Annotated in this window: 51 protein-coding genes; 20 read left to right on the forward strand and 31 right to left on the reverse strand. The window is 60.9% G+C overall.

What is annotated here, in order from left to right:
* Positions 1-86: 86 nt before the first annotated feature.
* The 4 genes from NUV89_RS05890 to NUV89_RS05905 all read right to left on the reverse strand — a co-directional run bounded on the left by NUV89_RS05890 (position 87) and on the right by NUV89_RS05905 (position 3,371).
* Entirely contained in the window at positions 87-278 is a 192-nt protein-coding gene (locus NUV89_RS05890) for a PLDc N-terminal domain-containing protein (protein WP_003172956.1), read from the reverse strand.
* 67 nt (positions 279-345) lie between these two features.
* Entirely contained in the window at positions 346-876 is a 531-nt protein-coding gene (locus NUV89_RS05895; protein ID WP_257780595.1) for a hypothetical protein, read from the reverse strand.
* Positions 877-917: 41 nt separating this feature from the next.
* Complete coding sequence (locus NUV89_RS05900) at positions 918-1,433, reverse strand: ankyrin repeat domain-containing protein (RefSeq protein ID WP_257780596.1); 516 nt, start codon at positions 1,431-1,433, stop codon at positions 918-920.
* 111 nt (positions 1,434-1,544) lie between these two features.
* Complete coding sequence (locus tag NUV89_RS05905; RefSeq protein ID WP_257780597.1) at positions 1,545-3,371, reverse strand: long-chain-acyl-CoA synthetase; 1,827 nt, start codon at positions 3,369-3,371, stop codon at positions 1,545-1,547.
* A gap of 354 nt (positions 3,372-3,725) precedes the next feature.
* Here NUV89_RS05905 and NUV89_RS05910 point away from each other — a divergent pair, with 354 nt between their 5' ends.
* Entirely contained in the window at positions 3,726-4,004 is a 279-nt protein-coding gene (locus NUV89_RS05910) for a DUF3509 domain-containing protein (RefSeq protein WP_122486779.1), read from the forward strand.
* Positions 4,005-4,066: 62 nt separating this feature from the next.
* On the opposite strand, the gene NUV89_RS05915 is transcribed toward NUV89_RS05910, so the two are convergent.
* The 4 genes from NUV89_RS05915 to aroC all read right to left on the reverse strand — a co-directional run bounded on the left by NUV89_RS05915 (position 4,067) and on the right by aroC (position 7,393).
* Complete coding sequence (locus NUV89_RS05915) at positions 4,067-4,336, reverse strand: response regulator transcription factor (RefSeq protein ID WP_257780598.1); 270 nt, start codon at positions 4,334-4,336, stop codon at positions 4,067-4,069.
* A gap of 207 nt (positions 4,337-4,543) precedes the next feature.
* Positions 4,544-5,074 (reverse strand): acireductone dioxygenase, encoded by a 531-nt coding sequence (locus NUV89_RS05920; RefSeq protein WP_257780599.1) that lies wholly within the window; start codon positions 5,072-5,074, stop codon positions 4,544-4,546.
* Complete coding sequence (locus tag NUV89_RS05925; protein ID WP_257780600.1) at positions 5,071-6,234, reverse strand: MFS transporter; 1,164 nt, start codon at positions 6,232-6,234, stop codon at positions 5,071-5,073. Before NUV89_RS05925 ends, NUV89_RS05920 begins: the two co-directional genes overlap by 4 nt.
* Positions 6,235-6,301: 67 nt before the next feature.
* The gene (gene aroC / locus NUV89_RS05930; protein WP_017735877.1) at positions 6,302-7,393 is read right to left on the reverse strand and encodes a chorismate synthase; all 1,092 of its coding nucleotides are present in this window, start codon (positions 7,391-7,393) and stop codon (positions 6,302-6,304) included.
* A 142-nt stretch (positions 7,394-7,535) separates the two neighbouring features.
* Between aroC and NUV89_RS05935 the strand changes: the two genes are divergently transcribed.
* Together NUV89_RS05935 and NUV89_RS05940 are read left to right on the forward strand one after the other, a co-directional pair.
* A complete protein-coding gene (locus NUV89_RS05935) occupies positions 7,536-8,498 on the forward strand; it encodes an alpha/beta hydrolase (protein ID WP_257780601.1) in 963 nt (320 codons plus the stop codon).
* A 98-nt stretch (positions 8,499-8,596) separates the two neighbouring features.
* The gene (locus tag NUV89_RS05940) at positions 8,597-9,403 is read left to right on the forward strand and encodes a hypothetical protein (protein WP_124529518.1); all 807 of its coding nucleotides are present in this window, start codon (positions 8,597-8,599) and stop codon (positions 9,401-9,403) included.
* A 139-nt stretch (positions 9,404-9,542) separates the two neighbouring features.
* Here NUV89_RS05940 and prmB read toward each other — a convergent pair whose 3' ends face one another.
* Positions 9,543-10,451 carry a 50S ribosomal protein L3 N(5)-glutamine methyltransferase gene (prmB, locus tag NUV89_RS05945; protein WP_257780602.1) on the reverse strand — a complete coding sequence of 303 codons (909 nt, stop codon included), beginning with the start codon at positions 10,449-10,451 and terminating at the stop codon, positions 9,543-9,545.
* A gap of 237 nt (positions 10,452-10,688) precedes the next feature.
* Here prmB and NUV89_RS05950 point away from each other — a divergent pair, with 237 nt between their 5' ends.
* The 3 genes from NUV89_RS05950 (at position 10,689) to NUV89_RS05960 (ending at position 12,369) form a co-directional block, all read left to right on the forward strand.
* Positions 10,689-11,279: a cysteine hydrolase family protein gene (locus NUV89_RS05950; RefSeq protein ID WP_026136688.1), complete on the forward strand. Its 591-nt coding sequence runs from the start codon at positions 10,689-10,691 to the stop codon at positions 11,277-11,279.
* A gap of 136 nt (positions 11,280-11,415) precedes the next feature.
* On the forward strand, positions 11,416-11,736 hold the full coding sequence (locus NUV89_RS05955; protein ID WP_207044969.1) for a hypothetical protein: 321 nt from the start codon (positions 11,416-11,418) through the stop codon (positions 11,734-11,736).
* A gap of 75 nt (positions 11,737-11,811) precedes the next feature.
* Positions 11,812-12,369: a Smr/MutS family protein gene (locus NUV89_RS05960; protein WP_032888029.1), complete on the forward strand. Its 558-nt coding sequence runs from the start codon at positions 11,812-11,814 to the stop codon at positions 12,367-12,369.
* A gap of 54 nt (positions 12,370-12,423) precedes the next feature.
* On the opposite strand, the gene NUV89_RS05965 is transcribed toward NUV89_RS05960, so the two are convergent.
* Positions 12,424-12,612, reverse strand: a complete 189-nt coding sequence (locus NUV89_RS05965) for a hypothetical protein (RefSeq protein WP_257780603.1) — start codon at positions 12,610-12,612, stop codon at positions 12,424-12,426.
* A complete protein-coding gene (locus tag NUV89_RS05970) occupies positions 12,609-13,340 on the reverse strand; it encodes a zeta toxin family protein (protein WP_257780604.1) in 732 nt (243 codons plus the stop codon). Before NUV89_RS05970 ends, NUV89_RS05965 begins: the two co-directional genes overlap by 4 nt.
* A gap of 183 nt (positions 13,341-13,523) precedes the next feature.
* On the opposite strand from NUV89_RS05970, the gene folE reads away from it, so the two are divergent.
* A complete protein-coding gene (gene folE / locus NUV89_RS05975; RefSeq protein ID WP_019826593.1) occupies positions 13,524-14,069 on the forward strand; it encodes a GTP cyclohydrolase I FolE in 546 nt (181 codons plus the stop codon).
* 100 nt (positions 14,070-14,169) lie between these two features.
* Positions 14,170-14,541, forward strand: a complete 372-nt coding sequence (locus NUV89_RS05980; RefSeq protein WP_257780605.1) for a glutathione S-transferase N-terminal domain-containing protein — start codon at positions 14,170-14,172, stop codon at positions 14,539-14,541.
* 53 nt (positions 14,542-14,594) lie between these two features.
* Here NUV89_RS05980 and NUV89_RS05985 read toward each other — a convergent pair whose 3' ends face one another.
* Genes NUV89_RS05985 through NUV89_RS05995 form a run of 3 tightly spaced genes read right to left on the reverse strand, consistent with a single transcriptional unit; the run spans position 14,595 to position 17,528 of the window.
* Complete coding sequence (locus NUV89_RS05985) at positions 14,595-14,915, reverse strand: hypothetical protein (protein WP_257780606.1); 321 nt, start codon at positions 14,913-14,915, stop codon at positions 14,595-14,597.
* Complete coding sequence (locus tag NUV89_RS05990; protein WP_257780607.1) at positions 14,912-16,234, reverse strand: acyclic terpene utilization AtuA family protein; 1,323 nt, start codon at positions 16,232-16,234, stop codon at positions 14,912-14,914. Before NUV89_RS05990 ends, NUV89_RS05985 begins: the two co-directional genes overlap by 4 nt.
* A 1-nt stretch (position 16,235) precedes the next feature.
* Positions 16,236-17,528, reverse strand: a complete 1,293-nt coding sequence (locus tag NUV89_RS05995) for a CitMHS family transporter (RefSeq protein ID WP_257780608.1) — start codon at positions 17,526-17,528, stop codon at positions 16,236-16,238.
* 125 nt (positions 17,529-17,653) lie between these two features.
* Between NUV89_RS05995 and NUV89_RS06000 the strand changes: the two genes are divergently transcribed.
* A complete protein-coding gene (locus NUV89_RS06000) occupies positions 17,654-18,550 on the forward strand; it encodes a LysR family transcriptional regulator (RefSeq protein WP_257780609.1) in 897 nt (298 codons plus the stop codon).
* 40 nt (positions 18,551-18,590) lie between these two features.
* Here NUV89_RS06000 and NUV89_RS06005 read toward each other — a convergent pair whose 3' ends face one another.
* Positions 18,591-19,193 (reverse strand): glutathione S-transferase family protein, encoded by a 603-nt coding sequence (locus NUV89_RS06005; protein ID WP_257780610.1) that lies wholly within the window; start codon positions 19,191-19,193, stop codon positions 18,591-18,593.
* A gap of 10 nt (positions 19,194-19,203) precedes the next feature.
* Positions 19,204-20,370, reverse strand: coding sequence for a PLP-dependent aminotransferase family protein (locus tag NUV89_RS06010; protein WP_257780611.1), 1,167 nt, complete (start codon positions 20,368-20,370; stop codon positions 19,204-19,206).
* A gap of 81 nt (positions 20,371-20,451) precedes the next feature.
* On the opposite strand from NUV89_RS06010, the gene NUV89_RS06015 reads away from it, so the two are divergent.
* The 3 genes from NUV89_RS06015 (at position 20,452) to NUV89_RS06025 (ending at position 23,061) form a co-directional block, all read left to right on the forward strand.
* Positions 20,452-20,886 (forward strand): MarR family winged helix-turn-helix transcriptional regulator, encoded by a 435-nt coding sequence (locus NUV89_RS06015; RefSeq protein ID WP_257780612.1) that lies wholly within the window; start codon positions 20,452-20,454, stop codon positions 20,884-20,886.
* A gap of 187 nt (positions 20,887-21,073) precedes the next feature.
* The gene (locus NUV89_RS06020; RefSeq protein WP_257780613.1) at positions 21,074-22,420 is read left to right on the forward strand and encodes an NCS2 family permease; all 1,347 of its coding nucleotides are present in this window, start codon (positions 21,074-21,076) and stop codon (positions 22,418-22,420) included.
* A 14-nt stretch (positions 22,421-22,434) separates the two neighbouring features.
* Entirely contained in the window at positions 22,435-23,061 is a 627-nt protein-coding gene (locus NUV89_RS06025; RefSeq protein WP_257780614.1) for a LysE family translocator, read from the forward strand.
* Here NUV89_RS06025 and NUV89_RS06030 read toward each other — a convergent pair.
* Together NUV89_RS06030 and uraH are read right to left on the reverse strand one after the other, a co-directional pair.
* The gene (locus tag NUV89_RS06030; protein WP_257780615.1) at positions 23,000-28,228 is read right to left on the reverse strand and encodes a dermonecrotic toxin domain-containing protein; all 5,229 of its coding nucleotides are present in this window, start codon (positions 28,226-28,228) and stop codon (positions 23,000-23,002) included. The two genes, NUV89_RS06025 and NUV89_RS06030, sit on opposite strands and share 62 nt — an antisense overlap.
* 144 nt (positions 28,229-28,372) lie before the next feature.
* Positions 28,373-28,726 (reverse strand): hydroxyisourate hydrolase, encoded by a 354-nt coding sequence (gene uraH / locus NUV89_RS06035; RefSeq protein ID WP_038847464.1) that lies wholly within the window; start codon positions 28,724-28,726, stop codon positions 28,373-28,375.
* A gap of 386 nt (positions 28,727-29,112) precedes the next feature.
* Here uraH and puuE point away from each other — a divergent pair, with 386 nt between their 5' ends.
* The 6 genes from puuE to NUV89_RS06065 are packed head-to-tail and all read left to right on the forward strand — an operon-like array spanning position 29,113 to position 33,503.
* Entirely contained in the window at positions 29,113-30,039 is a 927-nt protein-coding gene (gene puuE / locus NUV89_RS06040; RefSeq protein WP_257780616.1) for an allantoinase PuuE, read from the forward strand.
* Positions 30,036-30,551, forward strand: coding sequence for a 2-oxo-4-hydroxy-4-carboxy-5-ureidoimidazoline decarboxylase (gene uraD, locus NUV89_RS06045; protein ID WP_257780617.1), 516 nt, complete (start codon positions 30,036-30,038; stop codon positions 30,549-30,551). The genes puuE and uraD overlap by 4 nt, the downstream gene beginning before the upstream one ends.
* Positions 30,552-30,592: 41 nt before the next feature.
* Positions 30,593-31,588: an allantoicase gene (alc, locus tag NUV89_RS06050; RefSeq protein WP_257780618.1), complete on the forward strand. Its 996-nt coding sequence runs from the start codon at positions 30,593-30,595 to the stop codon at positions 31,586-31,588.
* Between the two features lie 59 nt (positions 31,589-31,647).
* Entirely contained in the window at positions 31,648-32,019 is a 372-nt protein-coding gene (locus NUV89_RS06055; protein ID WP_257780619.1) for a septal ring lytic transglycosylase RlpA family protein, read from the forward strand.
* Positions 32,020-32,076: 57 nt separating this feature from the next.
* Complete coding sequence (locus NUV89_RS06060; RefSeq protein WP_257780627.1) at positions 32,077-33,123, forward strand: calcium/sodium antiporter; 1,047 nt, start codon at positions 32,077-32,079, stop codon at positions 33,121-33,123.
* Positions 33,120-33,503, forward strand: coding sequence for a carboxymuconolactone decarboxylase family protein (locus NUV89_RS06065; protein WP_257780620.1), 384 nt, complete (start codon positions 33,120-33,122; stop codon positions 33,501-33,503). Before NUV89_RS06060 ends, NUV89_RS06065 begins: the two co-directional genes overlap by 4 nt.
* A 119-nt stretch (positions 33,504-33,622) precedes the next feature.
* Here the strand turns inward: NUV89_RS06065 and NUV89_RS06070 are convergent, their stop codons facing one another.
* The 5 genes from NUV89_RS06070 to kdgD all read right to left on the reverse strand — a co-directional run bounded on the left by NUV89_RS06070 (position 33,623) and on the right by kdgD (position 40,280).
* Positions 33,623-34,564 (reverse strand): AEC family transporter, encoded by a 942-nt coding sequence (locus tag NUV89_RS06070; protein ID WP_257780621.1) that lies wholly within the window; start codon positions 34,562-34,564, stop codon positions 33,623-33,625.
* A 174-nt stretch (positions 34,565-34,738) separates the two neighbouring features.
* The gene (gene garD / locus NUV89_RS06075; RefSeq protein WP_257780622.1) at positions 34,739-36,292 is read right to left on the reverse strand and encodes a galactarate dehydratase; all 1,554 of its coding nucleotides are present in this window, start codon (positions 36,290-36,292) and stop codon (positions 34,739-34,741) included.
* Positions 36,293-36,303: 11 nt separating this feature from the next.
* A complete protein-coding gene (locus NUV89_RS06080; protein ID WP_257780623.1) occupies positions 36,304-37,668 on the reverse strand; it encodes an MFS transporter in 1,365 nt (454 codons plus the stop codon).
* A gap of 200 nt (positions 37,669-37,868) precedes the next feature.
* Positions 37,869-39,314, reverse strand: coding sequence for an aldehyde dehydrogenase family protein (locus NUV89_RS06085; RefSeq protein ID WP_257780624.1), 1,446 nt, complete (start codon positions 39,312-39,314; stop codon positions 37,869-37,871).
* Between the two features lie 54 nt (positions 39,315-39,368).
* On the reverse strand, positions 39,369-40,280 hold the full coding sequence (gene kdgD, locus NUV89_RS06090) for a 5-dehydro-4-deoxyglucarate dehydratase (protein ID WP_124527484.1): 912 nt from the start codon (positions 40,278-40,280) through the stop codon (positions 39,369-39,371).
* Positions 40,281-40,515: 235 nt separating this feature from the next.
* Here kdgD and NUV89_RS06095 point away from each other — a divergent pair, with 235 nt between their 5' ends.
* Complete coding sequence (locus NUV89_RS06095) at positions 40,516-41,673, forward strand: phospholipase (protein WP_257780625.1); 1,158 nt, start codon at positions 40,516-40,518, stop codon at positions 41,671-41,673.
* A 156-nt stretch (positions 41,674-41,829) separates the two neighbouring features.
* Here the strand turns inward: NUV89_RS06095 and NUV89_RS06100 are convergent, their stop codons facing one another.
* From NUV89_RS06100 to rplM, 8 genes are all read right to left on the reverse strand, one after another.
* Positions 41,830-42,579, reverse strand: coding sequence for a FadR/GntR family transcriptional regulator (locus NUV89_RS06100; protein WP_017734515.1), 750 nt, complete (start codon positions 42,577-42,579; stop codon positions 41,830-41,832).
* A 159-nt stretch (positions 42,580-42,738) separates the two neighbouring features.
* The gene (locus NUV89_RS06105; protein ID WP_124527486.1) at positions 42,739-43,155 is read right to left on the reverse strand and encodes a ClpXP protease specificity-enhancing factor; all 417 of its coding nucleotides are present in this window, start codon (positions 43,153-43,155) and stop codon (positions 42,739-42,741) included.
* 17 nt (positions 43,156-43,172) lie between these two features.
* Complete coding sequence (locus NUV89_RS06110) at positions 43,173-43,790, reverse strand: glutathione S-transferase N-terminal domain-containing protein (RefSeq protein ID WP_017734513.1); 618 nt, start codon at positions 43,788-43,790, stop codon at positions 43,173-43,175.
* Between the two features lie 149 nt (positions 43,791-43,939).
* Complete coding sequence (locus tag NUV89_RS06115; RefSeq protein WP_017734512.1) at positions 43,940-44,722, reverse strand: cytochrome c1; 783 nt, start codon at positions 44,720-44,722, stop codon at positions 43,940-43,942.
* A complete protein-coding gene (locus NUV89_RS06120) occupies positions 44,722-45,933 on the reverse strand; it encodes a cytochrome bc complex cytochrome b subunit (RefSeq protein WP_017734511.1) in 1,212 nt (403 codons plus the stop codon). The genes NUV89_RS06115 and NUV89_RS06120 overlap by 1 nt, the downstream gene beginning before the upstream one ends.
* A complete protein-coding gene (petA, locus tag NUV89_RS06125) occupies positions 45,933-46,526 on the reverse strand; it encodes a ubiquinol-cytochrome c reductase iron-sulfur subunit (protein ID WP_026136492.1) in 594 nt (197 codons plus the stop codon). Before petA ends, NUV89_RS06120 begins: the two co-directional genes overlap by 1 nt.
* Positions 46,527-46,792: 266 nt before the next feature.
* A complete protein-coding gene (gene rpsI, locus NUV89_RS06130; RefSeq protein ID WP_003216038.1) occupies positions 46,793-47,185 on the reverse strand; it encodes a 30S ribosomal protein S9 in 393 nt (130 codons plus the stop codon).
* A 14-nt stretch (positions 47,186-47,199) separates the two neighbouring features.
* Positions 47,200-47,628, reverse strand: a complete 429-nt coding sequence (gene rplM / locus NUV89_RS06135; protein WP_003171742.1) for a 50S ribosomal protein L13 — start codon at positions 47,626-47,628, stop codon at positions 47,200-47,202.
* A 248-nt stretch (positions 47,629-47,876) separates the two neighbouring features.
* On the opposite strand from rplM, the gene NUV89_RS06140 reads away from it, so the two are divergent.
* On the forward strand, positions 47,877-48,917 hold the full coding sequence (locus NUV89_RS06140; RefSeq protein ID WP_257780626.1) for an NADP(H)-dependent aldo-keto reductase: 1,041 nt from the start codon (positions 47,877-47,879) through the stop codon (positions 48,915-48,917).
* The last annotated feature ends 69 nt before the right edge of the window (positions 48,918-48,986 follow it).

The raw sequence follows: 48,986 nt of genomic DNA on the forward strand, positions 1-48,986 counted from the left end.
AGTCACAAGTACTTCAACTGATTCACCGCTTTCGCGAGCAAGCCCGCTCCCACATTAACTGTGTCAAATCAGATTGCGCGAAAGGCTCAGATCCGCACGTTACCCCTCGGCCCGGCGATTGCCCAGATAATCAGGCCCAACACCGGCAACAACAGGATCAACAGAATCCACAGCACCTTGGCGCCCGTACTCGCGCCGCTTTTGAACACGTTGATGATCGCCCAGATATCCAACGCCAGGATGATAAGCCCGATCAAGCCATTAAAAGTGGAACCCATGGTGTCGCTCCTAAGTGAGGGCATGCACTTGTAGGATAGTCAGCCCTGACTGGGGTTCCGTTTTATTTCACACGTGTAGGGCGATTCGCAGCGCTTCCAGCGAAGGCTCGGCGTTGATGCCCACTTCGGCGCACAACTCCAGTACCCGTGGCAGGTCTTTGCCGTACACCAGCACCACCTGAATCTCGTCATCCAGCAACTGGCTGAAGTTGAGCAATGTGTAGCCGCCGTCTTCAGGGCTGAGGGCGCTCATCTGGATCTGGATGCGGTTCAACGCCGTGAGATCTTCGGTCTTGGCCAGTTGCTTGGGCTTGAGGTTGAACGCCACGCCGGGGCCGAACGAGGCGACGATCTGCGCAAACAGGTCGCCGTAGGTGTCAGCCTGGAACAGTGCAGTGTCCGGCAGGCTACCCACGACGATCCATTCACCCAGCGGGATCGGGAAACTGTCGTCGTAGTTGATATCCGGGTTGGCCGCCAGAAACGCCGCCGGGTCTGCGTAGGCCTGGACCGCTTCGTCGGCGATGCGAGCCACCTCGTCCTCGCCCATGACGCCGGCGCTGATTTTGCTGATGAGTTCGACGAGGGCAGTTTTCATGGGGCGATCCTGTGGTGGGCTGGATTTTGAGGGCGCAAAGCCTACACCAGTTTCTGCAACTTCGCCGCCGTATCCACTGCGCCCATGGTCTGTGCCGCTGCCAGTGCAGTTGCACCCTGGGCATCGGTGGCCTTGGGGTTGGCGCCCTGGCCGAGCAGGTAGTCAAGCATCTCCACGCGGTTGAACATCGCCGCCATCATCAATGCGGTGCGACCATCGGAAGAGGCTGCATCCACCGGCGCGCCGCCTTCGATCAGGGCCTTGACCACGTCCAGGTTGCCTTTGAACGCAGCGCCGGCAATCGGCAACTGGTTTTTGTCGTTGGCGATCTGTGGGTCAGCCTTGAACTCCAGCAGCACTTTTACCGCCTCGGCATGGCCGTGGTAGGCCGAGAGCATCAGCAGGGTGTCGCCGTTATGGTTGCGAAAGTTCGCAGGCAAGCCTTTGGCCAGCAGTGCGGCGAGCATAGCGGCGTCGCCCCGGCGCGCAACGTCAAAGACCTGCTCGGCAAATTCGGTGGCTTCGTCTTCGGTCATTTGTTTGGGTTGGTCTGACATGTGGGGGCTCCCTGGCGATGGCTATATAGGCGCCTAGTGTCGCGACGGAGTTCCCCACTGTCATGGCTTTTTTAACAAAAGCAGCCATAGGCAGAATCAATAACGCTACGTTCAATAACGGAACTGGCCGCCCTGGATCTGCGCCAATAACTGCCCCGTTACCGGCACGTAGCAGTCCGAGCCCGGCAACCAGGCATAAACCGGATCGTTACCGGCTTTGACCGGGTCGAACGCCTCTTCCTTGAGCTTGACCTTCTGGTACTTGAAGGTGCCCGTGGTCTCCATCTTCACCTTGATCCGCAAGAACAGCGGCACCGCGTAGTGCGGCAACTGGCCGTGGGCGAATTGCAGCAGTTCGCGCATGTCCAGCGAGGCCAGGGACTCACTCGGGGTAATCGCGACCATGCCCGCACGGCCGTTGGTGTTTTCGATTTCCACCCCGTAGGCCACCACCTCGGCGATCTGCGGGTGTTGCAGCAGGATGTTCTCGACCTCGGTGGTAGAGACGTTTTCACCCTTCCAGCGATAGGTGTCCCCCAGGCGGTCGACGAATTGCGCATGGCCAAAGCCGATACTGCGCAACAAATCGCCAGTGTTGAAGTAACGGTCACCCTTTTCGAACACGTCGGTGAGGATCACCTTGCGGTTCTTTTCCGGGTCGGTGTAGCCGTCAAACGGTGACTTCTCGTCGATTCGCGCCAACAGCAGGCCCTGCCCGCCCGTCTGCACCTTGCGCATGAAGCCATCACTGCCACGGATCGGCTCGCCGTTGTCATGGGCGTAGTCCACCAGCGCCCAGTGTTGCAGGCAAAAGCCGATGGTGTTGTCGAAATTCAGCACGTTGGTGAAGCCGATATTGCCGTCGCTGGCGGCATACAACTCGCAGATATGGTCAACGCCATAGCGCTGCTTGAACTGCGCCCAGACTCCGGGGCGCAGGCCATTGCCGACCATCTTGGTCACGCGGTTGTCACGGTCGCTGGCGCTGGGCGGCTGGTCGAGCAGGTAGCGGCACAACTCGCCGACATAGCCCAGGGTGGTCGCGTTGAACTTGCGCGCATCGTCCCAGAACTGGCTGGCGCTGAACTTGCGCCGGATGGCAAACCCCGACGCGCCGACAATCGCCGAGCCCCAGCACACACACAGGCCAGTGGCGTGATACAGCGGCAAGGTGCAATAGAGGACGTCGTCCGGTCCCATGTCGAGGGCGATGCTGCCGAAGCTGACGGCAGTCTTGGTCCAGCGCCCGTGTTTCATGATGCCGGCCTTGGGCAGGCCCGTGGTGCCGGAGGTGTAGATATAGAAGCACGGGTCATTGAAGAAGATCTGTGCGGTGCTGGCCGGGTTGTCCACCGGGCACTCGGCGCTGGCAGCCATCAGGTCGATGTAGCCTGCGGGCACCTCGCGGGCCTGTTGATCGGCGACGAACCATGTGCGTTCGGCCGGGATCGCCACTTGATCGCGCACCGCTTCAAAGGACGCCACCAATTCCGCGCCCACCACGATCGCCACCGGGTTCACCAGGTTCAGGCTGTGCACCAGGGTGCCCTGGGTCTGCGACGTGTTGACCATGGCGCAGATGCCACCCAGCTTGGCCACGGCCAACACATTCAGCAGCAACTCAGGGCGGTTTTCGATAAACATCGCCACCACGTCACCCTTGCGCACGCCCTGGGCCTGCAGGTAGTGGGCGATACGGTTCGCGCTGGCGTTGGCTTCGCGGTAGCTGAGCACGCGGTCAGCGTATAAAAGCGCGGTGCCATCAGGGTTGCGCAGGGTGGCCTGCTCGAAGTGCCAGCCCAGCCCGCAAGGCTGGGCCGGGTCGGTGACGTTGGCGGCACGCATGCCGCGCACCACCCGTGGCAGGGCGCGAACAATGGCCGGCACCTTACGCAGCAGCATGCTCCAGGTAATCATGTCGTTTTGCGGATGGCTCATGGAGGAACGTCCTTTTTCTTATTCTTCGGTATGCCTTGTCGGAAACTACGTCAGCCCTTGTTCACCTGTACACGCGGGATTTGAAAAGTTTTGTATCCCGATGAGCAGCCGCAGAAAAAGGGAATTTCGCCGTCCAGGGGTAGTCTGCATGTGTATCGGCGCGCCAAACCACCCGGTTGAATAGCGCAAAATGCAGGATGCATGATGGCCATTCATGCAATTTGCACGAAAACGAAAATTCTCTTATTTTGTAACGCACTGATTTATAAGGATTTTTATTAAACAGGCTAGATGGCACAATCACTGCACCTATCACTCCATGCTTGCCAACTTGAGCCAACGGAGCTGATAGACATGAGCCTGATCCAAGATAAATTCGCTTCAGTATTCTCCCACTACGATGTCACCACCCAGCCTCGCCCGGACGGCGGCATCCTGTTGACCTTGCGCAACAGCGAAGGCAAACAGGTCAAGCGCTCGATCTCTTACCAACAGCTGCATACCGCCGACCAACTGACGTGGGTAATCAGCGCCATTCGCCGTGACCTGGCCGAACAAGCCAGCGACCTGCCGCAGATTTCGATGCTGCAAAGCCAGAACCGCTTTGCCTTGCCGACCTACCATTCGGCTTAAACACCCGGCACAAAAAAGGGCCGCAACGCCATTGAGCGTTGCGGCCCTTTTTCATGCGCCTGTCACCAGAGCCCCTGGCGCGCCGCCTCATTCATCGCCTGCACACGGTTGGTCACTTCCAACTTGCCGTAGATGTTGCGCAGATGGAACTTCACCGCCGCTTCGGACGTTGCGCGAATCTGGCTGATCTCCCAGACCGTCTTGCCATTCGACGCCCAACGCAGGATCTCCAGCTCTGTCGGCGTCAGGGACTTGCCCGCCAAGCTCAGGCGTTTCCTGATAGCGTTGGGCAGGGTATACAGCGGCGAGTACAACTCCTCTGCACCTCTCATTACGTCTCTCCTTCATCGGCTGATGCCCTATCACTATTCGGATTTCTCCGATTGACAGGCGATATAAACATTGGTGCCGGAAAGAGTTGCATAACGAACGGTATTAAGGGGTAAGGCCGGCAATAAACAGCTGAGCCCTACAATTGAATAAGTTTTTTCCCACAACAACTTCCAACTCGCTGGGGTTGAGCATTCAAGAAGTTGTGCTTAGTCATCCAAGCCTGGAAAGCAACGGGCAATCTCACCGTCGGTGGATGAGGCCTCGCAACCTTCAGCCGTATTAAACAGGTGCAGCGTCACGAAGTGCGGGTTCTCACCGATATCGATCCAGTGGGGCATGCCTGCCGGGATCACCAGCAAGTCATTTTTCTCACAGCGAACGGCGTACACATAGCCCCCGACGTGCAAGGCAATCAACCCCTGCCCGGCGATGAAGAAACGCGCATGGTCCTCGCTGTAGCGGCGCTCGTTGAGGAACTGCGCACGTACGGGGTCGTTTTGTGGCTGAGCGCTCGTGACGCTGGACACCTCCACCTTGGCGTAAGCCAGTCTATCGATCTGCGCCTGGTACGCGGCGATCATCTGCGCGTCGCTGGCGCCCTTCTCGATCGGACTCGGCTGCCAGCGCGCGAAGCGCACGCCGTGCTCAGCCAGGGTCGCGACGATGTCGTCGAGATGGGTCAGGACCTTGTTCGGGGTGTCCGGTGTGGCGACGTGGTAGACAGCGACATAACTCATTGCTCGGTTCCTCTGTTGGGCTCTTGCAATCGAAGGCCAATGATAATGGCGGCGGCCAGCGCCGCGATGCTGGCGATACTGAAGGTCAGGGTCGGCCCCAACAGGTTCCAACTGTAGCCGGCATACAACGCGCCCAACGCCCCGCCGGTGCCAGCCAGGGCGGCATACAAGGCCTGGCCCTGGCCTTGCTGTTTATCGCCGAAACTGCGCTGCACAAAGGCAATCGCCGCCGCATGAAAACTGCCAAAGGTGGCGGCGTGCATCACCTGCGCCAACAGCAGCACCCCGAAAAATTCGGCAAACGAACCCAGCAACAACCAACGCACGGCCGCCAGCAGGAAGCTGGCCAGCAGCACCCGGCGTATCGAAAAGCGCGTGAGGATGCGGCTCATGCCCAGGAACATCAGCACCTCCGCCACCACCCCAAGCGCCCACAACAGGCCGATCAGGCCACGGCTGTAGCCCAGGTGTTCAAGGTGCAGGGTGAGAAAGGTGTAATACGGGCCATGGCTCATCTGCATCAGCGCCACGCAGGCATAAAACGCCAGCACGCCGGGGCTGCGCAATTGCTTGAGAAAGCCGTCACCCGCCAGGCGGTTGCCGTGGCTAGCCGGCTGCGCATTCGGCACCCACAGGCTGGCGCCGATGATGCCGGCCATGATAACCACAACCACCACCGGGTAGATATCCAGGCTCAGCCAGTCGAACAGGCGGCCCATAATCACCACGGTGAGGATAAAACCGATGGAACCCCACAGGCGGATCTGGCTGTAGCGCGAGGTCTGTTTTTGCAGGTGCGCCAGGGTGATAACTTCAAACTGTGGCAGCACCGCATGCCAGAAAAACGCGTGCAAGGCCATCACCAGGGCCAGCCAGGCGTAGGTCTGGCTGACGAAGATCAGCGAGAAGCTTGCCAGGGTACACACCGCTCCAAAACGCACGATGGCCAGGCGCCGCCCGGTGTAGTCCCCGAGCCAGCCCCACAGGTTGGGCGCCACGCAGCGCATCAGCATGGGGATGGCCACCAGTTCGCCAATGCGCGCACTGGAGAACCCCAGGTGGTCGAAGTACAGGGCCAGGAACGGCGCCGTCGCCCCGAGCAGGGCGAAGTAGAAGAGGTAGAAGCTGGAGAGGCGCCAGTAGGGGAGATTGGGGGTCATTTTGTGGGGGGCTGCTGCACAGCCCAGCGGGACGGTGCGACGATTCGACAAGCTCCCTCGCCACAGGTCACAGCTGGCCCAGCACCGGGGTGGTTACACGAACGTCGGCGTTTTGCCCACGGTTGCGCAGCAGGTGGTCCATCAGCACGATGGCCATCATCGCCTCGGCAATCGGCGTGGCACGGATGCCGACGCACGGGTCATGGCGGCCTTTGGTGATCACGTCCACCGGGTTGCCATGCACATCGATCGAGCGGCCCGGCGTGGTGATGCTCGACGTGGCCTTGAGCGCCAGGTGCGCCACGATCGGCTGGCCGGAGGAAATGCCGCCAAGGATGCCGCCCGCATTGTTGCTGAGGAAACCTTCTGGCGTCAGTTCATCGCGATGCTCGGTGCCGCGCTGGGATACGCACGCAAAACCGGCGCCGATTTCCACGCCCTTCACTGCGTTGATGCTCATCAGCGCATGGGCCAGCTCGGCGTCCAGGCGGTCGAAGATCGGCTCGCCCAGGCCCGGCTTCACGCCTTCGGCGACCACGGTGATCTTGGCGCCGACGGAATCCTGGTCGCGACGCAACTGGTCCATATAGGCTTCCAGTTCCGGCACCTTGTCCGGGTCGGGGCTGAAGAAGGCGTTGTCTTCCACGCTGTCCCAGGTCTTGAACGGGATCTCGATCGGCCCCAGCTGGCTCATATAGCCACGGATCACTATGCCCTGGGTGGCCAGGTATTTCTTCGCGATGGCACCCGCAGCCACGCGCATCGCGGTTTCGCGGGCCGAGCTGCGGCCACCGCCGCGGTAGTCGCGTTCGCCGTATTTGTGGTGGTAGGTGTAGTCGGCGTGGGCCGGGCGGAACAGGTCCTTGATCGCCGAGTAGTCCTTGGACTTCTGGTCGGTGTTGCGGATCAACAGGCCAATGGCACACCCGGTGGTGCGGCCTTCGAACACGCCGGAGAGGATCTCGACTTCGTCGGGCTCCTGGCGCTGGGTGGTGTGGCGGCTGGTGCCGGGCTTGCGGCGGTCGAGGTCACGCTGCAGGTCTTCCAGGGACAGCTCAAGGCCGGGCGGGCAGCCGTCGACAATGGCGACCAACGCCGGGCCATGGCTTTCGCCCGCGGTGGTAACAGTGAACAGCTTGCCGAAGGTATTGCCGGACATGCAGGGCGCTCCGTGAAATCAGTTGTAATCACTCAGGGGTGATAACCAAGCGCGCCAGTATACGCGGGCCAACCGACTAGTTCATCCTCGAAACCTTCCGGGTAGACATTGGTCGAACCGGCACCTCCCTGATGATGGCGCGATGATGCTTCGAGTTTTCCTGCTGGCCCTCACCCTGTTTACCGCCGTGGTCCACGCCGCCTCCCCCGTGGTGCTGCAACGGCCCATCAGCCTGGACACCGGCAGCGGCAAGCTGTTTGGCTCGCTGCTGCTGCCCCAATCCGACAAACCGGTGCCGGTGGTGCTGATTATCCCCGGTTCCGGGCCCACCGACCGCAACGGCAACAGTGCCGACGGCGCCCGCAACGACAGCCTCAAGCGCCTGGCCTGGGTGCTGGCCCGGCACAACATCGCCAGCGTGCGCTACGACAAGCGTGGCGTAGCCGCCAGCCTGGCGGCCACCCCGGACGAGCGCAACCTGACACTCGACGCCTACGTGTCCGACGCCGTGGCCTGGGGCAAACGGCTCAAGGCCGACAAGCGCATGGGCCCGCTGGTGGTGCTCGGACACAGTGAAGGCGCGCTGGTGGCGGCCCTCGCCGCGCCGCAACTGGAGCCGGCGGGAGTGATTTCCCTGTCCGGCAGCGCGCGGCCGGTGGATCAAGTGATCCGCCAGCAACTGGCGGATCACCTGCCCCCTGCCCTGTTGTTGCGCAGTAATCAGATCCTGGACAGCTTGAAGGCCGGCCAAGTGGATGCGGACGTGCCTGGCCCGCTGCTGGGTATTTTCCGACCGAGCGTGCAGCCGTATCTTATCAGCCTGTTCCGTGCCGACCCCTCGTCGGCCTTTGCCAAACTGGATATGCCGGCGTTGATTATCCAGGGCACCCACGATATCCAAGTAGGCGTAGGGGATGCGCAGCGATTGAAGCAGGCCAAACCCGATGCACAGTTAGCGCTGATCGAAGGCATGAACCACGTGATGCGCATCGTGCCCAAGGATGTGCAGCAGCAATTGGCCTCCTACAACGACCCGCAATTGCCCCTTGCTGCCGAGTTAGGTAGCCGCGTGGTGCGCTTTATCGACGGACTTCAACCCCGTTAAGCGACAATTTGCCTCTAGTCCTGCGCAAAGCGGCCGATAAGCCCAGTGTCGCAGCAAAAAAGCTGTCGGCTAGCTGGGCTTGGACAGGATCGCGCCGCATGACAACCACAGAAGCAACACCGGAACCCACCGCCGACACCCCGGCTGAAAAAACCGAGGCCGTCGACGCGGCGCCCCTGCCGTGGGCGGAGGTCCAGCCCGAGCATTTCAAGATGCTGCGCCTGGCGCCCCTGGCCACCGACCGCGCCACCGGTGTGCGACCGCTGCGGTTCGTGCAATTCGGCTATGCCGAGCGCAATGACAGCCACCACAGCCTGCTGCGCATGGTCATCCAGTTGCCAGGGCAACGGGTGCGGCGCGAACAGAACCACCTGGACGTGTGGGTCGACCACGATAAACACCGCGTGCATTTCGGCCCGGGCAACAGCCTGGAAATCGAACCGGCCAACCGCGGCATCGGGCGCTTCCTCGTGGCCCAAGGGGCGGCGTGGGCGAAGAAAAAGTGGTCCAGCTACCGCATCGACGGTGTGGACCTGTCCAACAAGGACGCACTGAACGAAGCCACGCGCCTGCGCCGCGATCACTTCTTGCGGGTCCACGGCTTTGATGTGGCCTACGCCGACGTGCAGCACCTCAAGGGTAACGTGCAGCCGGGCAAGGTCGGGGATGTGCTGGAAAACTGGAACACCGAGAAGGTGCAGTTTGTCGAGATCCTGGAAGCGGCGCAGATGCTGCAACAGGCCGAGCAGAACCTGGCGGAACAGGAAGTGAAGCTGCGCAAGGAAGAGGAAAAGGTCACCAAGTTCAAGCGTGAGGACAGTGGGCTGCGCTTTACCATTACCTGCCTGGTGGCGTTTACCGTGTTCCAGGCGGGGTTGTTGATCTGGATTGCCACGCACCGCTAAAACCGGTCTCTGCTATGGAATGAGATCCAAATGTGGGAGCGGGCTTGCTCGCGAATGCGGCCTTTCATTCAACTAATCTGGTGACTGATCCACCGCTTTCGCGAGCAAGCCCGCTCCCACACTGCCCCAGTTCCTACAATTACACCTTCGCCGCAAACGCCGCCTGATGCTGGCGGCACTGCTCCGCCGTCAACATGAACACCCCATGCCCGCCACGCTGGAAGTCCAGCCAGGCAAAGTCCACCTCTGGGTACAACGCCTCGACGTGCACCTGGCTGTTGCCCACTTCCACAATCAGCAAGCCCTTCTCGGTCAGATGGTCTGCCGCCTCGGCCAGCATGCGCCGCACCAGGTTCAAGCCATCATCGCCGCAGGCCAGGCCCAGCTCGGGTTCGTGCTGGTATTCGTCCGGCATGTCGGCAAAATCTTCGGCATCCACATACGGCGGATTGGACACGATCAAGTCAAAGCGCTGGCCCGGCAGGCCGTCGAAGCCATCGCCCTGCACGGTGTAGACGCGCTCATCGACACCATGCCGCTCGATGTTCTGGTTGGCCACTTCCAACGCTTCAAAGGACAAGTCGCCCAGCACCACTTCGGCGTCCTGGAACTCGTAAGCGCAGGCAATACCGATGCAACCCGAGCCGGTGCACAGGTCGAGAATGCGCGCCGGCGGTTGGGCCAGCCAGGGTTCGAAGCGGTTTTCGATCAATTCGCCAATCGGTGAACGCGGGATGAGCACGCGCTCATCCACGATAAACGACATGCCGCAGAACCACGCTTCATTCAACAAGTAGGCGGTCGGCACACGCTCGTGGATACGCCGGTGCAGCAAGCGCTGCACGTGGGAGATTTCTTCTTCTTCCAGGTTGCAGTCCAGGTAACTATCAGCAATTTCCCACGGCAGGTGCAAGGCACCGAGCACCAATTGGCGGGCTTCATCCCAGGCATTGTCGGTGCCATGGCCAAAAAACAGGTCTTCCCCATGGAAACGGCTGACAGCCCAACGGATATGGTCGCGCAAGGTGCGCAGGCGGGAAGTGATCACGGGGCAGACTCCTGAAAAAACGACCGGCGATTCTAACAGCCTTCGCCTGTACCGACGATGTACGAAACATCGCCGCCATCCGTCGGAATTCATCCAAATTGCCAGCATTCGGTTAAACGCAGCGCCCACTTGACAAGGCTGCACGCCAACAACGGCGTACCTTACGATAGTAGCGATTCACAGAACCGCTCAGCCAGTGGACAATGTCGCAAAAGCCCCCCTCACAGGAGCCCCAGAATGTCCGTTCCAAAGACGATGTTTCAACTCAGCGGTCGCGGTTACGCAGCAGCCAACCTCAGCCATGCGACCCTCGTGATCATCGACGCCCAGAAGGAATACCTCAGCGGTCCACTCGCCCTCTCGGGCATGGACGCAGCGGTAGACAACATCAAGCAGTTGGTTGCAGCGGCCCGCAACGCCGGGCGCCCGATCGTCCACGTGCGCCACCTGGGCACCGTCGGCGGCCTGTTCGACCCGCAAGGCGAGCGCGGTGAGTTCATTTCCGGCCTTGAGCCAAGCGGTGACGAAACCATCATCGGCAAGCTGCTGCCCAGCGCCTTCCACGGCACCGGCCTGGAAAAACACCTGCAAGACCTTGGCTCCCTGGACCTGATCGTGGCCGGCTTCATGAGCCACTCCAGCGTCAGCACCACGGTGCGTGCCGCCAAGAACCTGGGCTTTCGCTGCACCCTGGTAGAAGACGCCTGCGCCACCCGCGACCTGCCTTACAAAGGCGGCATCCTGAGTGCCGAGCACGTGCAGCAGACCGAAATGGCCATCATGGCCGACAACTTCGCCACCCTCGCCTTGACCAAAGATCTGATCTGATCGTACCGCGGATGGGCGGCGTGTTGACGGCCCCGCTCATCCCCAATGCCGTCTCATTTGGCGCATTTACCCCTCCCCCCGGAACAACCCGTGTATCTTCCGGTCGAAGGGCCGATACCCTGGAGGAAAGGTCGGGATGAAGATATCCGATGGTTTTGATGCTCGTCGCTTGCGCCCCAAGGGCCCGAGCAATTGGCGTCTGCGCCTGGTAGCCGGCTTTGCCGCGTTGCTGGCGATAATAGGTCTGCTGCTGGCGGGTGCCGGTGGCGCTGGTTTGTCTGGTCATTCACCGGCCCTTGGCGAGCTGAATGCCAGCCCTGGCGGTTCGGCTATCCTGCTGGTAAGCGGGTTGCTGGTGCTGTGGCTGGGCGTGTGGTTATGGCGTCGCAGCCGTAGGAAAATGCGCCAGCCGTTGTCACTCAACATCGCCTCGCACCTGATGAAAAAACACGACTGATGGCGCTTGAATAGCGTTTCCTGCGCCCCGGCCGCCGCGATTTAGGTAAACTGCCCGCCCTTCGCGGAGGCTGATATGCAAGACGACGATTTTTCCCTGTTCAAAAACGAGCTGCGCGGCGTCAAGCCGATCAAGCACGACCGCGCCGACACCGGCAAACCCAAGGCCGACCGCGCGCAGATCGCCAAGCTGCGCCAGGCCGCGACCGTGCGCACCGACGCCACCACCGTGGATGGCCTGTCGGACCAGTTCGTCATCGACGTCGGCCCCGAAGACGAGTTGATGTGGGCCCGCGATGGCGTGCAGGAAAGCCAGATGCGCAAGCTCAAGGTCGGCCAGATCCCCTTCGAAGGCAGCCTCGACCTGCACGGCATGACCGTGGAAAAAGCCCGCGAAACCCTGTGGGCCTTCCTCGCCGAAGCGACCAAATTCGAAATCCGCTGCGTGCGCGTCACCCACGGCAAGGCCGTGCGGCTGGACGGCAAGCGCCCGATGATCAAAAGCCACGTCAACACCTGGCTGCGCCAGCATGCACAAGTGCTCGGCTTTACCTCCTGCCAGGCCCGCCACGGCGGCGCGGGAGCGGTGTATGTGATGCTCAAGCGCACCATGATGGAGGGGCGTGACGAGTAACCATGAAAAAGCCCAGCACTTGGGCTGGGCTTTTTCGTTTAATGCGCTGACTGTTTAGTTGCCATTAAACGCTTGGGACTGCTTTTCTTTGGCTAAGGAAATCACGGCTTTTTGCATCGTGATTGCGGTATTGGCTGCACTGCGATACACCGCCCGCTTCTCTTCTACCGAGCAATGCCGGAAAAAATCCGACATTGTCGTTGATGGATATTTTTCTTCCGATTCCGTGATGTCGCCTTTCATAAGGCTGCTCCGGTCAAAATGTGCTCAAGTTGGTCTGGATGGTAGGGCTGCCTGACCAGATCGTCAATTTCATCGGCTGAAAGGTCGATGCCAACGTCTGCATCACCACCGTCCGTGTCTTTGATAAGCACATCGACGTGAAGGCGATCCTGAAACTCACGCTTTAGCTGACAAACCGTTGCCTTGGCTGAATAGAACTGACGAGTGAACTCCTTGCACGGAATATTCCGACCTTCGACTGCTTCACGAGCCAACACAAACTCCCATGCCAGCTCCGGCCGCTGATACACATAGATGATTTGCACCGAGCGGTTTTTCTTGTCGAGCGCACGTTGAATATTCTTTCGCGCCACATCAAGGTTCGCAAGCGTCCCGTCCAGCAGAAACGACTGGCGTTGCTGATAAACGAGGTCAATGGTCCGCTCAACGAAAACGGTTACACCTCGTTGAAAAAGACTCGAGTTTCCACCTGAATACTCAGGAAAATACTCCCTGAAATCGTCAGGATCGATCCGCAGAGCCGTTGACCCATTGGTTTCCATCAGACGAATAAAAGACTTCGAAACCTCTGTCTTTCCCGCCCCAGGGGAGCCGGCCATAAACACCGACACAGGATACTGGTCAGCCGGATAGCGATTCAGGCAGGCCAATTCCCGGGCGACTCGGGTCCGATTGGCCTTGGCAAAGATCAACGCGCGCTCAGAAATGCCCCGCTCGAGTGGTGTCATCAAGTCCTCCTCAATGAAGGCCGACTCCAACATCGGCATCGCCCAGGAATACAACTGTCCGCGTACGTACGCTACTATATGCGCCAATCATCAGCGCCCGATGCGTTATCCGCGCTGAAACACCGCTTCACATTGGTACAGGCATACACCGTACCGTTCTGAAACCCATACGGAAACAGCCCTGTGACATTGGAACAGAATTACACCGCGATCCTCGGCCAACTCGGCGAGGACGTTTCCCGCGAGGGTCTGCTGGACACGCCAAAGCGTGCCGCCAAGGCGATGCAGTACCTCTGCCGCGGTTATGAGCAGACCCTGGAAGAAGTCACCAACGGTGCCTTGTTCAGCTCCGACAACAGCGAAATGGTGCTGGTCAAGGACATCGAGTTGTACTCGTTGTGCGAACACCACCTGCTGCCGTTTATCGGCAAGGCCCACGTCGCGTATATCCCAAGCGGCAAAGTGCTGGGCCTGTCTAAGGTCGCGCGGATTGTCGATATGTACGCGCGCCGCCTGCAGATCCAGGAAAACCTCAGCCGCCAGATCGCCGACGCCGTGATGCAGGTGACCGGCGCCCTCGGCGTGGCCGTGGTGATCGAGGCCAAGCACATGTGCATGATGATGCGCGGTGTGGAGAAACAGAATTCGTCGATGATTACCTCGGTGATGCTGGGTGAGTTCCGCGAAAACGCGGCAACCCGCAGCGAATTCCTCAGCCTCATCAAGTAATAGGCTGCGTAAGAAAAACCGGCGTTCATCGCCGGTTTTTTTTCGCCTGCAGAAATCAGGTAAGCTGCGGCCCCTTCTTCATGGGCAAGAGGTTTCAGCCATGTTTGTCAAAGCACTTCGAGTGGGCCTCGGCCACGTCATCATCGCGGGCGACTTCCTGACCCGCCCACGCAAAAAGCAGCGTTCGGCCGAGCAGCAGGCTCAGGTCAACGCCGCGGCCAAGGCGCTGACGCTGTATCAGTTCCACGCCTGCCCGTTCTGCGTGAAGACCCGTCGCACCCTGCACCGCCTGAATGTGCCGGTGGCGTTGAAGGACGCGAAGAACAACGAGCAGGATCGCCAGACCCTGCTGGAGCAAGGCGGCAAGATCAAGGTGCCGTGCCTGCGCATTGAAGAAAATGGCCAGGTCACCTGGATGTATGACTCCAAGGTGATTATTGATTACCTGGACAAGCGGTTTGCTGCGATCTGACAGGCACGGACCTCCCCTGTGGGAGCCAGCTCCCACATTTGCCTGCAGTGTTGTTAAGGATGGATTGCCAAATCAAGATCGAGTAGTGCCGAACCCAGGCACTTGCCGTGCGCATCCAGCGCCAGCGAACGCGTGACACCACCACGCAAGATCCCCGGCAGCACAAAGTTCAGCGCCTGCACATTGGGCAACGCGTAGCGCCGCACCGGCGCCGCCCCCGGCTGCAGCAACCCAGCAAAGAATTCGGCCACGCGTTCGGCCGTCAGTTGCTCACACAGCAACGGGTAATCCTCCGCACGATAGGCAATGATCGAAATGTTCGACGTATCGCCCTTATCCCCGGTGCGGGAATGGGCCAGCGTGTGCAACTTCATGCTTCGATCCTCGGGTTGACCGCACTTCGCGGCAGCAGCAACGACGCCACCGCCACCACCTGCCGCACACTCTTGCTAGCCCCGCCGCCGCCGGACGGGCCGTTGGTGTAGAGGGTTTCCACTTCATTGCCGACCCGCACCGCCTCAAGGCGATCCTCACAGCGAGCCGCCACACGCAGGCGCACTTCCCAGGGCTCGACGCTGCTGCGCGGGCCATGGAGCGCGTCCATGCCGATCAGTTCGGCGCGCACGTCCTGCATCTTCACGCCCATCAACTCCAGGCGCTTGAGGACGACAGCCCGCGCCAGCTCTGCCCGTGCGACAGCCCCCGGCCCGCCGTAGGACATTTGCCCTTCGCCAATCCAACCGTCCAGATAGCCGACACTCACTTTCAACCGCTCGGGCCGGGCGCGACCGCCCGCGCCTTGGGCGCGCACGCGATCAACCGACTCTTCCACAAACCCCACCTGGGAAAAGTCCGCCGTGACATCCGGCGTGAGGTACGCCGCCGGGTCATGCACTTCGTAGATCAATTGCTCAGTGCAGGTAGCGCGGCTGACCCGCCCGCCCGAACCGGCGACCTTAGAGATCAAGGCTTCACCGTCGGCATCGATTTCGGCCAAGGGGAAGCCCAGGCGTGCCAGATCTTCCACGTCCTTGAAGCCGGGATCTGCGAAATAACCGCCACTGACTTGCCCGGCACATTCCAGCAAATGCCCGACCAACGTGCCGCGCCCCAGGCGCTGCCAGTCGTCCGCCGCCCAGCCGAACTCAAACATCTGCGGCGCGAGGAACAACGAAGGGTCGGCCACCCGCCCGGTGATGACCACATCGGCGTCGGCGCGAAGTGCCTCCAGGATGCCCTCGACCCCCAGGTAGGCGTTCGCCGAGATCAGCCGTTCACCCAGGGAGCCGACGGTCTGGCCGTTATCCAGCAGAAAATCAGCGTGCAATACGTCCAGCACATCATCGCCAACAACGGCGACCACCTTGAGATCCAGGCCCAGTTCGCCGGCAATACGCCGCACTTCAACCGCCGCCGACACGGGGTTGGCCGCGCCCATATTGGTAATCACCCGCAGACGACGCCCAGTCGCTGCGCCCACAAATGGCAGCACGCGGCGCATGCGCTCACTCAACAGCGGGTCGTAACCGCCCGCGGGATCAGTGATCCGCGCCTGTTGCGCGAGCGCGATGGTGCGTTCAGCCAGGCATTCGAACACCAGGTAATCCAGCTCGCCATGCTCGGCCAATTCGACGGCAGGTTCGATACGGTCGCCGGAATAACCGGCGCCAGATCCGATGCGCAAGGTTTTCATCTCAAATCACTCCCAGGAGCAACGCGGTCAGGGTCATCAACACCGACGCGGCAAACAGAAAAGGGATGGTGAAGCGCTGGTGATCGGCCAATTCGATCTTGCACAGGCCCACCAACAGGAAGGTCGCGGGGGTCAGCGGGCTGACCGGGAAACCGGTGGTGTGCACGCCGAGCAGCGAGGCCTGGGCCACTTGCAGCGGGTCCACGCCCAGGGCCTTGCCGACTTCGGCGATCACCGGCATCACGCCGAAATAGTAGGAGTCGGGATCAAACAGCATGCTCAGCGGCATGGAAATAAAGCCCACCACCGCCGGGATCAGCTTGCCGTGGCCGGCCGGGATCTGCGCCACCGCCACTTCGGCAATCGCCTTGAGCATGCCGGTGCCTTGCATGATGCCGGTGAACACGCCGGCGGCGAGCAGGATGCTGGCCATGGTCAGGGCGGTCTTGGCATGTGCATCGATACGGGCGCGCTGGGCGTCGACGTTGGGGTAGTTGATGCACAGCGCCACCACGGTGCCGAGCATGAACATCACCACCGGATCGACCCAGCCGGCAATCATCACCACCATTACCAGCACCGTCAGCAGCAGGTTGATCCAGAACAGCCGTGGGCGACGCAGCTTGATGTCATCGTCGCTGAGCACCCGTTGCGGCATGGCATCCACCGTGGAACCGGCGCCCAGGCCCAGGCGTTTTTCTTCGCGGCGGCCGAGCCACCAGGCACAGGCGAACACAAAGATCAGGCCGACGATCTGCACCGGGATCAGCGGCTGGAACAGGTCCGCCACCGGCACATGCAGGGCAGCGGACGAACGCAGTACCGGACCGGTCCACGGCAGGAAGTTGACCCCCGCCGCCATCGCGCAGACGCAGGCAAGGATGCGTTTGTCGATGCCCAGCCGCGTATACAACGGCAGCATCGCCGGCACCGTCACCAGAAAGGTCACGGCACCGGAGCCATCCAGATGCACCAGCAGCGCCAGGGTCGCCGTGCCCACCACAATACGTGTAGGACGCGTGCCGACCGTGCGCAGGATGCGGTCGATGATCGGGTCGAGCATGCCGGCATCGGTCATGATCCCGAAAAACAGGATCGCAAACACAAACATGCCCACCACGGGGGCGACGTTCTTGATACCGGTAATGATGAAGGCACTGGTTTGCAGGCCAAAACCGCCGAGCAGCGCGGCGATGATCGGCAAGGCGATCAGGGCCACCAGTGGCGAGAGGCGTTTGCTCATGACGGCAGCGAGCAGGCACAGGATGGTGATGACACCCAGGGTAGCGAGCATGGGTTACTCCAGAGCGGCCTTGGTGGCCGGTTATTGTTTTCCCTGGAGTATTGGAAGCGGGTTAGTCTTTGTAAATTGGAATATTCAGCCGCTAGCGTTCGGAAAAACAAAATGAAGCTGCTCTTATGAAAAATAGCATCCAGCACATCCAAGCCTTTCTTGCCGTCGCCCGCACGGGCAGTTTCACCAAGGCCGCCAACGAGTTGCACCTGTCGCCCTCGGCGCTGACCGTGCAGGTGCAACAGCTGGAAGACTGGCTTGGCGTCGCCCTGCTCGACCGCAGCCCGCGCCACGTCAGCATCACCGCCGCCGGCCAGGACGCGCGCGGACCGATGGAAAAACTGCTGCTGGACCTGGACAACATCGTCACCGGCTCCCGCGACCTCGCCGCCCTGCGCCGCGGCGTCGTCACCATCGCCGCCCTGCCCTCGGTGTGCGCCGGCGCCCTGCCCCCGGCGTTGCGCCGGTTTCGCGAGCGCTTTGCCGGGATCGAAGTGCGCCTGCATGACCTGGTGGCCCACCGCATTCATGCCCATGTACGTTCCGGTGAAGTGGATTTCGGCATTGGCGTGCGCGCGCGGCTCAGCCATGGCCTGGCGTTTGTCCCGGTGCTCAATGACCGGCTGTGTGCGTTTGTGCCCGTGGATCATCCCCTCACCCGTCATCGCCAGTTGAGCCTCGAACAACTGGCGGATCAGCCGATCATCCTCACCGGCCGCGACAGCAGTGTGCGCGAGCAGGTGGATGCGCTGTTCGATGAGACACGGTTGACGCTGAACGCCGGGATGGAGGCCAACTACATGTCGACGGTGTTGGCGCTGGTGCGCCAGGGGTTGGGGATCAGCGTGCTGCCGGAGTCGGCGGCGGACAGTTTGGAGGGGTTGCAGCGGATCACTATCGATCACCCTGGGGTGAATCGGGAGATCGGTTTGATTACCCGGAGCGGGATGAGTTTGAGCCCGGCAGCACAGCGCTGTTTCGACCTGCTCAATGAAGCATTACCTGACACACCGCAGAGCTGAATGTGGGAGCAAGCCCGCTCCCACATTTTGACCGAGTGAATCAGCCCAGCATCGGCACATGCTTGGGATGGCTGGCAACCCGTTCCAACCACGCCTGCACCGCTGGATACGGCGCCAAGTCAAACCCACCCTCATGCGCCACATGCGTATAGGCATACAACGCAATATCCGCAATCGAGTACTGCTCGCCCACCAGGTACGGCGTGGCCTGCAACTGCCGCTCCATCACCTTCAGCGCTTTGTAGCCGCGCTTATGGCAGGTGTTGTATTCCTCCAGGCGATCTTCCGGCATGTTCAGGTAGAACTGGATAAACCGCGCCACCGCGATGTACGGCTCGTGGCTGTATTGCTCGAAGAATTGCCACTGCAACACCTGGGTGCGCAGGCGTGGCTCAGTCGGCAAAAACTCGCTGCCATCGGCGAGGAAGTTGAGGATCGCGTTGGATTCCCACAGGCAAGTGCCGTCTTCCAGTTCCAGTACCGGGATCTTGCCGTTGGGGTTCTTGGCCAGGAACTCGGCGGTCTGGGTGTCACCCTTGAGGATGTCCACATCGATCCACTGGTAGGGAATGCCCAGCAGGTTGAGCATCAATTTGATCTTGTAGCAGTTGCCCGACTTGTAATCGCCATAAACCTTGTACATGGGGCTCCCCTTATGCCGCTTGCGCGTGCTGTGCTTGACGGACCACCGCGGCCAGGCGCTTGAGACCTTCGTCCAGGCGGGCCGGGTCGATATGACTGAAATTGAGGCGCAACGAGCCCAAGTGTTGGTCCGGCTCGGCAAAGAACGGTTCACCGGGCATGAACGCGACGTCCTGCTCCAGCGCTTGCGCCAATAAAGTGCGGGTGTCGAGCGGCTGTTTCAAGGTCAGCCAGAAGAATAATCCGCCTTGGGGCACTTGCCAGTCGGCCAGGTCGGCGAAGTGCTGCGCCAGTGCGGCCTGGAACGCGTCGCGGCGTTCGCGGTAAAAGCTGCGCAGCTCCCCCAGATGCTGCTGGTATTTTTCCGTGCCGATCCACTGCATGGCCTGCCATTGGCCGACGCGGTTGGTGTGTAAATCCGCCGACTGCTTGAGCTTGAGCAGGTGCGGGAACAGGTCCGGACTGGCGATCAGGTAGCCGACGCGCAGTCCCGGCAACAAGGTCTTGGAGACCGTGCCGGTGTAGATCCAGCTGGCTTTCTTCAACCGCCCGACGATGGGTTTGGCACTGCCGCCGTCAAAGGTCAGCTCGCGGTAGGGTTCGTCTTCGATCAAGGTCACGCCGAACTCGTCGAGCAATGCGGCGACGGCTTCGCGCTTGGCCTCGCTGTAGCGTACGGCCGAGGGGTTCTGGAAGGTCGGGATCAGGTAGATGAACGCCGGGCGATGGCGTTGCAGGTTGGCGCGCAGTGCGGCCAGGTCGGGGCCATCGGCCTCCAGCGGCACGGTCAGGCAGTCGGCGCCGAACAGTTGGAAGATCTGCAACGCGGCCAGGTAGGTCGGGCCTTCCAGCAGGATCTGCGTGCCTTTGTCGATATACAGCTTGGCCGCCAGGTCCAGGGTTTGCTGCGAACCGCTGACCACCAGCACCTGGCTGGCCTGGCACGGTATGCCCAGGGCGCCGGCTTCGGCGGCGAGCAATTCACGCAACTGCGGTTCGCCTTCGCTCATGCCGTATTGGCCGATGTTGAGTGGCATGTCGTCCCAGCTCAACGCCGGCAACTTGGCTTCGGCCGGCAGGCCACCGGCGAACGACATCACTTCCGGGCGCTGGGCCGCCGCGAGGATTTCCCGGATCAGGGAGCTTTTGAGGCGCGTAACACGTTCAGAGAAGGCCATGGGTTCACCGCTAGCGAAGACTGTGGGAAATACGTCAAACTGGTTGACCGAAATTACGACAGCTTCGATGGATACGTCAATATGCTTGACCTTAAAAACCCAGCCGCCCAGCAAGAAGCCATGCAAGCGTTTTTCTTCGGCTACCAGGCCTTCACCGCCAAAGCCGACGAGATGCTCGAACGCCGAGGCTTGAGCCGCGTGCACCAGCGCATCGTGTTTTTTATCGCCCGTTATCCGGCCTTGAGCGTGAAAGAGCTGCTGGAACTGCTCGGCGTGAGCAAGCAGGCGCTGAATATGCCGCTGCGCCAATTGCAGGAAATGCACCTGGTGAACAGCGTTGCGTCCGAGACTGACAAGCGCAAACGCCTGCTGGAGTTGAGTGAGGAAGGCCAGCGTTTTGAACAGTCGTTGCGACGTGAGCAGGTCAAACTGTTGCAGCGCGCGTTCAGTGACGCCGGCGAAGCAGCTGTCGCCGGATGGCTGGCGGTGAATCAGGCACTGAGTGCAGTGAATTAGCCTTCTATCGCCTGCCACCCGATCATTCGAAAACATTATTTGCTTTCTTTGTATACAAAAGCATAATTCGCCTCGTGCGAGTTCCTGACCTATCGGTCAACAAAACCCGCCAGTACCTCAAAGCGCTGTTGCCCACATCTGTGACCGGCGCTGGAAATAACAATAAAACTCTTGAGGAGTACTTGCTGTGGATAGCCGCAAATCTGAAGCCCCGACGCTGGACCTCTCCCCGCCCAGCAACAGCTGGCTGGAACGCCTGTTCAAACTGCGCTTGCATGGCACCACAGTGAGGACCGAGTTGATCGCCGGCCTCACCACCTTTATCACCATGGCCTACATCATCTTCGTCAACCCCAACATCATGGCCGACGCCGGCATCGACCACGGCGCGGCGTTTGTCGCCACCTGCATCGCCGCCGCGCTCGGTTGCCTGCTGATGGGCCTGTACGCCAACTGGCCGGTGGGCCTGGCGCCGGGCATGGGCCTGAATGCGTTTTTTACCTACACCGTGGTCGGCACCATGGGCTACACCTGGGAAACCGCGCTGGGTGCGGTGTTTATCTCAGGCGTGCTGTTCATGGGCCTGACCCTGTCGCGGGTGCGCGAATGGCTGCTCAACAGCATTCCGGTGAGCCTGCGCCATGCCATGGGCGCGGGTGTCGGCCTGTTTCTCGGGGTGATCGGCTTAAAAACCGCGGGGATCATCGTCGATAGCCCGGCTACGTTAATCAAGCTCGGCTCGCTGCATGAACCCGCACCACTGCTGGCGGCGGTGTGCTTCCTGCTGATTGCCATCCTCAGCTACCACCGCGTATTCGGCGCGATCCTCATCAGCATCATCGCCGTAACCCTGGCCGGCTGGGGTCTGGGCCTGGTGCACTACAACGGCATGATCTCCACACCACCGAGCCTGGCGCCGACCTGGATGGCCATGGACGTGAAAGGTGTATTCAATGTCAGCATGATTAGCGTGGTATTTGCCTTTCTTTTTGTACACATGTTCGATACCGCAGGTACACTGATGGGCGTCGCGCAACGGGCCGGCCTGGTCAATGCCGATGGCAAGATCGATAACCTGTCCCGCGCGTTGAAAGCCGACAGCGCTTCCAGCGTCTTCGGCGCGATGGTCGGTGTGCCGCCAGTCACCAGCTACGTGGAAAGTGCCGCCGGTGTTGCCGCTGGCGGTCGTACCGGGCTGACGGCCGTGACTGTGGGCGTGCTGTTTGTGGCCGCGATGTTTTTTGCACCGCTGGCCGGCATGATCCCGGCGTATGCCACCGCTGGCGCGCTGATCTACGTGGCGATGCTGATGATGGCAAGCATGGCTCACATCAACTGGGACGAGGCCACCGACAGCATTCCGGCGATTGTCACGGCGATCATGATGCCGCTGACCTTCTCGGTGGCCGACGGTATCGCCTTGGGCTTTATCACGTACGTGGCGCTCAAGGCGGGCACCGGCAAGTACCGCGAGATTTCGCTGAGCTTGTGGGTGCTGTGCGCGATCTTTATCGCCAAATTCATATTTCTATAAAAACGGAGCACATGATGAACCTGGAAACCTGGCTATTGTTTAGCGGCGCTGCACTGATCGTGATCCTGATCCCTGGCCCGTTGTCGCTGCTGATGATAAGCAACAGCCTCAACTACGGCCTGCGCCGCTCGTATCCAGCGTTTCTCGGTGGGGTGTTTGCCTCGATCTGCCTGTTGAGCGCCTCGGCCCTGGGCCTGGGCGCGCTGTTGCTGGCGTCCGAACAACTGTTCAGTGCCTTGAAGATTGCAGGCGCGGCGTACCTGTTTTACCTCGCCTGGCAGAGCTGGCAGCAATCCCGGCAGCCGGCAAAAGCGGCAGAAGTACCGTACAGCGCGCCGGTCCCACGCTTTCGGGCGCTGTTTGGCCGGGCGTTTGTGCTGGGTGCCAGCAACCCCAAGGACATTCTGTTTTTCGCCGCTTTCCTGCCGCAATTTCTCAATAGCCAGCAAGCATTCCTCCCACAATTGCTCATCATGATCGCCACCTGGACCGTGCTCGACCTGCTGTGCAAGTTGTTCTACGGCCTCAGTGCCCATGGCGCCGCGCGTTACCTGCGCAGCGGCAGCGGCCAGGGCTGGTTCAATCGGGTGAGTGCGGCCTTTTTTGGGACTGCCGGTGTGGCGGCACTGCTCCGGGCTTGAGGCTGCCGAACCGGACAAAATACAGGGTGGGCGGTTCGGTGGCGGTCCATTGGATACCGGCAATGATCCGCACCAGGCGCCCTTCGTCCATGGCCTTTTTCAGCGGTGCAAACGCCTTGGCATAGTGCGCCAGCACGCTGCGCCGGTTAAACCACTCGTCAGTCAGTTGCATGGCGTGAGCGGCATGCAACTTGACGCTGGAGGTGTTGGCCCAGCGCGTCAGCACGTAGTACCGGTTGCTGGAATGTGGATGGGTGCAACTGTAATCCAGCGTCGCCTTCGCTCCTGGTTTCTTGTCCAGGGCACGTACGATAAACCCCTGCTGCTCCAACACCTCTCGAACAGCCTTTTGCATGATCTGCGACCGCTCGATCAGGTTGGTCTGGGTGGGCAGTTGCAAAGAGCGGTGCAGCGGCTGACGCAAGCGGAAGTCCGCACGCTCGAACCCGGGTGTCGAGGCCGCATCCCCCAGATAGACGGTAGTACGCGTGGTGCTGTCGAGGGGACGCAATAGCTTGAGCATGTCGTCGGTCTGCCCCACGGCATTGGGCGCCAGCCACTTATCCAGCGTGGCCTTGAGGTCGAGCAGGTGGGTCGCGGTGAGACGCGGGTGCGGGTCGGACAACTCCAGCAGCCGCTCGATCAAAAATCCACGACTGCTCGCCAACATGCCGGGAAATGCCCGAGCCAGGGCCAGGTGCAACGGTTCGCTGAACAGCGGGCGGTGAAACGTCCACTGACCATTGGCCGAAACGGTCGCCGGTATGGGTTGATCGAACAAGCCCGCTTCCAGCCAATAGCGGACATCCACGGCCGCCGCGTGCGCCAGGGGCTGATCGCGGGTGATGAACACCAGGTCCCTGAACGAAAGATTGCCACCCTCCGGGAGCACCCGGTAGTAACGACCGTTGTAGTGCAGCACCCTGTAGTTGCGCGCCGGAGGGGCGACAGTCACCTGGAAGATCCCGCGTGCGGGCAACAAGTCCGTCAATGTCAGCTCCCGCGCCACAGCCCAGGCCTGAAACGACTGGGGCTGAACCTGGGTCTGGCGCATGGCCCGATCCAGCGCTACCCGCGAAGGCGCTTGCCAGACCGTGGTGCGCTGCGCCCTGAACGGCTGCCACAACCCTGAACTGGGTCCCGGTTGCGGCGACGGCGGGGCATCAGCCCCCAGCAACCACTCCCGCTCCTCGCGGATATACAGCACCAACTCCCCTTCGGCTTGGTCGCCCGGGCTTTTGATCCGTAGCCCCGTTTCATCTCGGCGTCGATATAGCGGGTAGCCATATTCGCCATCCACCAGGAACTGCTCGCCGTTTTTCACGTAGATGCCCTTCTCCCCCGCGCCGCGCAATGCAAGTGCGCCCTCGCTGGAGAACGGCTTCTTGAACCGCTCCAGCACGCCCAGGGTGTGCGCAGCCGCCTGCGGCGTGGCCAGGGTATTTGCCATCCAGGCCTGGCGGCGGTGCAGCTGGCGCAGCGCCGAACGCATCGCACCCCGGCCCAGTGCCGCTCCAGGCCTGGCCAATTTGGCGGTTGGCACGAATGAAGTCAGCACATCAAAAAACGCCATCAGGGTGATAAACGCCACATCGACCGCGTCCTCTGGCCGGCCACTGAGATGGAAACGCCTCGCGGCGAGCAGCATTTCATACAGGCTGATGCCTACCCCTAGCACAGGCACGAAGGACAAAAGCCCACGTACGGTGGCCTCCCACTGCTCGCCAAGGCGCTGTTCGCGGTACTGCGCCAGGGCCGCGCCCGTGTTGGCGCGGGCGTGCACGCGGCGCTGGATCTCCAGCATGCGCCCGTGGGCCAGCACCGCCAGGGCATCACAGTGGCAGGTACTGACAATATCCAGCCAAGCCGTAGGTTCGGCGTCGATCTGTTCGCGGATCTGCACCTCGATTGCCTCAGTGGCAGCCGCCGCTACGCGGTGCTTGATATTGAACGAGCGGACGAACCGGCTGATCTGCTCGTACAGCCCAAGAACCGCGTGCCCGAACAAGCGCGTGGGGATAATTTTGACCAGCGGCGCCACGCTGATGGCCGGCGCAGGACGATACCCCGGATAGCCAGCCAATGCTTCGGCCTCCCAACCCGGGGCCACCAGGCTGGCGAGCGTCCGGAGGTTGTCAGGGCTGGCCCCCTGGCGATTCAATGCAGCCCTGGCCAATTGCCAATCCGCGTACTCGCTCAACACCGGGAAATGCACTGCGCTCGGCCAGTACACCAGGCAGAGTGGCGAGCGCTTGTCGACGATCACCAACAGGCCGGTTATGTGCCGATCATGGGCCAGGGTATGCCCGCGCAAACGCACAAAACTCAGGGTCGGCGCGGGCACGCCGGTTGCCGCCCGTGGCGCCATGGCGCGGGTAAACAGCTGCTGGGCCGGCAGCGAAAGCCCTTGCTGCGTAGCCGAAAACAGCTGCACTCGGGCGAGCTGTTGCGCCGCACGATCAATCAGCGGCCGTGGCAATCCCGTGGAGGACCGCGCCGGATAAAACACTTGGCGGATCAGCTGTTGGTAGTGACCGGCAATGTCCAGGGATGCCAGGGTCTTCATCAGGTAGCGCGGCGTCAGGCGCATTTGCCACGCCGGTTGCAAATACCGCGCACGGTTCAGCCGCCACTCGGTCCAGGGCGCCTGGGGGTCGAGATTGTGCAGCGCCAGCTCCAGCAGGCTGAAGGTGCTGCGCTGCGGGCTGACGGTCTTTTTGATATGACGGTCACCCGGCGCGCAAGTGCTTGCCCAGCCGCAGAACTGGGAACCGACATCGTCGGGCATATCCAGCAATGGCTGGTCGATATCCACCCCCGGGAAGAACCCGTCCGCCGTCAATTGGGCCGTCAGACGCTGGCGAGCAAACGTCTCCAGTGGCGGCAGGACTTGCCACAGGCGGCCCTCCAACGCCATGGCGCTGCCCAGGTAGCGGCGCTGCAGGTGCCTATGGTTTTTTTTAACCGCCGCCGAAGCCGTAGCGAGCCAGGCTGGCTGGGTCTTGGCATGCCTCGCCGCCAGCCGCAGCAGTTCGACATTGGCCAAGGCCGCGTTTCGCAGCGGGTTGTCCGGAACTTGCAGGTGCTCAAACAGTTCCTGGGCCAGGACCCGTCGCGCCAATCCCGGATCGCTGATTTCACTGAACAATCGAGCATTGTCAGCCAGGCGCTTATCCAACTGCCGATGGGTGTCGATCAGCGCCTTGAAATCGTCACGCAGCACATCGTGGGGGGCGATGGTGTAGTCCACCTCCAGCTTGAGCGACGTTGCCATACGGGCAGCGCTGCGCTCATCACGCTTGACGCAGCGCCACAACGTCGAGTCATCAGGCCCGGCCAGGCTGGCCCGCAAGCTTTGGGACAAGCCGTCGAGACACTCAGACACCGCCAGGCCACCCTGGCTGCCGCTCACCACCAACACCACCGGCTGAAGCTGGGCCGGCGCCCCCTGGGCACCGGTGGTGGTGACGACCAACAACCCCGTCAAGGTGTAGCGGATAGGCGAACTGCCGCCGATGGAGACGCGCAAGACACAGGTGTCACTGCTTTGTCGAGCCGCCGCCAAGGGCGTGTTGAGCACTTCGAGCAAGCGGTCGAGGTGGGCCTGCTCGATCACGCCCAACTGGTGCATCAGTTGCGCTTCACAGCGCAACGCCTGGACCTGGGCCGCAAACACCAGCGCTGAACGATTGCGTGTGCCATCCGGGCGTTCGGTCCAGAACGCCCGTTGCAACAGGCGTTCACCGGCATCGAGCGTCCACTGCCTGACCGCTTGCGCCTTGGCCTGCCGCTGCTCCTGATCCCGCAAAAAAACCTGATAGGCGTCGGTTTCGCGCGCGGGGTCCTTGGCATCCAGCAGTGCCAGCAACCCGTGTTCATAACGCCTGATGTGCAGGGCACGGGTGCCGCGCGGCAGGTCTGGGCATTGGCTCGCCAGGGTAACCTCGGGTTGGCGGCGCAGACGATCCCACTCCAATAGCTCATCCAGCGCGGGGCCCCACGCAAGCGTACCCACCACACGGTGCCGACTCTTTTCGATAAACCGCAGCAGGCGCGCGGCGCTTCGGCTGGGCAACTCGGCGTCGAGGGGCACATCAACCGCGTAATTGATCGACAGCAGCGCCGCCCATTCATTGGCCCATTGTTGCGCCAGCAGGCCGTGCAGGCTATACGCCAGGGCGTCACCGCTGAGTGTCGGGCTGGGTTGCAGCGCGGGCAACGTTGCCGGGTCGGCCCGGTTGAAGGGCAGGTACTGCCAGAAATCCCCCAGCAACCACGCCTTGATCCGCTCGGGCAGTTGCGCCTGCATCTGCTGCCAGGAGCTGAACTCATGAAACTCACGGTGCAACCCCGGCAGGTAGACCACCTGCGTGGTGCTGTCACGATAGATGTGCAGCGCACCGGGAATGGCCAGGCTGCCAGCACTGGCGTGGGGCCACATCACCTGACCTGCGTGCACCGTGGCCCAATCGCCGCCGGCCAGCTGGCGTGCAGCAACAGTCGGCGCGTCCCATAGTTGCTTGACCAAGGTGTAGCCGGCGTCCGACAACATGAACAACTGCTGCGCCAGGAAAGCCCGGTCGGCAAATACCGCCTTGTGCAGTTCCACTGCGCGCTCTTGGCGCGTTGATGCGCGGCCCTGGGCCAGTTGCTGCCAATAATCGGCCACCGCACCGCCAACCCGAGCCACCAATTCCAGTTTGCCGACGCGCTCCAGCGCCTGCACTGCATTAAAGGGCAACCTCGCGCCGGGATCGCCCTTGATACTCAGCGCCGTGAAGTGATGGAGATTGATCGGCGGATACGGGTCGGTAAACAGCGCCAGGGTCCGGTCCATCAGACTATTGCGATGCTGGGTCGGGCGCGGTGGCAGCGGCTCGCTGAACAGCAAGCTGTAGGGGTCCAGGCCGAACGCCTGGCGCAGCGCCCCACGCATCAGCGACAGCACACGGGGTGCGCGCACCACCATCGTGCGCAGGGCATGGGCGGCGCGTGTGCAACGTTCATGGGCGCTGTACAACTCGTCAATTGTGCGGCTGGGCAGGCTTACGCTGTTGATGCGCCGTGTCAGCCGCGTACGAATCGCCGCCAGGCGCTGTTCCTGGGTCGTGCCCGGGTCGTCAAAATCGAAAGATTGCGGTGCAACGTCGGGGATATCGAGGCTCATGGGCGGTCTTCATGGCAGGAAAACCCGAGCCTAGTCACCCAACCCTGAACCGGTGCGCTACATAAATGGCAGGCGAAAAAAAGCCCGCAGTGTGGGCGGGCGAAAAACCAACGAAGAGCTTTGGGGGTGTGAAGCGAGGTGACGCTAGCTACCGCGATAAGTGGAGTAGCTGTAGGGCGAAATCAGTAGCGGGACATGGTAGTGATCCTGTTCGGCGCTGATGCCGAAACGCAATACCACCACATCCAGAAAAGCCGGTTCCGGCAGTTGCACGCCGCGGGCGCGGTAATAATCGCCAGCGCTGAATTGCAGTTGGTAGACCCCACTGCGGTAGTCGTCGCCTTGCAGCAGCGGTGCGTCGCAGCGGCCATCGCTGTTGGTCAGGGTGGTGGCCACCAGTTCCAGCTGCGCGCCTTCGACGCGGTACAGCTCAACCTTGATCGCGCTGCCGGGGCAACCGTGTGCGGCGTCCAATACGTGTGTGGTCAAACGTCCCATGGCGTCTACGCGCCTCCCGAAGTCAGTAGAAGAAAGAACCGCACTTTTTCAGGGCAGTGAAAAAGCCGGCGATGGCTGATTAAGACACTTTTTAAAAAAATTGTACACAATAAAAATCACAAACCTTTCGATCACCCCGCCCGCATTGGGTGAACAGGCAATCGGCAGGTAATCCTTGCTTTTAAACGACCTTTTGTCCATTAGCTGACCAACCAGGCAAGTTTCTTGCTACACCCTTTACACAGAGACCTGCGGAAAAAATGCAGAAATGTAGGCTTACAAAGTGAGCGATAAGTTGTATACAATCACTCATCGCTGTGACGCCACCCAGTCATTTCACTGCCCGGCCGCCACATGAATGATCACGAACAAGAAGGAAGACTGCAGTGAGCGCTGACTACCCACGCGACCTGATCGGTTACGGCAGTAACCCTCCTCACCCCCACTGGCCGGGCAAGGCACGCATTGCGTTGTCGTTTGTACTCAACTACGAGGAAGGTGGCGAGCGCAATATCTTGCACGGTGACAAAGAGTCCGAAGCCTTCCTCTCGGAAATGGTCTCGGCCCAACCGCTGCAAGGCGCACGCAACATGAGCATGGAGTCGCTGTACGAATACGGCAGCCGCGCCGGCGTGTGGCGCATCCTCAAGCTGTTCAAAGAATTCGATATCCCGCTGACCATCTTCGCCGTGGCCATGGCCGCCCAGCGCCACCCCGATGTGATCCGCGCCATGGTCGACGCCGGCCACGAGATCTGCAGCCACGGCTACCGCTGGATCGACTACCAATACATGGACGAGGCCCAGGAACGCGAGCATATGCTCGAAGCGATCCGCATCCTTACCGAGCTGACCGGCGAACGCCCCCTGGGCTGGTACACCGGGCGCACCGGCCCCAACACGCGGCGGCTGGTGATGGAGGAAGGCGGCTTCCTCTATGACTGCGACACCTACGACGACGACCTGCCCTACTGGGAACCCAACAACCCCACCGGCAAGCCGCACCTGGTGATCCCCTACACCCTGGACACCAACGACATGCGCTTCACCCAGGTGCAGGGTTTCAACAAGGGCGATGACTTCTTCGACTACTTGAAAGATGCGTTCGACGTGCTCTACGCCGAAGGGGCCGAGGCGCCGAAGATGCTCTCCATCGGCCTGCACTGCCGCCTGATCGGCCGCCCTGCACGCCTGGCTTCCTTGAAGCGCTTTATCGAATACGCCAAAGGCCACGAACAGGTGTGGTTCACCCGCCGTGTCGACATTGCCCGTCACTGGCACGACACCCACCCGTTCCAGGGAGCTGCCAAATGACCGCCTTCAAGACCCTCAAACCCTCGACGCTGAGCCGCGACGAATTCGTCGCCGCCTTCGCCGATATCTACGAACATTCGCCATGGGTGGCCGAAAAGGCCTACGACCTGGGCCAGGACCCTTCGATCGACGAGATCGAAACCCTGCACCAGCGCATGAGCGACATCCTGTTGAGCGCCGATCATGCCAGCCAGCTGGCCCTGATCAACGCTCACCCGGACCTGGCCGGCAAAGCTGCCGTCCAGGGCCAACTGACCCAAGCCAGCACGGATGAACAGGCTGGCGCGGGGATTCACCAATGCACGGCCGAAGAGTTTTCTCGCTTCACCGAGCTGAACGATGCCTACAAGGCCAAGTTCAAGTTTCCCTTCATCATGGCGGTAAAAGGCAGCAACCGGCATCAGATCCTGGCCGCGTTCGAAACGCGCATCCACCACTCGGTGGACACCGAGTTCAAATGCGCACTGGCCGAGATCAACAAGATCGCGTTGTTCCGTCTACTGACCCTCTAAACGACCATCCCCAGCCACTCTATCTAAGGCAGACAAGAAGAATGAAAGCTTACGCCGTACCTTTCGAGAAGTTCGTCAACCTGGCCGACGCCCGCCTGGGCACCAAGATCCTTTCGGTAACCGACGACTGGTTCGCCGACGCCAACCGCCTGTTCCAGCCGACCCCGGCCGTATGGAAGGAGGGCGTTTTCGATGACAACGGCAAGTGGATGGACGGCTGGGAATCACGCCGCAAGCGCTTCGAAGGCTACGACAGCGCGGTGATCCGCCTGGGCGTACCGGGTTCGATCAAAGGCGTGGACATCGACACTTCATTCTTCACCGGCAACTTCCCGCCGTCGGCCTCCCTCGAAGCCTGCTTCCTGGCCTCGGGCGACCCTGATGAGAACACCCAGTGGGTGGAAGTGCTGTCGGCCGTCGAGCTGCAAGGCAACAGCCACCACTACCACGAGATCAGCAACGACCAGGCGTTCAGCCACCTGCGCTTCAACATCTACCCGGACGGCGGCGTGGCCCGTCTGCGTGTGTACGGCATTCCGTTCCGCGACTGGTCGTCGATTGGCGACAACGAACAAGTCGACCTGGCCTCGGCCCTCAATGGCGGCCGTGCGCTGGCCTGCTCCGACGAACACTTCGGGCGCATGAGCAACATCCTCAACCCGGGCCGTGGCATCAACATGGGCGACGGCTGGGAAACCGCGCGTCGCCGTACGCCGGGCAATGACTGGGTAATCGTCGCACTGGGCCACCCGGGCGAGATCGAGAAAATCATCGTCGACACCCTGCACTTCAAGGGCAACTACCCGGACACCTGCTCGATCCAGGGCGCCTTCGTCAAAGGCGGCACCGACAGCCAGATCGAAACCCAATCGCTGTTCTGGCGCGAACTGTTGCCAGCGCAGAAGCTGGAAATGCACGCTGAACACACCTTCGCCGAGCAGATCAAGGCACTGGGGCCGATTACCCACATCCGCCTGAATGTGTTCCCGGATGGTGGTGTGAGCCGCCTGCGCGTTCTCGGCAAGGTCACTAAATAAGCGGTGAGTCCATTCGCGAGCAAGCCCGCTCCCACATTTGAAAGGGGGATAACCTGGAAATGAAGCGTCTACTCGGCCTCCTGGCTCTTTTTTCCCTGCTGACCGGCTGCGCCAGCGGCCTCGTCAACCCCAACGGCTACGACGAAACCGGCACCGCCTCCTACTACGGCGCCAAGCACCACGGCAAAAAAACCGCCAGCGGTGAACCCTTCAACCAGAACGCCCTGACCGCCGCCCACCGGCAATTGCCGTTCGGCACCCAGGTCAAGGTGACCAATCTCAACAACGACAAATCCGTGGTGGTGCGCATCAATGATCGCGGCCCGCATACCCGTGGGCGCTTGATCGATCTTTCACGCAAGGCGGCCGAGCAACTGGGTATGCTCAGCAGCGGCACCGCGCGGGTACGCGTGCAAGCCCTGAGCAATTAACACGGAGCCCTGGCCATTTTCGGATTAACTGCCCTCTCGCCCTGGAGCCTGCTGGAACTGGTCAGCGGCTTGCTGTTGCTGATCACCGGCGCGGAAATCCTGGTGCGTGCCGCCGTGCGCCTGGCCGCCAGCCTCAAGGTGCGGCCGCTTATCATCGGCTTGACCATCGTCGCCTTTGGCAGCAGCGCGCCGCAAATGACCGTCAGCCTGCAAGCGACCCTGGCCGGCAATACCGATATCGCCGTGGGCAGCGTGATCGGCAGCAGCATCTTCAACATCCTGGTGACCCTGGGCCTGTCGGCGCTGATTATTCCGCTGCGCGTCTCGCGCCAGCTGGTGCGCCTGGATATCCCGGTGATGATCCTCGCGGGCCTGCTGGTGTTTACCCTGGCCGCCAATGAAGCGCTCACGCCCGCCGACGGCTTGCTGCTGTTGGTGGCCCTGCTCGCCTACCTCGGCGTGTTGCACTACCAGACCCGCCATTCCCGCCGCCCGCGCACGCTCCACACCGTGGCCCAGGCCCCGTGGCTGAGCAGCGTGCTGCTGATGTTCGGCGGGTTCCTGGTGCTGGTGCTGGCCGGGCACTTGCTGCTGGGCGCGGCGGTGGATGTGGCCGGCGACCTGGGGCTGTCGGAACGCGTCATCGGCCTGACGCTGATCGGCGTCGGCACCTCCCTGCCGTGCCTGGCCACCTCGCTGATCGCCGCCCTGCGCGGTGAACGGGACATCGCCGTGGGCAACGTGATCGGCAGCAACCTGTTCAACCTGCTCGGCGTACTGGGGTTTACCGCGCTGGTGGCGCCGACGCCGCTGTCGGTCTCGCCCAATGCCCTGGACTTCGACCTGCCGGTGATGCTCGCTGCCTTGGCGTTGTGCCTGCCGGTGTTCTACACCGGCTACCGCGTGACCCGCGCCGAAGGCCTGGTGCTGCTGGGGCTGTACCTGGCGTATGGGCTGCATGTGATGTCGTTCACCACCGGCATGCCCCTGGCGACCAAGCTTGAACACCTGATGCTCTATTACGTCCTGCCAGTGCTGGTGGCTTTCCTGTTGTTCAGCACGCTGCGAGCCTGGCGCCGCCAACACAAGAGGGAATCGCAATGACCGATCAGAAGAAGTCCGGGGTTGAGATGCGTCGCCAGGTCATGGGCGATGTGTTCGTCGACCGCGCCCTGGGCAATGCCACCGCGTTCACCCAGCCGTTGCAGGACTTCGTCAACGAGCACGCCTGGGGCGGCGTATGGAACCGCGAAGGCCTGCCGCTGAAGACCCGCAGCCTGATTACCCTCGCCGCCCTCACTGCACTCAAGTGCCCGCAGGAACTCAAGGGCCACGTGCGTGGCGCGTTGAACAATGGCTGTAGCGTGGAGGAAATTCGCGAGGCGCTGCTGCATTGTGCGGTGTACGCGGGCGTGCCGGCGGCGATTGATGCGTTTCGCGCGGCGCAGGAAGTGATTGAGGCGTATCAGGCGGATCAGCAGTGACAGTCAGATAGCATTCGCGAGCAAGCCCGCTCCCACAGTTGACCGAGTTCCAGCATGAGAATGCGGTCAACTGTGGGAGCGGGCTTGCTCGCGAATGGCCCTCACAAACGCTACAAAATTCAGATCCAGCCTCCCGCTTGCAACACAAAAATCCCGATATTCGTGGTCACCGCCGCCATCAGCGTCGTAATCACAATAATCGCCGCCGCCAGCTCATGATTACCCTCGGCCGCCCTGGCCATCACAAAACTCGCCGCCGCCGTCGGTGCGCCGAAGTACAGGAACAGAATCCCCAATTCCGGCCCGCGGAACCCCAGCAGCCAGGCGCCCAGCGTCGCCACCAGGGGCAAACCGATCATCTTCACCAGGCTCGCACTCAAGGCCATGCCGCCGCTTTTGCGCAACGCCGCCAGCGACAAAGTGCCACCAATGCAGATCAGCGCCAGCGGCAAGGTCATGTCGGCCAGGTAGCGGCCCGACGACTCCAGCCAACCCGGCAAGCCGATCTGGAACACCGCGAACGGCGTGGCGGCGATCACGCTGACGATCAACGGGTTGGCCACCACGCTTTTGCAGATGCTCCACGGGTCGGACTTGATCACCGGGCTGTACACCGCCAGCACAATGGTCGACAGGGTGTTGTAGAACAGGATCACCAGCGCGGCGAGGATCGCGCCGAGGGAGATGCCGTAATCGCCGTACATACTCGCCGCCAGTGCCAGGCCGATCACGCCGTTGTTGCCGCGAAACGCCCCCTGGGTGTAGATGCCACGGTCTTCACGCGGGCAACGCCAGATCGCCCAGCCCCAGGCCAGGGCAAAACTGAGCAAGGTGGCGACGGCGAAGTAGATCAGCAGGCCCGGCTTGAGCGCCGAGTGCAGGTCGGCATGCAGGATGCCCAGGAACAGCAGCGCCGGCATGGTGACGTTGAACACCAGGGACGACGCCGTGTGGATAAAGTTGTCGTTGATCCAGTTGATGCGCTTGAGCAGCACACCGAGAAACAGCATGGCAAACACCGGCGCGGTGATGGACAGGGTGGTGAGGAAAATTGCCAGCATGCCGGGGAGAACCTTGGTGAGCGTCGTTAGGTGGCTAATGATAAGCCATGCTGACCTGTGGCGCCTGTCAAGACGCCTTCGCGGGCAAGCCCGCTCCCACATTTGACCGCATTCCAAAGGTGGAAATCGGTCAAATGTGGGAGCGGGCTTGCTCGCGAAGCAGGCGACTCGGTCTCAGGTAATGGGCGCCGGGTTGAACAGGGTGATGTCGTTATGCAGCTTATGCCGCTCCGCCCACGTCTGCTTCTTGCCACTGGCCACATCCAGGTAGAAGTGGAACAACTCCCACCCCAACTCCTCAATGCTCGCACGCCCGGTGGCAATCCTGCCGGCATCGATATCGATCAAATCCGGCCAGCGCTGCGCCAATTCCGTACGCGTCGACACCTTCACCACCGGCGCCATCGCCAGCCCATACGGTGTACCACGCCCGGTGGTGAATACATGCAGGTTCATCCCCGCCGCCAACTGCAAGGTGCCGCACACAAAGTCACTGGCCGGCGTGGCGCAAAAGATCAGGCCCTTGCCCTTGAAGCGCTCACCCGGGCCGAGCACGCCGTTGATCGCGCTGCTGCCGGACTTGACGATGGAGCCCAAGGACTTCTCGACAATGTTCGACAACCCGCCCTTCTTGTTGCCCGGCGTGGTGTTGGCGCTGCGGTCGGCCTCGCCCTTGGCCAGGTAACGATCGTACCAGTCCATTTCCCTGACAAGCTCCTGGGCGACTTCCTTGCTCTCGGCGCGTGAAGTCAGCAGATAGATCGCATCGCGGACTTCCGTCACTTCGGAAAACATCACCGTCGCCCCGGCCCGCAGCAGCAAGTCCGAGGCAAAACCCAGCGCCGGGTTGGCGGTGATGCCGGAAAACGCATCACTGCCGCCGCACTGCATGCCCAGGATCAGCTCCGACGCCGGCACGGTTTCGCGACGACGCTGGTCGAGCTTCTTCAAGCGCGTTTCGGCCAGCTCCATGATCTGCTCGATCATCTCGGTAAAGCCGTGGCTGGCGTCCTGCAATCGATACAGCCAGGGTTCACTCAAATCCACCGAGCTGTCGTTGTCGTGCATCACCTGGCCGGCCTGCAATTTCTCGCAGCCCAGGCTGATAACCAAGGCTTCGCCCCCCAGGTTCGGGTTGCGCGCCAGGTTGCGCACGGTGCGGATCGGGATGTAGGCATCTGTCGCGGTAATGGCCACGCCGCAGCCGTAGCTGTGGGTCAGCGCCACCACGTCATCGACATGGGGGTACTTGGGCAGCAGCTCGTCCTTGATGCGCTTGACCGCATGGTCCAGCACCCCCGTGACGCACTGCACCGTGGTGGTGATGCCGAGAATATTGCGCGTGCCCACGGTGCCGTCGGCGTTGCGATAACCCTCGAAGGTAAAGCCCTCCAACGGCGCCTGGGTTTGCGGCACCTCGGTGGACAGCGGCAAGCTGTCCAACGGTGGCGCAGTGGGCATGCGCAGTTGATCTTCCTGGACCCAACTGCCACGCGGAATCGGCGCCAAGGCGTAACCGATGGTCTGGCCATAGCGAATAATCTGACCGCCCTCGGGGATATCTTCCAGGGTCACCTTGTGGCTCTGGGGGATGAAATCCACCGTCACCAGGCCGTCCGGGAACTCGGTCCCGGCCGGTACGCCCTGGTCGTTCACCACGATCACTACGTTGTCGCGCTCGTGCAAACGAATGGAGCGCGGCGAGTCGGCATGTTCAATCAACTGCATTACATCGCCCCTCAGGAGTGCGCTTCGGTAAGTTGGGTCAGTTCTGGGCCCTTGGTGGGCGGCTCTTTGAGCACAACGCGCTTGATCGGGCCAACGATGACCAGGTAGCTGAACACCGCCACCAGCGCGTTGGCGCCGACGAACACCAAGGCCCATTTGAACGAGCCGGTGGTGCTGATGATGTAGCCGATGACGATCGGCGTCGTGATCGACGCGAGGTTACCGAAGGTGTTGAACAACCCGCCACTGAGGCCGGCGATTTGTTTCGGCGAAGTGTCGGACACCACCGCCCAACCCAGTGCGCCAACGCCTTTACCGAAGAAGGCCAGGGCCATGAAGCCTACGACCATCCATTCGATATCCACGTAGTTGCAGGCCACGATGCTGCTGGAAATCAGCAGGCCGCCAATGATCGGCGCCTTGCGGGCGAAGGTCAGCGAATGGCCTTTGCGCAGCAGGTAGTCGGAAATCACCCCGCCGAGCACACCGCCGATAAAGCCGCAGATCGCCGGCAACGAGGCGATGAAACCGGCCTTGAGGATGGTCATGCCACGGTCCTGCACCAGGTACACCGGGAACCAGGTCAGGAAGAAGTAGGTGATGCCGTTGATGCAGTATTGGCCCAGGTACACGCCGAGCATCATGCGGTTGGTCAGCAACTGGCGGATGTAATCCCACTTCGGACCGTCAGTTTTTTTACCTTTGCCCTTGTCATGGTCCATATCCACCATCGCGCCATTGGCGGCAATGTGGTTGAACTCGGCTTCGTTGATTAGCGGGTGCTGGCGCGGACTGTGGATAACTTTCAGCCAGATCAGCGAGAACAGGATGCCAATCACGCCCATCACGATAAACACGTGCTGCCAGCCGAAGCTGTAGACGATCCAGCCCATCAGCGGTGCAAACAACACCGTGGCGAAGTATTGCGCCGAGTTGAAGATCGCCGAAGCAGTGCCGCGCTCGGCCGTAGGAAACCACGCCGCAACAATACGGGCGTTTCCGGGAAACGAAGGCGCTTCGGCCAGGCCCACCATGAAGCGCAGCATAAACAGCGCGACGACGGCGGTGGAGACGCCGAACTCACCGACATAACCTTGCAGCACGGTGAACAGTGACCAGGTGAAGATGCTCAGGGCATAGACTTTTTTCGAGCCGAACCGGTCCAGCAACCAGCCGCCGGGAATTTGCCCGGCCACGTAGGCCCAACCGAATGCAGAGAAGATGTAACCGAGGGTGACCGCGTCGATGCCGAGGTCTTTTTGCAGGCTGGAGCCCGCGATGGCGATGGTGGCCCGGTCGGCGTAGTTGATCGTGGTCACCAGGAACAGCATGAGCAATATCAAATAGCGGACGTGGGTCGGCTTGGTCGCTTGCATAAAGAAGTACTCCCACTAATTATTTTTTTTGCGGGTAATTATTTGTTGTTGCCACTGAGGACCGCTCTCTGTGGGAGCTGGCTTGCCTGCGATACAGGCACCACGCAGTGTCAGGTACACCACGGTGATGCCATCGCAGCGGTGCGGCGACCCGACAAGCCAGCTCCCACACAGGAACCGGTGCCCACAGGTGTTGCGTGTTACGAACCGATGTAGCTGGTCTTCACCACGGTGTAGAACTCTTGCGCATAGCGACCTTGCTCACGCGAACCGTAGGATGAGCCCTTACGGCCACCGAATGGAACGTGATAGTCCACACCAGCGGTCGGCAGGTTGACCATCACCATCCCGGCCTGGGAGTGGCGCTTGAAGTGGTTGGCGTATTTCAGCGACGTAGTGGCAATGCCCGCCGACAAACCGAACTCGGTGTCATTGGCCATGGCCAGTGCCGCTTCGTAGTCCGCCACGCGCACCACGTTGGCCACCGGGCCGAAGATCTCTTCACGGCTGATACGCATGGCGGCTTCGCTGTCGGCAAACAGCGTTGGCGCCAGGAAGTAACCTTCGGTGTCGCAGGTCACCAGGCCACCACCGCTCACCAGCCGCGCGCCTTCGCTTTGGCCGATATCGATGTACTTCAAGTCCTGATCCAGCTGGGCCTGGGATACCACCGGGCCAATGTCGGTGCCGCTTTGCAACGCATGGCCGACCTTGATCGACTTCATGCGCTCAGCCATCGCCGCAACGAACTGGTCGTGAATACCGGCGGTGACGATCAGGCGGCTGGAGGCGGTGCAACGCTGGCCGGTGGAGTAGAACGCGCTCTGCACCGACAGCTCGACGGCCTGCTTGAGGTCGGCATCATCGAGGATGATCTGCGGGTTCTTGCCGCCCATTTCCAACTGCACCTTGGCCTGGCGCGACACGCAGCTGACGGCGATCTGACGGCCCACACCGACGGAGCCGGTGAAGCTGATGCCATCGACTTTCGGGCTGTTGACCAGCACATCGCCGACCACGCGGCCGCTGCCCATCACCAGGTTGAACACGCCAGCCGGGAAGCCGGCGCGGGAGATGATTTCCGCCAGCGCCCAGGCACAGCCCGGCACCAGTTCGGCGGGCTTGATTACTACGCAGTTGCCGTAGGCCAGGGCCGGGGCGATTTTCCACGCAGGGATCGCAATCGGGAAATTCCACGGGGTAATCAGGCCGACCACGCCGAGGGCTTCGCGGGTCACTTCAACGTTGACGCCCGGGCGCACCGACGGCACGTAGTCACCGGACAAGCGCAGGCATTCACCGGCGAAGAACTTGAAGATATTACCGGCGCGGGTCACTTCGCCGATGGCTTCGGGCAGGGTCTTGCCCTCTTCCCGGGCCAACAAGGTGCCGAGTTCTTCGCGGCGGGCGAGAATTTCGCTGCCGACTTTATCCAGGGCATCGTGGCGCGCCTGAATCCCGGAGGTGGACCAGGCCGGGAACGCGGCGCGTGCCGCCTCGATGGCCGCGTTAACTTGGCCGACATCGGCCTTGGCATATTCGCCAATCACATCGGACAAGTCCGACGGGTTGAGGTTGACGCAATAGTCGGCACCGGCCACCCATTGGCCGTTGATGTAGTTTTCAAAACGCTGGGCTTGGGACACGAATCTTCTCCTGACGCAAAAGGCCGCTGATTTCTCAGCGGCCTTGTAGATAAGTTATTGCGCGCCTTGCTTGTCGATCAGCGCGGCCAGGGCTTCATATTCTTCCGGCAGCAAGTCGGTCAGCGGAGTGCGCACCGGGCCTGCGTCGTAGCCGACAATTTTTGCACCCGCCTTGACGATGCTCACGGCATAGCCAGCCTTGCGGTTGCGGATATCCAGGTACGGCAGGAAGAAGTCGTCGATGATCTTGTCGACGGTGGCGTGATCTTCGCGGGCAATGGCGTGGTAGAAATCCATCGCGGTTTTCGGGATGAAGTTGAACACCGCCGAGGAATACACCGGAACGCCCAGGGCCTTGTAAGCAGCGGCGTAAACCTCTGCAGTCGGCAGGCCGCCGAGGTAGCTGAAACGATCACCGAGACGGCGGCGGATCGAGACCATCAATTCAATGTCACCCAGGCCGTCTTTGTAGCCGATCAGGTTCGGGCAGCGCTCGGCCAGGCGTTCCAGCAGTGGCGCGGTAAGGCGGCAAACGTTGCGGTTGTACACCACCACACCGATCTTGACCGACTTGCACACCGCTTCAACGTGGGCGGCAACCCCGTCCTGGCTGGCTTCGGTGAGGTAGTGCGGCAGCAGCAGCAGGCCTTTCGCGCCGAGGCGCTCGGCTTCTTGGGCGTACTCGATGGCCTGGCGGGTCGAACCACCCACACCGGCGAGGATGGGCACGCTGGTGGCGCAGGTATCAACCGCGGTTTTCACCACTTGGGAATATTCGCTGGCGGCGAGGGAGAAAAACTCACCGGTGCCGCCGGCAGCGAAAAGGGCCGTGGCGCCGTAGGGGGCCAGCCATTCCAGGCGCTTGATGTAACCCGCCTGGTGGAAGTCACCCTGCGCATTGAAATCGGTCACGGGGAAAGACAGCAAACCGTGGGAGAGGATGGACTTCAGTTCTTGTGGATTCATTATTCGAACACCCTGGGCGAAGACTTTCTGGCGAAAGGTTGTTGTTGGTTTTGGTGATGTCGTACGTCATCGTACAACTATAAAAAGATTCGTCAACTGCAATTCGTCGAGGTGCGTCCAGGGCGCGATGTATTGCCTGCCTTCTTGACGTAGGAAATTAATCCTCTATGCTGGCAATAACTGTATATACATACAGTTATTACGGAAGATTCCTACGACATAGCAAGGAGCTAACATGTCAGGTCTTGAACTCGCAGCACCTGCAAAAAACCTACCGATCCTGCGCTTCGAAGGCGGCGAACACACCGCCATCGGTGACGATACCCTGTTGCGTTTCGCCAAGGACGCCCCGGCCATCCCCGCCCGACAAGTCGAGCTGCACCTGCCCAACGGCCTGGCGCTGACCTACGGCCAAGTGATTGCCCTGGGCGGCGACTTCTACGGCATTCCCGGTCAGCCGATCAGCGATGGCAACTCCCCCGCCGACCGCGTGCAGCGCTTTACGGCCGCGTTCAACTCACTGGCGGTGTTGCCGGCGTCGCGGGAAGAAGCGCGCAAGATCCTCGCGGTGATGCAGAAGGAGATCAACGCGGTCAACCAAGCGATCAGGGACGGCAAGCAAGCCCATGAAGCCTACGACGCGCTGGGTGATACGTTGTCCGAGGAGTGGAACCGTATCACCGGTGGTGGCAGTGCGGTTTCGGCGCTGGTGCCATTGGGGCGCTACCTGAAACTGGCAGCGGACAATGCCGACCACTTCGGTGAATGGGCACTCTCAGCGTATCTGGCCGGGCACACGGCGGCGCTGCAACAAGCCGTCGTAGCGCACCAAACCGGCACCGACCAGGCGCTGGAACTGGCGTATGCGATGAACAGTTTTGCTGATCACTTTTTGACCGACCTGTTTTCCGCCGGGCACTTGCGGGTGCCACGCAAGCAATTGGCGGCCGTGGTGACGCCGGGGGAATTGGGTTCGCTTATCAGCCGCTTCATGCACGATGAAGACAGCAAGTTCGGGCTCAAGGTGCGCAACGCCCTCGGGGATCAATGGCATGCCTATGGGGACAAACGCTACTTCGATGCCATCGATGGGGACAATCGGGTGCAGGTCAAACGTGCGGTGCAGGCATCGGCGGATGAAATCTTCGAAACCTTTATCAGCGGCGTGGCGCCCTCCCCGGCCAACTTCAAGGCGCCGTTGCATGTGCCCGATTTGAACGCCGCGCAAAACCCGGCGAACAACTTCTCGCCGCTGTTCAAGATGGAAGGAGACAAGGTGCTGCGGCGCAAGGAAGTGAACGACTTGAACGACAAGCGCTGGACGGATGATTGGTGGGGGTGGAGTACGTATCTGCTGCTCAAGGACTACAAGCCGAATCAGCCTACTGCTTAAACGCAGATCAAATGTGGGAGCTGGCTTGCCTGCGATGGCGGCGGGTCAGCTCAATAGTTGCTGGCTGATACACCGCCATCTCAGGCAAGCCAGCTCCCACAGTTGACCGTATTCCACCCAGCTTGAATTGGGGCTCACACACTTAATTACTGAACCTCAGTTGCGCTGCGATTCTGCCTCTTCATGGGCATGGCGCAGCCGCTCCCGGCTGTTGGTCAAATGCAACCGCATCGCCGCCCGCGCCGCATCCGAATCCTTACGGGCAATCGCCTCGTAGATCTCTTCGTGCTCACGACTCAAGCGCCCCATGTAGTGCTGCTGGTCATCATGGGCCAGGCGCGCGGAATTCAGGCGCGTGCGCGGAATGATGCTGGTGCCCAGGTGGGTCATGATGTCGGTGAAGTAGCGATTGCCGGTGGACAGGGCAATTTCCAGGTGAAAGGCAAAGTCGGACGCCACCGCATCGCCGGCATGCGCTGCGCTTTCATTCAGGGCGTCGAGGGCGGCGCGCATGGTCGCCAGTTGTTCGTCGGTGCGGCGCAATGCAGCCAGGCCTGCGGACTCGACTTCCAGGCTGATGCGCAATTCGAGGATTGCCAGCACATCACGCAACGTGACCACCGTGGCCGGGTCGATACGGAAGCCGCTCGGGCTTGGCGTATCCAGCACAAAAGTGCCGATGCCGTGACGGGTCTCCACCTGACCTGCCGCCTGCAAGCGCGAGATGGCCTCACGCACCACGGTGCGGCTGACCCCATGGGCTTCCATGATCGCCGACTCGGTGGGCAGCTTGTCACCGCGCTTGAGTTCGCCGTCGCGGATCTGCTCGGACAACACCGTGACCAATTCCTGGGCAAGGCTGCGGCGCTTGCGGGGAAGACGAGGGGCGGTGTTGGTGTTTTCCATGATGAATCATCTTTCTCGGCGAACTTGAGCAGGCATCATAGCCCATGGCGGTTGTACGATCACCGTCCGGGCACGACTTTCATCCACATCAAGCACGCAAAAAAAATGCCCCGGCAGAGGCCGAGGCATTTTTCAGGCGTGCCCGAGGGCAACCGCCGTTTACTTCACCACTTTCAGGCTCGGCCGGCCGCTTGGACGCGGTGGCTCGGCATCCGGTGGCAGATCACCGTCGTCATCGCCTTCGATCGATTCGTCACCGTCGAACGGCGACTCCAGATCAAACACCATGCCTTGGCCGTTCTCCCGGGCGTAGATCCCGAGAATGGCGCCAATCGGCACGAACAGCGTATGGGGCACGCCGCCGAAACGCCCTTCGAAGCTCACCGCTTCGTTGTCCATGTGCAGGTGGCGCACGGCACTGGGCGATACGTTCAAGACAATCTGCCCGTCACTGGCAAAACCCTGCGGTACCTGAACCGCAGGAAATTCGGAATTGACCAGCATGTGCGGGGTGCAATCGTTGTCCACAATCCACTCATAGAGCGCGCGGACCAGGTAAGGTCGACTGGAGTTCATCAACGGCTCCTTAAGCCTTAGCGCATATCGCGTTCGACACCAGACAGACTCGCCTGGAAAGCCTCACGCGCAAACTGGCGCTCCATGTAATCAAGCAGCGGCTTGGCTGGCCGCGGCAGTTCAATACCGAGAATCGGCAAGCGCCAGAGTATGGGTAATAGGCAGCAATCCACCAAGCTTTGTTCCTCGCTGAGGAAAAAAGGCTTGTCGGCGAACAGCGGCGAAACGCCGGTCAGGCTCTCGCGCAATTCCTTGCGCGCCACAACACGGGCCGCCTCTTTGCTGCGCGAATCCAGAATCACATCCACCAAACCGCACCAGTCACGCTGGATCCGGTGGATCAGCAGGCGGCTGTTGGCACGTGCCACCGGGTACACCGGCAGCAAAGGTGGATGCGGGTAACGCTCATCCAGGTATTCCATCACCACGGTCGACTCCCACAACGCCAGGTCACGATCGACCAGGGTGGGCAAGCTGCCGTAAGGGTTCACTTCGATCAGTTTCGGCGGCTGACGGCCCGCCTCCACACTGATGATCTCGGCGCTGACACCCTTCTCTGCGAGCACGATGCGTACTCGGTGGGAATAGTGGTCGGCGGGGTCGGAGTAACAGGCCAACCGATTGGTCACGCCCATGGCGGTCCTCCTCGCTTGTTGAAATTATCGAAAGCTCAAAAACGAGCGCGCCCAGGGAGCATCTCTGTAACAACCGGTTCAAACAGGTCGCTACGTATTCAGAGATGCCGCTGGGCGCGCAAGATTAACAGCAATTGCTTACGGTTGGATCAATGCACATCCTTCCAGTATTCGCGTTTGAGCAGATAGGCGAATACAAAGAAGAAAGCCAGGTACAGCAAGACGTAAGTACCGATGCGCTGGTGCTGCAGTTTGACCGGGTTGGCCGAGTAGGCCAGGAAGGTCACGAGATTTTTTACTTTCTCGTCGAACTGCTCTTCGTTCAGCGCGCCGGTCTTGGGCACGATGGTCAGTTGATCGCACGCTTCGTGAGTCAAAGGCGTACCGGTCAACGGGTCATATTGCTTCTTGCCGTCTTCGACGACCTGAACCTGCTTGCATCCTACCACTTGGCGACCCTGCAGGCCGACCAGAACGTTAGGCATGCCGACGTTCGGGAAGACTTTGTTGTTCACGCCATACGGGCGCGCAGGGTCTTCGTAGAAGGATTTCAGGTAGCCGTACAGCCAGTCGGTGCCACGTACGCGTGCTACCAGGGTCAGGTCGGGCGGTGCAGCACCGAACCAGGCCTTGGCGTCGGCAGGCTTCATGCCGATGTTCATGTGGTCGCCGATCTTGGCGCCAGTGAACACCAGTTTCTCCAGCATCACTTCGTGAGGGATACCGAGGTCGTCGGCAACCCGCTCATAACGCTGGAACTTGGCGCTGTGGCAACCCATGCAGTAGTTGGCGAACGTCCGCGCGCCGTCTTGCAGGGCGGCTTTGTCCGACACGTCGATATCGACTTTTTCCAGCTCCGGGCCACCGTGTTCGGCAGCGAAGGACAGCAGCGGCAGGGCCGCAAGCATCAATGCAACGAATAATTTTTTCATCAGCCAGTCACCCTTTCCGGTACCGGTTTGGTCTTCTCGAGCCGGGTGTAGAACGGCATCAGAATGAAGTAGGCGAAATACAGGAAGGTGCAGACCTGCGACAGCAACGTACGCTCAGGGGTTGGCGCCAATACGCCCAACACGCCCAGGATCACGAAGGCAATGCAGAACACCCACAGCCAGATCTTGCTCAGCCAGCCTTTGTAGCGCATGGACTTGACCGGGCTACGGTCGAGCCAAGGCAACACGAACAGCACCGCGATGGCCGCGCCCATGGCGATCACGCCCATGAGTTTGTCGGGGATCGCACGTAAGATCGCGTAGAACGGCGTGAAGTACCAGACCGGGGCAATGTGCTCGGGTGTCTTGAAGGCGTTGGCCTGTTCGAAGTTAGGTTTCTCGAGGAAATAACCACCCATCTCCGGGAAAAAGAACACGATCGAGCAGAACACGAACAGGAACACGACGACGCCGACAATATCCTTGACGGTGTAGTACGGGTGGAACGGAATGCCATCCAGCGGGATGCCGTTCTCGTCCTTGTGCTTCTTGATGTCCACGCCATCCGGGTTGTTGGAACCCACTTCGTGCAGCGCCAGGATGTGCAGCACCACCAGGCCCAGGATCACGATCGGCAAGGCCACCACGTGCAAGGCAAAGAAGCGGTTCAGGGTGATGCCGGAGATCAGGTAGTCGCCACGGATCCACTGGGTCAGGTCGTTGCCGATCACCGGGATCGCACCAAACAGCGAGATAATCACCTGGGCGCCCCAGTACGACATCTGGCCCCACGGGAGCAGGTAACCCATGAAGGCTTCGGCCATCAGCGCCAGGTAGATCAGCATGCCGAACACCCACACCAGCTCACGAGGCTTCTGGTACGAGCCGTAGAGCAGGCCACGGAACATGTGCATATAGACGACGATAAAGAACGCCGAGGCGCCGGTGGAGTGCAGCAGGCGCAGGATCGAGCCGTACTCGACGTCACGCATGATGTATTCGACGGAGGCGAACGCTTCTTCTGCCGACGGCGTGTAGCTCATCGTCAGCCAGACGCCGGTGACGATCTGGTTGACCAGCACCAGCAATGCCAGCGAGCCGAAGAAGTAGAAGAAGTTGAAGTTTTTTGGTGCGTAATATTTGCTGAGATGGTCTTCCCACATTTTTGTGGCGGGGAAGCGCGCATCCACCCAATCCATGAACTTGCTCATCACGCGTTCTCCTTATCGAGGCCAATGACAATGAGGTCGTCAGTTTCGTAGGTATGCGGAGGCACGGGCAGGTTCAGGGGAGCAGGTTGGGATTTGTAGACGCGACCGGCGAGGTCGTAGTGCGAGCCGTGGCAAGGGCAGAAATAACCACCGACCCAATCCTTGCCCAGATCGACCGGAGCAACTTCCGGGCGGAAGGTAGGCGAGCAACCCAGGTGAGTACAAAGACCGACCAGCAGCAGAATTTCTGGCTTGATCGAACGCGCTTCGTTTTTGGCGTAGGCGGGTTGGTCGGACTTCTCAGACATAGGGTCAGATAACTGGCCTTCGATCTTCTTGAGATTCCCCAGGATTTCCTCGGTACGACGAACAATGAAGACCGGCTGGCCGCGCCACTCAGCAATCATCTGCTGGCCTGGCTCGATCTTGCTGATATTCACCTTCACCGGTGCACCTGCGGCTTTCGCCTTGGCACTGGGAAACCATGACCCCACGAACGGGACCGCAGCCCCCACCGCTCCTGCAGCACCCACCACGGATGTGGCTGCTACCAAGAAGCGACGCCGGCCTGCATTCACGCCGTCATTGCTCATTCAGTCCTCTCCCATCAGCTTTTTGGCCTGTTAAATCAGGCGTCTACTAAGTGTTGAATCTTTACTTATAAAAATTTTGCCGAATGGTAATGAAAAGCCCCACGGTTGACAAGGTAATTGCCCAGGGCTCAGCCTCCAGGCCTTGTAGTATAGGGGGTCTACGGATGTGGCAAGTTGTCACGCACAAATTTGTGCATAAATCGCAGGCAATAAAAAACGCCCGGCTCCGTGAGGAGACTGGGCGTTTTTGTGGAACGTAAAGCGAATTAACGCTTCGAGTACTGCGGACGCTTACGCGCTTTACGCAGACCGACTTTCTTACGTTCAACTTCACGGGCATCGCGAGTCACGAAGCCAGCTTTGCGCAGAGCGCCACGCAGGGTTTCGTCGTACTGCATCAGAGCGCGAGTGATACCGTGGCGGATTGCGCCAGCTTGACCACTTACACCGCCACCGATAACGGTGACGTAGATGTCGAACTTCTCAACGGTCTCGGTCAGTTCCAGCGGCTGACGAACTACCATGCGGGCAGTTTCGCGGCCGAAGAAGTTTTCCAGAGTGCGGTTGTTGATCGAGATGTTACCAGTGCCCGGACGCAGGAAAACGCGTGCGGTTGCGGTTTTGCGACGGCCAGTGCCGTAATTTTGAGTCGCCGACATAATGAACTATTCCGTTAAAACTTCAGTTCTTGGGGCTGCTGAGCAGCATGAGGGTGTACAGCGCCCGCATAGACTTTCAGCTTGCGAAACATATCGCGACCCAGTGGGCCCTTAGGCAGCATACCTTTGACCGCGATTTCGATCGGGGCTTCAGGCTTCTTGGAGATCAGGCCTTCGAAGTTCGAAGACTTGATACCGCCTGGGAAACCGGAGTGACGGTAGTACATTTTGTCTTGCGCTTTGTTGCCGGTAACACGTACCTGCTCAGCGTTGATGATCACGATGTAGTCACCGGTGTCAACGTGAGGGGTGTACTCAGGCTTGTGCTTGCCACGCAGACGGCTGGCGACTTCAGTGGCCAGACGACCCAGGGTCTGACCAGCGGCGTCGACGACAAACCAGTCGCGCTGAACTGTTTCCGGTTTTGCAGTAAAAGTTGTCATTCTTTAATAGCCTCAGGGGCCGCCCTGTAAATTAGACGGCGGATCTTACTGAATAGTGCGTACTTTGACAAGTCAAAGGCAGCCGGATACAGACGCTATCGGGGGCTCGGGTCGGCGCGTCCGTTCAACGGCAAGATTCTTCGGCAGGCGGCGCATCACTTCCACTGCAGAAAGAGGTGGGCAATTATGCAGATTGCGAAAAAAAATTCAACCTGCTTTTATGATTGTTTTCCCTGAAGGAGTACCCGATGGATTATCGACAGCTGGGCCGTACGGATCTGAACGTGAGCGCGATAGCCTTGGGCACCATGACCTGGGGCGAGCAGAACAGCGAGGCAGAGGCCTTCGCCCAGATCGAACGGGCCAAGGCCGCGGGGATCAACTTCCTCGACACGGCGGAAATGTACCCGGTGCCGCCCAAGGCCGACACCTATGCCACCACCGAGCGTTACATCGGTAATTACTTCAAAAGCCGTGGCGATCGTGCCGACTGGGTCCTCGCCAGCAAGATCGCCGGCCCCGGCAACACCATCGACTACATCCGCGACGGCCACCTGCGCCACAACCGCAAGCACATCGTCGAAGCCCTGGATGCCAGCCTCAAGCGCCTGCAAACCGACTGGATCGACCTCTACCAGCTGCACTGGCCGGAGCGCAGCACCAACTTCTTCGGCCAGCTGAGCTACAAGCACAAGGACGAAGACAACCTCACCCCGCTGGAGGAAACCCTCGAAGCCCTGGACGAGCAGGTGAAGGCCGGCAAAATCCGCCACATCGGCCTGTCCAACGAAACCCCCTGGGGCACCATGAAGTTCCTCGCCCTGGCCGAAGCCCGTGGCTGGCCCCGCGCCGTGTCGATCCAGAACCCCTACAACCTGCTCAACCGCAGCTTCGAAGTGGGCCTGGCGGAAATCGCGATTCGCGAGCAGTGCGGCCTGCTGGCCTACTCGCCCCTGGCGTTCGGCATGCTCAGTGGCAAGTATGAAGGCGGGGCACGCCCGGCCAAGGCGCGCCTGACGGAGTACAGCCGCTTCAGCCGCTACTTCAACCCGCAGTCGGAAGCAGCGTGCAGCCGTTATGTGGCGCTGGCACGCGAGCATGGTTTGGACCCGGCGCAGATGGCGTTGGCGTTTGTGACGCAACAGCCGTTTGTGACCAGCAACATCATTGGTGCCACGTCGCTGGAGCAGTTGGACAGCAACATTGCCAGTGCGGATCTGAAGCTGTCGAAAGAGGTGTTGGAGGGGATTGAGGCGATTCAGAAGGATCATCCGAACCCTGCGCCTTGATTGATCTGTAGGCCGCTTTCGCGAGCAAGCCCGCTCCCACATTTGACCGCATTCTCATGTTGGAACTCG

Source organism: Pseudomonas sp. 18.1.10 (assembly GCF_024655625.1).
GTDB lineage: Bacteria > Pseudomonadota > Gammaproteobacteria > Pseudomonadales > Pseudomonadaceae > Aquipseudomonas.

Coding starts and splice junctions, on each gene's coding strand:
- NUV89_RS05890 (WP_003172956.1), bottom strand. CDS start 278: ATGGGTTCCACTTTTAATGGCTTGATCGGGCTTATCATCCTGGCGTTG.
- NUV89_RS05895 (WP_257780595.1), bottom strand. CDS start 876: ATGAAAACTGCCCTCGTCGAACTCATCAGCAAAATCAGCGCCGGCGTC.
- NUV89_RS05900 (WP_257780596.1), bottom strand. CDS start 1,433: ATGTCAGACCAACCCAAACAAATGACCGAAGACGAAGCCACCGAATTT.
- NUV89_RS05905 (WP_257780597.1), bottom strand. CDS start 3,371: ATGAGCCATCCGCAAAACGACATGATTACCTGGAGCATGCTGCTGCGT.
- NUV89_RS05910 (WP_122486779.1), top strand. CDS start 3,726: ATGAGCCTGATCCAAGATAAATTCGCTTCAGTATTCTCCCACTACGAT.
- NUV89_RS05915 (WP_257780598.1), bottom strand. CDS start 4,336: ATGAGAGGTGCAGAGGAGTTGTACTCGCCGCTGTATACCCTGCCCAAC.
- NUV89_RS05920 (WP_257780599.1), bottom strand. CDS start 5,074: ATGAGTTATGTCGCTGTCTACCACGTCGCCACACCGGACACCCCGAAC.
- NUV89_RS05925 (WP_257780600.1), bottom strand. CDS start 6,234: ATGACCCCCAATCTCCCCTACTGGCGCCTCTCCAGCTTCTACCTCTTC.
- aroC (WP_017735877.1), bottom strand. CDS start 7,393: ATGTCCGGCAATACCTTCGGCAAGCTGTTCACTGTTACCACCGCGGGC.
- NUV89_RS05935 (WP_257780601.1), top strand. CDS start 7,536: ATGATGCTTCGAGTTTTCCTGCTGGCCCTCACCCTGTTTACCGCCGTG.
- NUV89_RS05940 (WP_124529518.1), top strand. CDS start 8,597: ATGACAACCACAGAAGCAACACCGGAACCCACCGCCGACACCCCGGCT.
- NUV89_RS05950 (WP_026136688.1), top strand. CDS start 10,689: ATGTCCGTTCCAAAGACGATGTTTCAACTCAGCGGTCGCGGTTACGCA.
- NUV89_RS05955 (WP_207044969.1), top strand. CDS start 11,416: ATGAAGATATCCGATGGTTTTGATGCTCGTCGCTTGCGCCCCAAGGGC.
- NUV89_RS05960 (WP_032888029.1), top strand. CDS start 11,812: ATGCAAGACGACGATTTTTCCCTGTTCAAAAACGAGCTGCGCGGCGTC.
- NUV89_RS05965 (WP_257780603.1), bottom strand. CDS start 12,612: ATGAAAGGCGACATCACGGAATCGGAAGAAAAATATCCATCAACGACA.
- NUV89_RS05970 (WP_257780604.1), bottom strand. CDS start 13,340: ATGACACCACTCGAGCGGGGCATTTCTGAGCGCGCGTTGATCTTTGCC.
- NUV89_RS05980 (WP_257780605.1), top strand. CDS start 14,170: ATGTTTGTCAAAGCACTTCGAGTGGGCCTCGGCCACGTCATCATCGCG.
- NUV89_RS05985 (WP_257780606.1), bottom strand. CDS start 14,915: ATGAAGTTGCACACGCTGGCCCATTCCCGCACCGGGGATAAGGGCGAT.
- NUV89_RS05990 (WP_257780607.1), bottom strand. CDS start 16,234: ATGAAAACCTTGCGCATCGGATCTGGCGCCGGTTATTCCGGCGACCGT.
- NUV89_RS05995 (WP_257780608.1), bottom strand. CDS start 17,528: ATGCTCGCTACCCTGGGTGTCATCACCATCCTGTGCCTGCTCGCTGCC.
- NUV89_RS06000 (WP_257780609.1), top strand. CDS start 17,654: ATGAAAAATAGCATCCAGCACATCCAAGCCTTTCTTGCCGTCGCCCGC.
- NUV89_RS06005 (WP_257780610.1), bottom strand. CDS start 19,193: ATGTACAAGGTTTATGGCGATTACAAGTCGGGCAACTGCTACAAGATC.
- NUV89_RS06010 (WP_257780611.1), bottom strand. CDS start 20,370: ATGGCCTTCTCTGAACGTGTTACGCGCCTCAAAAGCTCCCTGATCCGG.
- NUV89_RS06015 (WP_257780612.1), top strand. CDS start 20,452: ATGCTTGACCTTAAAAACCCAGCCGCCCAGCAAGAAGCCATGCAAGCG.
- NUV89_RS06025 (WP_257780614.1), top strand. CDS start 22,435: ATGAACCTGGAAACCTGGCTATTGTTTAGCGGCGCTGCACTGATCGTG.
- NUV89_RS06030 (WP_257780615.1), bottom strand. CDS start 28,228: ATGAGCCTCGATATCCCCGACGTTGCACCGCAATCTTTCGATTTTGAC.
- uraH (WP_038847464.1), bottom strand. CDS start 28,726: ATGGGACGTTTGACCACACACGTATTGGACGCCGCACACGGTTGCCCC.
- uraD (WP_257780617.1), top strand. CDS start 30,036: ATGACCGCCTTCAAGACCCTCAAACCCTCGACGCTGAGCCGCGACGAA.
- alc (WP_257780618.1), top strand. CDS start 30,593: ATGAAAGCTTACGCCGTACCTTTCGAGAAGTTCGTCAACCTGGCCGAC.
- NUV89_RS06055 (WP_257780619.1), top strand. CDS start 31,648: ATGAAGCGTCTACTCGGCCTCCTGGCTCTTTTTTCCCTGCTGACCGGC.
- NUV89_RS06065 (WP_257780620.1), top strand. CDS start 33,120: ATGACCGATCAGAAGAAGTCCGGGGTTGAGATGCGTCGCCAGGTCATG.
- NUV89_RS06070 (WP_257780621.1), bottom strand. CDS start 34,564: ATGCTGGCAATTTTCCTCACCACCCTGTCCATCACCGCGCCGGTGTTT.
- garD (WP_257780622.1), bottom strand. CDS start 36,292: ATGCAGTTGATTGAACATGCCGACTCGCCGCGCTCCATTCGTTTGCAC.
- NUV89_RS06080 (WP_257780623.1), bottom strand. CDS start 37,668: ATGCAAGCGACCAAGCCGACCCACGTCCGCTATTTGATATTGCTCATG.
- kdgD (WP_124527484.1), bottom strand. CDS start 40,280: ATGAATCCACAAGAACTGAAGTCCATCCTCTCCCACGGTTTGCTGTCT.
- NUV89_RS06095 (WP_257780625.1), top strand. CDS start 40,516: ATGTCAGGTCTTGAACTCGCAGCACCTGCAAAAAACCTACCGATCCTG.
- NUV89_RS06100 (WP_017734515.1), bottom strand. CDS start 42,579: ATGGAAAACACCAACACCGCCCCTCGTCTTCCCCGCAAGCGCCGCAGC.
- NUV89_RS06105 (WP_124527486.1), bottom strand. CDS start 43,155: ATGAACTCCAGTCGACCTTACCTGGTCCGCGCGCTCTATGAGTGGATT.
- NUV89_RS06110 (WP_017734513.1), bottom strand. CDS start 43,790: ATGGGCGTGACCAATCGGTTGGCCTGTTACTCCGACCCCGCCGACCAC.
- NUV89_RS06115 (WP_017734512.1), bottom strand. CDS start 44,722: ATGAAAAAATTATTCGTTGCATTGATGCTTGCGGCCCTGCCGCTGCTG.
- NUV89_RS06120 (WP_017734511.1), bottom strand. CDS start 45,933: ATGAGCAAGTTCATGGATTGGGTGGATGCGCGCTTCCCCGCCACAAAA.
- petA (WP_026136492.1), bottom strand. CDS start 46,526: ATGAGCAATGACGGCGTGAATGCAGGCCGGCGTCGCTTCTTGGTAGCA.
- rpsI (WP_003216038.1), bottom strand. CDS start 47,185: ATGTCGGCGACTCAAAATTACGGCACTGGCCGTCGCAAAACCGCAACC.
- rplM (WP_003171742.1), bottom strand. CDS start 47,628: ATGACAACTTTTACTGCAAAACCGGAAACAGTTCAGCGCGACTGGTTT.
- NUV89_RS06140 (WP_257780626.1), top strand. CDS start 47,877: ATGGATTATCGACAGCTGGGCCGTACGGATCTGAACGTGAGCGCGATA.